Origin of the sequence: Streptomyces sp. NPDC126497, from assembly GCF_040302425.1 — a bacterium.
GTDB lineage: Bacteria > Actinomycetota > Actinomycetes > Streptomycetales > Streptomycetaceae > Streptomyces.
Window position 1 is genome coordinate 1 of sequence record NZ_JBEORT010000034.1, and the last position, 54,812, is coordinate 54,812.

Genomic DNA, 54,812 nt, shown 5'->3' on the forward strand with positions numbered 1-54,812 from the left:
CCGGGCCGCCGGGGCCCGCCCCAGGGCCCCGCCCGCCTCCACGTGCGGCCGGCCGCACGACGAGGCGGACCGGGACACCGGTCAGGTCGTCGACTCCGAGGGCGGCTTCCGGCGCCGGCCGCGCCGGCCCGGCTCACAGCGCCGACAGCTCGTCCACCAGGTCGTCCAGGCCCAGCGACCCCTGGGACAGCGCCGCCATGTGCCAGGCCTTGAGGTCGAAGGCGTCACCGTGCCGCCTGCGCGCGTTCTCCCGGCCCAGCAGCCAGGCCCGCTCGCCGAGCTTGTAGCCGATCGCCTGGCCCGGGATCGTCAGGTAGCGGGTCAGCTCGCTCTCCACGAAGTCCGCCGGGCGGCTGCTGTGCGCCCCGAAGAACTCCTGGGCCAGCTCCGGCGTCCAGCGCTCGCCCGGGTGGAACGGCGAGTCCGCCGGGATCTCCAGTTCCAGGTGCATGCCGATGTCGACGATGACCCGGGCCGCCCGCATCATCTGCGCGTCCAGGTAGCCGAGCCGCTCCTCCGCGTCCGCGAGGAAACCGAGCTCGTCCATCAGTCGCTCCGCGTACAGCGCCCAGCCCTCGGCGTTGGCGCTGACCATGCCCACGGAGGCCTGGTAGCGGGAGAGGTCCTCGGCCACGTGCACCCACTGCGCCAGCTGGAGGTGATGGCCGGGCACGCCCTCGTGGTACCAGGTCGACACCAGGTCGTAGACCGGGAAGCGGGTCAGGCCCATCGTGGGCAGCCAGGTGCAGCCGGGCCGGGAGAAGTCCTCCGACGGAGGCGTGTAGTACGGCGCCGCGGCGCTGCCCGCCGGGGCGATCCGCGACTCCACCTTCCGCACCCGCTCGGCGAGGTCGAAGTGGGTGCCGTCCAGGGCCTCGATCGCCCGGTCCATCACGCCCTGCAGCCACTCACGGACCTCGTCGACGCCCTCGACGTGCCGCCCGTGCTCGTCCAGGTGGGCCAGCGCCACCCACGGCGTCGCGGCGCCGGGCAGGATCTTCTCGGCCTCCTCCTTCATCGCGCCGAGCAGCCGGTGGTACTCCGACCAGCCGTACGCGTACGCCTCGTCCAGATCCAGGTCGGTGCCGTTGTAGTAGCGGGACCAGCGGGCGTAGCGCTCCCGGCCCACGGTGTTCGGCGCGCCCTCGACCGCCGGCGCGTACACGTCGCGCATCCAGTCCCGCAGCTCCACGACGGCCGCGGTCGCCGCGCGGGCCCCCTCGTCCAGCTCCGTGCGCAGCGCGTCCGGTCCCGCCGCGGCGAAGTCCTCGAACCAGCCCCGGCCCCCGCCGGTGTCCGCCCACTCGTCGAGCTGCCCGGTGAACGTCTCCGTCGGGCGCGGAGCCGCGTACAGCTTGCGTTCCAGGCCGAGCGCGAGGGACTCCCGGTACCCCGCCAGGGCGGCCGGCACCGCGCGCAGCCGCTTCGCGATCGCCGCCCAGTCCTCCTCCGTCTCGGCCGGCGTCACGGTGAACACCTCGCGCACCGCCTGCGCGACCGTGCCCAGGTTGCCGACCGAGCGCAGCCCCTCGTCGGCCTCGTGCACGGCCAGTTCCGCGGTGAGCCGTTCGCGCAGCAGGCGGGCGCAGCGGCGCTCCACGTCGCTGTCCGCGCCCGGCTGCCGCTCGGCCTCGTCGAGCCGCGCGAGGGTGGCCCGCCGCAGTCCGGCGACCGCCTCCTGGCCGGCGGGGGAGAGATCGGGCAGCCGGGAGGAACTCTCCTTCACCCCCAGGAACGTTCCGGTGATCGGGTCCAGGGCGATGAGCTCGTCGACGTAGGCGTCGGCGACCTGACGGGGGAGCGGGCTGTGGGTCTGAGACATGCCGACCATCCTGGTACGCGTCCGGCGGCCCGTCATCCCGTTTGAGCTGTGGGCGAAGGCGGCAGCAGCGGGCCGCAGTCCCACTGCTGGAAGATCAGCCGGGTCTCCACGCGGGCCACCTCCCGCCGGGACGTGAACTCGTCGAGCACCAGCCGCTGCAGGTCCGCCATGTCCGCGACCGCGACATGCACCAGATAGTCGTCGGGGCCGGTCAGGTGGAACACGGTCAGCGACTCCGGCAGCGCCCGGATCCGCTCCACGAACGGTCCCACCAGCTCCCGCCGGTGCGGTCTGACCTGCACCGACAACAACGCCTGGAGCCCGCGCCCCAGCTTGGCGGGGTCCAGCTCCAGCCGGTGCCCGAGGATCACGCCGCAGCGGCGGAGCCGGGCCACCCGGTCCAGACAGGTCGACGGCGCGACCCCGACCTGCGCGGCGAGGTCCCGGTACGTCGTCCGGGCGTCGTTCTGCAGCAGCCGCAGCAGATGGAGGTCCACCGGATCCAGTACGACAGATTCGGCCACCGGCCGAACGTAGCACGGGATGTGGCTCCCCTGGCCCGTTCGGTGTTCACCCTTCCGTCCATGGACTTGGGCATGGACACGCGACGCACCACCCGCGCACTCGCCACCGAGGCCGTGCACGCAGGCCGCGACGACCTCGCCGGACTGGGACTGCACGCCGCGCCGATCGACCTGTCGACCACCTACCCCTCGTACGACAGCCGCGCCGAGGCGGCCCGCATCGACGCCTTCGCCGCCACCGGGGCCGAGCCGGAGGGCCCGCCGGTCTACGGGCGGCTCGGCAATCCGACCGTCGCCCGCTTCGAGACCGCCCTCGCCCGCCTGGAGGGCACGGAGTCGGCGGTCGCGTTCGCCAGCGGCATGGCCGCGCTCAGCGCCGTCCTGCTGGTCCGCGGCTCGATGGGACTGCGGCACGTCGTCGCCGTACGTCCCCTGTACGGGTGCAGCGACCACCTGCTGACCGCCGGACTGCTCGGCTCCGAGGTGACCTGGACCGACCCGGCCGGGGTCGCCGACGCGCTGCGCCCCGACACCGGCCTGGTGCTCGTGGAGACCCCGGCCAACCCCACGCTCGCCGAGATCGACCTGCGGGCCGTCGCCCACGCCTGCGGCTCCGTGCCGCTGCTCGTCGACAACACCTTCGCCACCCCGGTCCTCCAGCGCCCGGCCGAGCACGGGGCGCGGCTGGTGCTGCACAGCGCCACCAAGTACCTCGGCGGCCACGGGGACGTGCTGGCGGGCGTGGTGGCCTGCGACGAGGAGTTCGCCGGGCGACTGCGCCAGGTGCGGTTCGCCACGGGCGGCGTGCTGCACCCGCTGGCCGGATACCTGCTGCTGCGCGGCCTGTCGACCCTGCCGGTACGGGTGCGGGCCGCGTCCGCGAACGCCGCCGAACTCGCCGGCCGGCTCACCGCCGACCCGCGCGTGGACCGGGTGCACTACCCGCGCATCGGCGGGGCGATGGTCTCCTTCGAAGTACACGGCGACCCGCACGGGGTGATCGCCGGCGTCCGCCTGATCACCCCGGCCGTCAGCCTGGGCAGCGTGGACTCCCTCATCCAGCACCCGGCCTCCATCAGCCACCGCATCGTCGACGCCGACGACCGCAGGGACGCCGGGGTGAGCGACCGGCTGCTGAGGCTCTCGGTCGGCCTGGAGGACGTCGAGGACCTGTGGGCCGATCTGGACGCGGCCCTGGGGGAGCGGGCCGGGACGCCCGGACGTGCGGAGGCGTCGGCCCGGGGCTGAGGCCGGGCACGCGGGGAGCGGCCCGGCGGCGCGACCCGCCGGGCCGCTCCCGTTCCCGCGCGCGACGGGTTACGGCCGGCCGATCCGCTCGCCGTGCTCCCGCTCCCCGGTCACGCGGCGGTCCGCCACGGCGTCCAGGCGGGCCGTGATGACCAGGGTGCCCTCCTCGATCCGGTAGTCGAGCGGCAGCCCGAGGCCGCGCATCGCGGCGACCATCCCGGTGTTGGACGCCTGTGTCACGGCGTACACGTCGGAGCAGCCCGCCTCGGCCGCCATCGCCACCAGCCGGGTGAGCAGTTCGGTGCCGACGCCCCGGCGCTGCCAGGCGTCCTCCACGACCAGCGCCACCTCGGTCTCGTCGCCGTCCCACAGCAGATGGCCGAGGCCCACGATGCGGCCCGAGGCGGTCTGCGCGGCGAGCGTGCGGCCGAAACGCGGGCTGAGCAGGTGGTTCAGATAGCGGTCCGCGTCGCCGACCGGCCCGTGGTACCGCATGCGCAGGGTCTCGGCGGAGCACCGTTCGTGCATCGCCCGCGCGGCCGCCAGATCGCCGGTGTCCGCGCGGCGCACGGAGAGGGCGCCGCCTTCCGGCAGCGTGAGGACGTCACGGCCGCGCGGGATCCGCGGACCGAGCCGGGCGTCCAGTTCCACCAGCGCCCGGGCGCGGGCGAACTCGGTGGGGGTGAACGGCAGGTACGGCCGCTCCGCGGTGATCACCCCGCCCTCCGGGGCGCGCAGCCGGATCACGGTGTCCTCCAGGAGGCCCTCCTCGGGCACGGTCTCCAGGGCCCGGCGGCCGCCCGGGGAGGTGGCGGGCCAGGAGCGGATCGTGCACCGCCCCAGCAGCCGGCGCAGCGCGAGCGGCAGTTCGGCCGCGTCCTGGACGGTGCGGGTGGCCAGCCCGAGGATCCGGGTCGGGGCGTCCACCAGGTCGTGGGCGTCGGCCCGCTCGGTCCAGGTGTCCGCGCCGCCGGCGCGCGACACGGCGGCGACGAGGTCCGTCCCCTCCGGCGCCCGCAGCAGGAACTCGTCGACGGTCTCCTCACCCAGCGGGTGCGTCTGCAGGCTCAGGATGTCGACCCGCAGCCCGGCCAGCGCCGTGCAGAGCGCGGCCAGCGCGCCCGGTTCGTCCTTGACCGTCGTCCGCATCCGCCACAGCACGCCACCGGCCGCGGCGGAGGGCGGCGGGGCGCCGCCGGTATCGTGCGCCGGCGGCGCGTGGCCGTGGCGCCGTTCCCGCCACGCGCGGAAGGCGGCCGTGGACCGCGCGGTGAGCTCGACGGGGCTCCACCGGCGGTGCACGGTCCCGCCGTGCCGGGTGTTCGTCACGTCAGACATGTCTCGACTCATGCAGCCACTGTGAAGGAATCGTGTTTCGCGATCACAAACGTGCTGTGACTGACGGGTAAAGCGCGCTGTTGCCTGTTGTGCCGATCTACTGGCCGACCAGACCCGGCCGCAGCGTCTTCGTGAACAGCACGGTGCCGTCCTGCTCCCGCATCCGCACCGTCAACTCGCCGCTGCCGCCGTCGATGTCGACCTCGCCGAAGAACTGGTAGCCGCCGGCGGGCGAGACGTTCGAGGCGCTCGGCGCCTTCACCCACACCCGCTCCGGGCCGAAGGTGCCGTCGAGCGCGCTGGCCGGGAAGGCGCCCGCGTTCAGCGGTCCTGAGACGAACTCCCAGAACGGCTCGAAGTCGTCGAACGCGGCCCGCGACGGCTGGTAGTGCTGCGCCGAGGTGTGGTGCACGTCGGCCGTCAGCCACACCGTGCCGGTGATCCGCCGGTGCTTGACGAACCGCAGCAGCTCCGCGATCTGCAGCTCGCGCCCCAGCGGCGCCCCCGGGTCGCCCTGGGCCACCGCCTCGACGTGCCGCGCGCCCTCGGTCGTGTCGGGCACCACGAGACCGATCGGCATGTCGGCGGCGATCACCTTCCACACCGCCCGCGACCGCGCCAGCTCCCGCTTGAGCCAGTCCAGTTGCTCCCGCCCGAGGATGCCCTGCGGGTCCACGGTCTGGTCGCCGGAGGAGTTGGCGTTCCGGTACGTCCGCATGTCCAGCACGAACACGTCGAGCAGCGGACCCTGCCGCAGCACCCGGTACATCCGGCCCTCCCGGGCGCCCGGCCGCGGCGTGGACATCGGGAAGTACTCGCCGAACGCGCGTCGCGCCCGGGCCGCCAGCACGTCGACGCTCTTCTCCGTGTACCGGGCGTCCGTGTCGGTGATCCGCTGGCCGGGGTACCAGTTGTTGCGCACCTCGTGGTCGTCCCACTGCACGACGGACGGCACCCGGGCGTTGAACCGGCGCAGGTTCTCGTCGAGCAGGTTGTAGCGGAAGGCGCCCCGGAACTCGGCGAGGGTCTCGGCGACCTTGGACTTCTCCTCGGTGGTGACGTTCCGCCAGACGCCGCCGTCCGGCAGGGCGGCGGTCGCGGAGACGGGGCCGTCGGCGTAGACGGTGTCGCCGCTGAACAGGAAGAAGTCGGGGTCCAGGCGCGCCATCGCGTCGAAGATGCGGTAGCCGCCGAGGTCGGGGTTGATGCCCCAGCCCTGGCCCGCCAGGTCCCCCGACCACAGGAACCGCACACCGTCCCGGCGCCGGGCGGAGACCGTGCGGAAGGCGCCGGTGACCGGCTCGCTCGTGCGGCGCGGGTCGTCGGGGTCGGCGAGCAGCACCCGGTAGTGGATCTGCTCCCCGGAGGGCAGCCCGTGCAGCCGGGTCGTGCCGGTGAAGTCGGTGCCCGCGCCGAGCAGCGGGCCGTGCCATCGGCGCGGACGGCGGAACGATTCCGTCGCCGACGTCTCGACGATCATCCGCGCCGGACGGTCGGAGCGCACCCACACCAGCCCCCCGTCACGGGTGACGTCACCGCTCTGCACGCCCCACTCGGCCCGCGGACGCCCCGAGCGGGCGAAGGCGGGCGCCGCGAACGCGGTGGGCAGGGTCAGGGCCGCCGAGGCCGCGAGCGAGCCGCGCAGCACGGCGCGACGACCGGGGAGCGGACGGTGGGACATGGAGGCGCCTCCAGGGACGGGATCCGGCCAGTGTGCGCCACCACACCTACGCGAACGGCGCGGCGCGCACGCGAACCCCGGGTGAACACCTCGCGCGGGCGGGGCGGGCGGCTACCGGGCGGCGGCCTCCGCCATCAGGCGCACCCCCTCGTGGATCCGCGCGGGCGTCACATGCGCGTAGCCCAGCACGAGCCGTACGTCCTCCTCGGGCGCCCCGTCGTGCGCGTAGTCCGCGAGCGGGCGCACCGCCACACCGGCCTCCGCCACCCGCGCGAGGAAGCGTTCCCGCGGCCCGTGGCGCCCGGGCAGCGCGACGATGACGTGCAGCCCCGCCGCGATCCCGGACACCCGGGCGCCCGGGAAGTGCTCCCCGAGGGCGGCGACCAGCGCGTCGCGCCGCTCGCGGTAGGCCCGCTGGCAGCGGCGCAGCTGACGGTCGTAGTCGCCGCGTTCCAGGAACCGGGCGAACAGCGCCTGGTCCAGGGTGGGATGGCCGAGATCCATGGTGCGCTTGCGCTCCACCACCTCCTCGGCCCACCCCCGCGGCACCAGCAGCCAGCCGAGCCGCAGCCCAGGGGCGAGGGACTTGCTGACCGAACCGGTGTAGGCCACGTGCTCGGGGTCGAGCCCCTGGAGGGCGCCGACGGGCGCCCGGTCGTAGCGGAAGTCGCCGTCGTAGTCGTCCTCCAGGACGATCCCGTCCACGGACCGCGCCCAGTCGAGCAGTTCGGTCCGGCGCCGCGCGGAGTACGCGATGCCGGTGGGGAACTGGTGCGCCGGCGTCACGACGGCCGCCCGCGCCCCCGAGGCCCGCAGCGGCTCCATCGCGAGCCCCTCGCCGTCCACCGGCACGGGTACGGCGGTGACCCCGGCGGCCGCGTACAGGGACGCGTGCTGCGGGCTGCCGGGGTCCTCCACGGCGACGGCGCGCACCCCGCGTGCGTGCAGGGCGGATCCGAGCAGCGCCGACGCCTGCGCCACCCCGGAGACCACCACGATCCGCTCGGGATCCGCCGCCACGCCCCGGCGCCGCGCGAGCAGCCCGGCCAGCGCCGTGCGCAGCCGGGGCAGCCCGCGCGGATCGGGGTAGCCCAGTTCCCGGTGCGGAAGGTCCGCGAGCACACCGCGCTGCGCAGCGGCCCATGCCGCGCGGGGGAACAGCGACAGGTCGGGTGTGCCGGGGACGAAGTCCGCGCGGGCGCCGGGGGTGCGCGGGGCGAGGTCGCGGGCGTGCGGGAGGGCGGCCCGCGCCGCCGCTCCCACCCACGTCCCGGAACCCCGGCCGGAGCGCAGGTAGCCCTCCGCCGTCAGCTGCTCGTAGGCATCCGTGACCAGCCCGCGCGACACACCGAGGTCGGCCGCCAGATCACGGCTGGAGGGCAGCCGGGTCCCCGGCGCCAGCCGTCCCGACCGCACCGCCTCGCGCAGCGCGGCCTGCAGCGAACGGCCACGCGCGCGCGGCGGTGCGGAGGCGGCCGGCAGCAGCAACTCCCAGGCGGAGGAGGCGGCGGGCCCCCCGGGGCCGGTCTGCGGTGACGTCATGACAGGGCCACCCTAGGCGTTCCCGGACCGCGGGACCCCTTCGTGCGGTCCCGCCCTCAGCGGCTGCCGTCGAGGATGACGCGCGCGACCAGCGCCGGGTCGTCGTTCATCGGGACGTGGCCGCAGCCGGGCAGCCGGACCAGCCGGGCCCGGGGGATGATCCGCTTGGCGCGGACGCCCTGCCGGGGGACCAGGATCCGGTCCCGGGTGCCCCAGGCGACGGTCACGGGGATGCCGGGCACGTCCTCGGTGAACCGTACGGCGGTCCCCGCGCGGAGGGTCTCGGCGAAACCCGTGGCCCCGGCCAGGGCGAGCGTCTCGGCGACCACGGCCTCGGGGGAACGGCGTCCCGGACGGGCGTAGATGGTGCTGGTCAGCGCCGCCCGTCCGGCCGCGCAGCGGGCGAGGCGCTCGACCAGCGGGAGCGGCATCCGCTCCGCGACGCGCCGCATGCCGATCAGCACGCCGAAGGCGTACCGCCGCTCGGCCTGCGTCCAGAAGCCCGCCGGGGACAGGGCGGTGACGGACCGCACGAGCCGCTCGCGGCCGAGCTCCAGGGCCAGCAGGCCGCCGAGCGAGTTGCCCGCGACGTGCGGCCGGCCGAGTCCCAGTTCCTCGCACAGGGCGCCCAGGGCGGCGTTCATGGTCGGCAGGTCGTGGGCGAGGCCGTCGGGCAGCGGCGGGGAGGCGCCGAAGCCCGGCAGGTCCACGGCGATCACCTCGCGCTCGGTCGCCAGGATGTCCACCACCGGGTCCCAGGCCTGCCGGTGGTGGCCGATGCCGTGCAGCAGGAGCAGCGGTTCGCCGCGGCCCGCGCGCGCGTGGGACAGGGTCACGGTCTGCGGGCCGAGGGGAGAGGTGACCTCGACGGAGACGGTCGCGGACATGAGGATGCTCCTCGTCTGGGACTCGCGGGAACGGACGTCGCCCGACGTGGTGGACAGCTTGTCAGCAATTGCTACCGACGGGTAGCCCCCGGTCGGCGCGTCCCGACGGCCGGCACCGCCCGGACGCGGCCGCGCGGGCCGTCGGGACGGCGCCGTGGCCGCCGACCCGCGCGGCCGACGTCTTCGGGGAACCTGCCGCCCCGTCCTCCCGGGAGGCGCCCACCGCGTGCCGGGCCGGGCGGCCGACGCGGCGGGGGCCGTCGCCGTGGCGCCCGATTGGTATTGACCAAGGGTGAAGGGCGCCTTATGGTCGCAGATAAGTGAAACAATCTTTAATAAACAAGGGCGCTAAAACGCGGCCGGACACGGCGATCGTGGAGGACAGGGTGGGGACCACGCAGCTGGAAACGGTGCCGGAACCGAAGTACTGGCACCTCAGGACCGTGCTCAGCGAGGCGCTGGACTCGGAGTTCTCGGTGGGCGAGATCCTGCCCAACGAGCGCGACCTCGCCGCCCGCTTCGGCGTCGCCCGCGCCACGCTCCGGCAGGCTCTGGAACAGCTCGAACTCGAAGGCAGGCTGCAGCGCCGCCGCGGCGTGGGCACCACGGTCGCCCCGCCGCGCATGGGCGTCTCCGTCGGCACGGCGCAGCACGCCTGGCCCGGCGGGCCGCACGACGCCTGGCAGGCCCTCGACTGCGCGCTCGAGGTGCCGCCCGCCGCCGTCGCCGAGGCCCTGGAGACCGGCCGCGACGAGCCCGTGCACGTGGTGCGGCGCTCCCGCGTCTCCCACGGCCAGCCCGTCGCCGCCGAACTCCTCCACATCCCGGCGGACTCGGTGCCGGACCTGTCCGGCATCGACGCGCCGTCCGGCCCCTCGCGCGCGCGTGCGGTGCTGCGGGAACTGCAGCACCTGGAGCTGGAGCGGCAGGAGAACACGGTGGAGCTCGGCTCCGCCCGCGCGGACGAGGCCAAGGAGCTGGACCGCCTGCCGGGTGCGCCGGTCCTCGTCGTCACCACCCGCTTCGTCGCCCGCAGCCGCACCGCCGCGCTCTCCGTGGCCACCTACCGCGCGGACACCTGCCGTCTGACCTTCGGCGACTCCGGCGGCGTCGAGATCCACCACGGCCCGGAACGCCACGCGTCCTGACACCGCGCCGGCCGTGGGGGACGCGTCCGCGCCCTCTCCCGGACCGCCGCGCCCGGCGCCGCGGGCTTCGCGCCGGTGCGGAGGCGCGCCCGCTACCGGCGCGCGGTCACCGTGCCCTCCACCGCGAAGAGCTGCTCCTCCACGTGGTCGAGGGCGAGGCGGACCGCGCCGGTGGCGACCGCCGCCTCGCCGAGGTGGGACAGGGCGACCCGGGGCGGGCGCAGGCAGTAGCGGGCCAGTTCGCGGCGCAGCGGCTCCAGGACGCCGTCCAGGCCGGCCGCCCAGCCGCCGATCACGACCAGCTCCGGATCGAGGGCCAGCACCAGCGCCGCCACGTCGTGGACGAGCCGGCGGATGAACCGGTCCATGGCCGCCAGCGCCCGCTGGTCTCCCTCACGGGCCCGGGCGAAGACCTCGGCGACCGCCTGTTCGTCGAGCGGGTGCAGCGGCTCGTCCGTGGTGGACAACAGGGCCTCGGGGGTCGCCTCCCGGCCCAGCAGGTGCAGCGCCCCGATCTCGCCGGCCGCTCCGCCGTACCCCCGGTGCAACCGCCCGCCGATCAGCGACCCGGCGCCCGGGCTCAGCCCGGCCAGCACGAACACCACGTCGTCGGTCCCCCGGGCGGCGCCCTTCCAGTGCTCGGCGACGACGGCCGCGTTGGCGTCGTTCTCCACCAGCACCGGACACCTGAAGGACCGGCTCAGCCGTTCGCCGAGACCGAGCCCCGTCCAGCCGGGCAGCGCCGTGCCCAGCCGCACCGTGCCGCCCGCCTCCACGATCCCCGGCGTGCCCACGCCCACGGCCCGCAGCGAGCCGCGCGGGACGCCGGCCCGCCGCAGCAGCTCCGCGACGGCCCCCCGCAGCCGCTCCAGGCGCTCGTCGGCGTCGGCCGTCCCGTCGACGTCCCGGGCCTGCGCGCCGATCACCCGGCCGTCCAGATCGGCCAGCAGCACGGCCACCCGGCGCGCCCCGATCTCCAGGCCGAGCAGGTGCCCGGCCTCCGCCCGGAACCGGAACCGCCGCGCCGGCCGCCCCTGCCGCCGCGCGACCCCCTCCTCGGCCGCCGTCTCCACGACGAGGCCCGCCTCGATGAGCCCCTCCACGACGCCCTCGACGGTCGGCCGGGACAGCCCCGTCACCCGGGTCACCTCGGTCAGCGTCGCGCAGTCCGTGGCCCGCAACGCGTGCAGCACCACCGCGGAGTTGATCCTCCGCAGCAGTGAGGGGTCCCCGCCGGTCAGCCGCCCCACCGTCCGTCCTCCCAGCTCGTGCGCATGTTGGGCGGATCGTACTCGGCACGGAGGACCCCGGCGACCTCCGGGCGGGGCGCCCCGGGAGCGCGGTCCAGCCCGGCGTTCAGCCCGGCGTCACGAAGCCCGACTCGTAGGCCGCGATCACCGCCTGGGTCCGGTCGCGCACCCCCAGCTTCGCCAGCACGGAGCTCACATGGGACTTCACCGTCTCCGTCCCCACCACCAGCCGCGCCGCCATCTCCGCGTTCGTCAGGCCCCGCGCCATCAGCCGCAGCACCTCCCCCTCGCGCTCGGTCAGCCGTGCCCGCTCCAGCACCGCGCGCGCCGCGTGGTTCCCGCCCCCGCCCCCGTGCTCGGCGGCCAACTGCCGCACCGAGGCGGGGAACAGCAGTGACTCGCCCTCGGCGACCAGCCGCACCGCGTGCACGATCTCCGCCGGCCGCGCCCGCTTCAGCAGGAATCCGTCGGCGCCCGCGCGCAGCGCCCCGTACACGTACTCGTCGTTCTCGAACGTCGTCACGACGAGGATCTTCGGCGGCGCGTCGACCGTCCGCAGCAGCGCGCGCGTGGCCTCGATCCCGTCCAGCAGCGGCATGCGCACGTCCATGGCGACCACGTCCGGCCGCAGTTGCCGCACCAGCGGGATCACCGCCGCACCGTCGGCCGCCTCCCCGACGACCTCGATGTCCGGCTGCGCCTCCAACACCGCCCGCAGACCCGCGCGTACGAGGGGTTCGTCGTCGACGAGCAGAACGGTGACCGGCATGCGGCCAGCGTAGATCAGCGCAACGGCAGCTCCACCCGCACCCGCCAGTCCCCCCGGTCGGGGCCGGTGCGCGCCCGCCCGCCCAGCAGCGCCGCGCGTTCGCGTATGCCGCGCAGTCCGCTGCCCCGGCCGGGCCCGGGCACCGTCCCGGTGAGCGGATTGCGGACCTCCAGGCCGAGCGAGCCGTCGTCGACCGCGATGCGGACCCGCACGGGGACGGCGCCCGCGTGCCGCAGCACGTTGGTCAGGGCCTCCTGGAGGATGCGGTACCCCTCGCGGGAGACCGGCCCGGGCACGGTGTCCAGGGGCCCGGTCACGGCGACGTCGACCTCCGCGCCGGAGGCCCGCGCGGACTCCAGCAGCCGGTCGGCGTCCGTGAGGGCCGGGCGGCCGCCGGCCGGCCCGCCGGACTCGCGCAGGACGCCGAGGACCCGCTCCAGGTCCTCCAGCGCGGCCCGGCCGGTCTCCTCGATGGCATCCAACGCCCGCTCGGTGAAGGCGGGATCGCCGGCCGCGCGGGCGGCGCCCGCCTGCACGACGGCCACGGTCAGGGCGTGGCCGATGGAGTCGTGGAGCTCCCGGGCAATGCGGGTGCGCTCCAGGAGCCGCTCGGTGCGCTCCTCCAGGGCGGCCAGCCGCTCGGCGGGGGAGGGGCCGAGCAGGCGGTGGGCCAGCGCCGTGATCAGGTGGCCCGAGGCGATCACGGTCGCCGCCAGGGTCGCCAGGGCCGGGGGCACCAGCAGGACGTGCCACCAGCCGTGGCCTTCGAGGAGGAACGGCTCGCCGGAGGCCGTGTCCCCGCCGAACGCCGCCGCCCCCAGGTCCACCGCGGCCATGAGCAGGTTCGCGGTGAACACCGAGGTCGCGCAGCCGATCAGCAGCCGCGCCTGGAGCCATACGACGAGCCTGCCCCGGGCGCTCCAGGAGGCGGACGGCGCGACGACGATGCCGGCGCTGTCGCTGTCGTGCCGCTGACCGGTCAGCAGCAGCCTGGCCTGCAGCCCCTCCACGGTGCGCATCGCGGGCACCAGCCCGACGGGCACGAGCACCAGGGCCGCCGCGGCCCAGGTCCACCACGCCTCCTGGACGAACAGCCACAGCGACGGCCACACGATCGCGATGAACAGGTGCAGCAACCGTGTGTACGTCACCGCCCGGCCGAACGGGCGCAGCAAGCGGATCATGCCGTCATCGTGTCAGCCGCCACCGGCGAGGGACCTCCCCCGCGCGGGGGAGACGATCCCCACCGGCGGGGGAGGCCCCGGCCCCGTGCGGGCCGTCACGCTGCTGCCATGACCAGCATCGACGTCCAGGACCTCACCAAGGAGTACGGCACCCGGCGAGCCGTCGACCACCTCACCTTCCGCGTCCTGCCCGGCCGCGTCACCGGCTTCCTCGGCCCCAACGGCGCCGGCAAGTCCACCACCATGCGCCTGGTGCTCGGCCTCGACCACCCCACGTCCGGCTCCGCCACCGTCGGCGGCCGCGCCTACGCCACCTTCGAGGAACCCCTGCGCCGGGTCGGCGCCCTGCTCGACGCGCGGGCCGCGCACGGCTCCCGCACCGGCCGCGACCATCTGCGCGTCCTGGCGGCGAGCCACCGCATCCCGGACCGCCGGGTCGACGAGGTGCTGGAGGAGACCGGCCTGGGCCCGGTGGCGCGCCGCCGGGTGCGGACGTACTCCCTGGGCATGCGCCAGCGGCTGGGCATCGCCGCCGCGCTGCTCGGCGACCCGGAGGTGATCATGCTCGACGAACCGTCCAACGGTCTCGACCCGGAAGGCATCGTGTGGATCCGCACCCTGCTGCGCCGGCTCGCGGACGAGGGGCGGACCGTCCTGGTCTCCAGCCATCTGATGAACGAGACCGCCTCCTTCGCCGACCACCTCGTCGTCCTCGGACGGGGCCGGCTCCTCGCCGACACCCCGATGCGGGAGTTCATCGACGCGCGCGTGCGCCCCGCCGTCCGCGTCCGCACCTCCGACCCCACCGCCCTCAGGAGCGTCCTCGCCGGGTACGGTCACGACGCCGTGGAACACCCGGACGGCCACTGGACCGTGCCGGACGCGCGGGTGGACGACATCGGACGCCTCGCCTCCGCCGCCGGGGTGCCGATCCTCGAACTCGCGACGGACCAGGGCACGCTGGAACAGGCCTACCTGGACCTGACCGCCGCCGAGACCGAGTTCGCCGCACAGCCCCAGGAGGCCTGACCGTGCAGTTCGCACCCGTGCTCCGCGCCGAGTGGCTGAAGATCCGCACCGTCCGCCCGCTCCCGGGAGCCCTGTTCGCGCTGTTCGCCGCGACCACGGCGTTCTCCGCGATCGCCGGGGTCTCCAGCACGTCGGACCCCGGGTTCGACCCGCTGTTCACGGCCCTGTCCGGTGTCGTGCCGGGGCAGATCGCCGCCCTCTCCTTCGGCGCCATGGCCGTGTCGGCGGAGTACCACGACGGCGCCCTGCGGCTCTCGCTGGCCGCGGTCCCGCGGCGCGGACGCTGGTTCGCCGCGAAGGCCACGGCGATCGCCGTTTCCACGCTGGCCGTGAGCCTGCCGGCCGCCCTGGCCGCGCTCCTCGTGGCGCGGGCGGGGCTCGGTGGGGCGGCGGGCGGCCTCACCCCGGCCGAGCAGGTCCGGGGCGTCGTGGGCTGCGCCGTCTACCTCACGCTGATGGCCCTGTTCGCCGCGGGCCTGGCGACCCTGCTGCGCAGCGGGATGGCCACGCTGTCCCTGCTGATCCCCTTCGTCCTCGTGGTGTCGTTCGTGATCGGCGACGCGGCCGGCACCGTCACCGGCTTCCTGCCCGACCGGGCCGGACAGGTGGTCCTGTACGAGACCCACGACGGAACACCGGGCCCCTGGTCGGGACTGGCGGTCACGGCGCTGTGGACGGCCGCCGCGCTGGCGGCCGGGGCGCGGAGCCTGCGCCGCCGCGACGCCTGACCGGAAGCCGGCCGGCTCCCGCCGACCGCCCGTGCCGGCGGGAACCGCCCCGCCCCGGTCACCCGGCCGTCACTCCCCGGCCGCGGCCTCCCGCAGCCGGCCGAACTCCTCCGCCAGCGCCGCCGGCGTCCAGTGCGCGTTCAGCCCGCTGGGATTGGGCAGCACCCACACGCGGGTCTCGCCGATGGTCCGCTCCTGCGGCCCCACCCGCGCCTTCCGGTCGTCGAACGCCGCGCGGTACGCGGTGACGCCCAGCACGGCCAGCCACCGCGGCCGCAGCCGGGCCACCTTCAGGGCGAGCAGCCGCCCGCCCTCCCGGTACTCCTCGGCGCCCAGCTCGTCGGCCCGCGCGGTCGCCCGCGCCACCACGTTGGTGATGCCGAGCCCGTACGACAGCAGTTCCCGCTGCTCGGACGGCGACAGCAGCCGGGGGGTGAATCCGGAGCGGTGCAGGGCCGGCCAGAAGCGGTTGCCGGGGCGGGCGAAGTGGTGGCCGGTCGCGGCCGTCATCAGACCGGGGTTGATGCCGCAGAACAGCACGCGCAGGCCGTCCGCGGCCACGTCCGGCACGAGGCGGTCGCGGGCGGCCTCCAACTCCTCCTGGGTGAAGCGGCTCAGAGGATCGCCCCCGGGGTGTACCCGGCGGCCTCCGGGTGCTGCTCGACGATCTCCTCGACGCGGCCGACGACGGCGCCGACCTGGTCGCCCGCGGCACCGGTGAAGGACAGCTTGTCCGCCATCAGCGCCTCCAGCTCCGCACGGTCGAGCGGCAGCCGCCCGTCGGCGGCGAGCTTGTCGAGGAGGTCGTTGCGCTCGGCGCCCCGCTCCCGCATGGCGAGGGCGGTGGCGACGGCGTTCTCCTTGATCGCCTCGTGCGCGACCTCGCGGCCGACGCCCGCGCGCACGGCGCCCATCAGCACCTTGGTGGTGGCGAGGAACGGCAGGTAGCGGTCCAGCTCCCGGGCCACGACCGCCGGGAAGGCGCCGAACTCGTCGAGCACCGTCAGGAACGTCTCCAGCAGGCCGTCGAGCGCGAAGAACGCGTCCGGCAGCGCGACCCGGCGCACCACCGAGCAGGACACGTCGCCCTCGTTCCACTGGTCGCCGGCCAGCTCGCCGGTCATCGAGGCGTAGCCGCGCAGGATCACCATCAGGCCGTTGACGCGCTCGCAGGAGCGGGTGTTCATCTTGTGCGGCATCGCGGACGAGCCGACCTGGCCCGGCTTGAAGCCCTCGGTCACCAGCTCGTGCCCGGCCATCAGCCGGATCGTCTTCGCCAGCGACGACGGCGCGGCGGCCAGCTGCACCAGCGCGGTGACGACCTCGTAGTCGAGCGAGCGCGGATAGACCTGGCCGACGCTCGTGAACGCCTGGGAGAAGCCGAGGTGCCCGGCGATCCGCCGCTCCAGCTCCGCCAGCCTGTCCGCGTCGCCGCCGAGCAGGTCCAGCATGTCCTGCGCGGTGCCGACCGGGCCCTTGATGCCGCGCAGCGGGTAGCGGCCCAGCAGCTCCTCCACCCGGCCGTACGCGACGAGCAGCTCGTCGGCGGCGGTGGCGAACCGCTTGCCGAGGGTGGTGGCCTGCGCGGCCACGTTGTGCGAGCGGCCGGCCATGACCAGCTCGCCGTACTCGCCGGCCAGCCTGCCCAGGCGGGCCAGCACGGCCACCGTACGGTCGCGCACCAGCTCCAGCGAGAGCCGGATCTGCAGCTGCTCGACGTTCTCGGTGAGGTCGCGGGAGGTCATCCCCTTGTGCACGTGCTCGTGCCCGGCGAGGTCGTTGAACTCCTCGATCCGCGCCTTCACGTCGTGCCGGGTGACCTTCTCGCGCTCGGCGATCGAGGCCAGGTCGACGGTGTCGAGGACCCGCTCGTAGTCGGCGATCGCCGCGTCGGGCACCTCGATCCCGAGGTCCTTCTGGGCCCGCAGCACGGCGAGCCAGAGCCGGCGCTCCAGCCTCACCTTCTGCTCGGGGGACCAGAGCGTGGCGAGCTCGGCGGAGGCGTAGCGTCCGGCGAGGACGTTCGGGATACGGGGCTTGGCGGGCGCAGCAGTCACGTGCAGGGAGTCTACTGGCGATTCCTGCAGGCCGGCGCCACCGGGTGGCCTGGAGGAAAGCACAAGGCGGTGCTACCGGCCCTCGTACGGCAGCAGCTCGGGCCGCTTGGGCGGCAGCCCGTCGCCGGAGGAACGGCCGGTGAGCCGGCGGCCTATCCACGGCAGCAGGTGCTGCCGGGCGAACCGGGCGTCCTCGACCCGCCGGGCCACCCAGCGCGGGGGGAGCGTCGCCTCCGGGGGCAGGTGCCACTCGGGGTCCTCCGGCGGGTGGCCCAGCGTCTGCCAGACCGCCTCGGCGACCCTGCGGTGGCCGTCGGCGGTCAGGTGCAGCCGGTCCACGTCCCACAGCCGGGGGTCGGCGAGCGACGGCGCCCCGTACAGGTCGACGACCAGCGCGCCGTGCTTCCCGGCGAGCTCGTCGACGCACTCGAACAGCGCCTCCATGCGCGGGCGGAAACGCTCCAGGACCGGTCCCTGGCGGCCCGGGCTGCGCATCAGCACCAGCTGCCCGCAGTGCGGCGCCAGCCGCTCCACGGCCTCGGTCAGCAGGTCCCGCACCCGCCCCATGTCGCACTTCGGACGCAGGGTGTCGTTGAGCCCGCCGACCAGGGTGACGACATCGGCCCGCATGGCGGCGGCGACCTCGACCTGCTCGTCCACGATCTGCTGGATCAGCTTGCCGCGCACCGCGAGGTTGGCGTACCGGAAACCGGGGGTGAGGGCCGCCATCCGCGCGGCGAGGAGATCGGCCCAGCCCCGGTAGGTGCCGTCGGGAAGGAGGTCCGACATGCCCTCGGTGAAGGAGTCGCCGAGCGCGACAAGGCTGCTGTAGGTGGGATTCGTCTGCATGGCGCCACAGATGGTATCCCCTGGCACATACCCGGTGGTCGGTCGCCCGTCCCCGGCTCAGGTCCGCTGCCCGAACAGCTCCTGCAGCACGTCCTCCATGGTCACCAGCCCGGCCAGCCGTCCGTCGGTCCCGAGGACGGCCGCCAGGTGCGTACGGCTGCCCCGCATGGCGGTGAGGACGTCGTCCATCGGCGTGCCCTCCCGCACCCGCGCGATGGGCCGCATGTCCGCCGCGCGGAACGGCAGGTCGCGCGGCGAGGCGTCCAGGGCGTCCTTCACGTGCAGATAGCCGACGATCCGACGCTGCCCGTCCACCACCGGGAAGCGGGAGAACCCGGACTCCGCCGACAGCCGCTCCAGTCCCTCCGGGGTGACGCCCACGCTCGCGTAGACCACGCGTTCCAGTGGCATCACCACGTCCCGCACGGGCCGCCGGCCCAGCTCCAGCGCGTCGTGCAGCCGCTCCCGCGCGCGGTCGTCGATGAGGCCCGCCTCGCCGGAGTCCTTCACGATCTGTGCCAGCTCGGCGTCCGAGAAGGAGGCGGTGACCTCGTTGCGCGTCTCGACCCGCATCAGCTTCAGCAGCGCGTTGGCGAACGCGTTGACCGCGAAGATCACCGGTCGCAGCGCGCGGGACAGCGCCACCAGCGGCGGGCCCAGCGCCAGCGCGCTGCGCACCGGCTCGGCGAGCGCGATGTTCTTCGGCACCATCTCGCCCAGCAGCATGTGCAGGTACGTCGCGAGGGTCAGCGCGATCACGAACGACACCGCGTGCCCCGCGCCCTCGGGGACGCCCACCGCGTGGAACACCGGTTCCAGCAGATGCGCGATGGCCGGCTCGGCGACCACGCCGAGGACCAGGGTGCACAGCGTGATGCCGAGCTGTGCGGCCGCCATCAGCGCGGAGACGTGCTCCAGGCCCCACAGCACGCTCTTCGCGCGCCGGTCGCCCTCGTCGGCGTACGGCTCGATCTGGCTGCGGCGGACCGAGATCAGCGCGAACTCGGCGCCCACGAAGAAGGCGTTGACGACCAGTGTCGCCAGACCGATCAGCAGCTGTACGACGGTCATCGCCGCGCCCCCTTCTCCTCCGTGGTCCCGGCCGTCCGCCGCTGTGCCGCGTACCGGTCCCCGGGGGGCGCGTGCAGCAGGACGCGTGCCGCGCGGCGGCCGGTGGCGTCCACCACGTCCAGCCGCCAGCCGGCCACCTCGAAGGTGTCCCCGACGGCCGGGATCCGGCCCAGCTCGGCCGCCGCGAGCCCGGCGAGGGTCTCGTACGGCCCCTCCGGGGCGCGCAGGCCGACCCGGGCGAGCTGGTCCATCCGCGCCGCGCCGTCGGCGGAGAACAGCGTCCGGCCGTCCTCGTCGCTGCCGGCCCGCACCAGGTCGGGGGTCTCGTGCGGGTCGTGCTCGTCGCGGACCTCGCCGACCACCTCCTCGACGATGTCCTCCAGCGTGGCCACGCCCGCCGTGCCGCCGTACTCGTCGATCACCACGGCCATGGTGCGCCGTCCGGAGAGCCGGTCGAGGAGACGGTCGACGGTGAGCGTCTGGGGGACCAGCAGCGGTTCGCGCATCAGCTCCGACACGGGCACCCGGGCACGGCGCTCCGCGGGCAGTGCCACCACGTCCTTGACGTGCGCGGTGCCGACGACCGCGTCGAGGGTGTCGCGGTAGACGGGGAACCGGGACAGCCCGGTCGCCCGGGTCACGTTCGCCACGTCCTCGCAGGTCGCCCGGACGTCCAGGGCGACGACCTGCACGCGCGGCGTCATCACGTTCTCGGCGGTGAGGTCGGCGAGGTTCAGCGTGCGGACGAAGAGCTCGGCGGTGTCCGGCTCCAGGGCGCCCTCCCGGGCGGAGTGCCGGGCGAGTGCCGCGAGCTCCTGCGGTCCCCGCGCGGACTCCAGTTCCTCGGCGGGCTCCACGCCGATGCGGCGCACCACGCGGTTGGCCGTGTCGTTCAGGTGAGTGATGAACGGGCGGAAGGCGGCGCTGAACCAGCGCTGCGCGTTGCCCACCCGTCTGGCGACGGCCAGCGGTGAGGAGATCGCCCAGTTCTTGGGCACCAGCTCGCCGACCACCATCAGGAACACCGTCGACAGGGCCGTGCCGATCACCAGGGCGAGGGAGCGCGCCACCGAGCCGGAGACGCCGATGTCCTCCAGCGGGCCCGCGAGCAGCGCGGCGATCGACGGCTCGGCCAGCATGCCGACCACCAGATTGGTGACCGTGATGCCGAGCTGGGCGCCGGAGAGCTGGAAGGTCAGGTTCCGTACGGCCTTGAGGGCGCCCGCGGCGCCCCGCTCGCCGCGTTCGGCGGCCCGCTCCAGCTCGGCCCGTTCGACCGTGGTGAGGGAGAACTCGGCCGCGACGAAGGCGCCGCAGGCGAGCGAGAGCAGGATCGCCGCCAGAAGGAGGAGCACTTCGGTCATCGGGTCACCTCCGTCCCATGGTCGGACAGGACGGGAACGGACGCGCGACGACGGGAACCGGGGGCTCGTCCATGGGCGGACGCACACAACCTTTCACGGGGACCGAGTGGCCCCTACGGGGCAAAGGAACGGCAAAGGAGTGCCGCCGGGCCGTGGATCACCCGGTGAGGGGCTTCACCCAGCGCCGCCAGCGCTCCTCCCGCGCGTACCCCGCGGCGCCCCATGCATGGTGGGCGGCCTCGTTGTCCTCCAGCACCATCGCGTCCGCGCGGCGCCCGCCGAGCCGTGCGAACCGTTCCTCCACGGCGGCCAGCAGCGCGGAGCCGACGCCCTGCCGCCGGTGGTCCGGGTGCACCGCCAGCCGGTAGAGGTGGCACCGCCAGCCGTCGAAGCCCGCGATCACCGTGCCGACCAGCTCGCCGTCCCGCTCCGCGAGGACCAGCGCCTCCGGATCGCGCGCGACCAGCCGCTCCACCCCGTCCCGGTCGTCACTGATGCTCGTCCCCTCGGCGGCCACCTTCCAGAAGGCCAGCACACCGTCCAGGTCCTCGGGCGTCGCGGCCCGTACACGCGGTTCGGTCATGCGGGGATCCCAGCACACGCGCCCTGGCGCGGCAGGGCATTCCACGATCCGGACCGCCCCCGCCGCGGGGAGCGCGGGGTACCTGCCGCGTCTTCGCCGAGGAGTCCGGCCGACGGCCCGCACGCCCGCGCCGCTGCTCCCGTCGCCGATCCACGTCCCCGCGCCGGAGCGCTCCCCGCCCTGTTCACCTCCGCCGCCGCGTACGCGTGCCTCGCCGCCGGCGGGCCGAAGGCCGTCACCTCGCCGGAAGCGGGTGCGCGATCCGGCCCGGCCTGCCGAGGACGGCGAGGTGGCCGTGGACGACATCGCGGCCGAGCCGCCGGAGCGCGTGTTCAGCCCCCGGCGGCGGCGTCCGGTGGCCGCCACGCTGCGCCCGTCACGCAGTGCGAGGTGGGCAGCGCGGGCCCCTTCCCCGGCATCTGCGTCCGCCGGTAGGGGCCGAGCTCGAACCCCGCCTCCCGCAGCGCGCCGACCGGATCACGCGCCACGTGGCAGTTACCGGCCAGCGGCGGCCACACCGTCCGGTCCAGTGCCCGCTGGGTGAGGCGCATGACCCGGCCGCCGCCCCGCCCGTGCTCGAAGAACCGCACCTCGCCGCCCGGCCGCAGCACCCGCCTCAGCTCCGCCAGCGCCCGCGGCACGTCCCGCACGCTGCACAGCACCAGCGAGAGCACCGCCGCGTCGAACGCCTCGCTCTTGAGCGGCAGCGCCTCCGCCACGCCCGGCACGACGTCCACCGGCGTCCGGGAGCGCAGCGCGGCCTCGACGGCCAGCGCCCGCAGCTCCCGCTCCGGTTCGACGGCGACGACCTCCGAGACGGCGCCCGGATAGTGCGCGAAGTTCAGACCGTTGCCCGCGCCGACCTCGATCACCCGGCCGGACAGCCCGCCGAGCAGTCCGCGCCGTACCCCGGCCATCCCCGCGCGGGTCTCGGCGGCGACACTGAGCCGGGCGTAGCACCGCGCGAACAGCGGATGGTGCACGGCGCCCCGCTCCGCCTTCCTGGAACGGCCGGTCGGCAACTGCATGAGGACCTCCCCCGGGACGGGCCTGCACCGATTCTTCCCCGGGCGGACGGTCCGCATCCCCGTCCGCGTCAGGGCGCCTCCCGCGTCCGGAACGCCTCCGCGTCCCAGGTCCCCTCCAGCCGGGGCGCCAGCCAGCGCGGTGCCGAGGCCCGGAACCCGGCCGGGGTGAGGCCGCCCGCCCCGGCCGGTACGGCGCCCAGCAGCGGGGCACCGGTCACGTCCGGCAGGTCCAGCAGGTTGCACCGCGAGGCCAGGTCGGGTTCGGCGGGCCAGCTGCCGATCACCACACCCGCCAGGTCCAGCCCCCGTCCGCGCAGTTCACGGGCCGTCAGCTCGGTGACGTTCAGGGTGCCGAGCCCGGCCGACGCCACCACCAGCACCGGCGCGGACAGCAGCGCCGCCGCGTCCGCCAGCGTCCCGCCGGCCGCGTCGAACCGCACGAGCAGTCCGCCCGCACCCTCCACCAGCACCAGATCGTGCTCCGTGGCCAGTGCGGCGGCCCGCTCCGCGACCTCGTGCGGACGCACGGGCGCCCGGCCGGCCCGGCGGGCCGCCGTGGCCGGTGCCAGCGGGTCCGGGTAGCGGGCGAGTTCCGCCGTCGTCACCGCGCCGGCGAGCCGCGCGACCTCCTCGGCGTCCCCGGCCTCCTCCGGCCCCACACCCGTCTGCGCCGCCTTCAGCACGGCCACCGACCGGCCGGACGCCAGCGCCGCGGCGGCGAGCGCGGCCGTCACCACCGTCTTGCCGACCTCGGTGCCCGTGCCCGTGACCACCATCACCGGCATGTCATCCCTCCTTCGCCGCCGCGCACACCGCGCGGGCGATGCGCGCCACGTCCGCGTCACCCGTGACGTACGGCGGCATGGTGTAGATCAGATCGCGGAACGGCCGCAGCCACACGCCCTCGCGCACGGCGGCCTCCGTGGCCGCCGCCAGGTCGACGGCGTGATCGAGCTGGACCACCCCGATGGCGCCGAGCACCCGCACGTCCCGCACCCCGGCCAGTCCGGCCGCCGGCGCCAGCCCCTCCCGCAGGCCCGCCTCGATCCGCCGGACCTCCGCGAGCCAGTCCTGGCCGAGCAGCAGCTCGACGGAGGCGCAGGCCACGGCCGCCGCCAGCGGATTGCCCATGAACGTCGGCCCGTGCGCCAGCACCGGCACCTCACCGCGGGAGATGCCCTCGGCCACCCGCGCGGTGCACAGCGTCGCCGCCATGGTCAGGTAGCCGCCGGTCAGCGCCTTGCCGACGCACATGACATCCGGCGTCACCGCCGCGTGCTCCGCCGCGAACAACGCGCCGGTGCGTCCGAACCCGGTCGCGATCTCGTCGAACACCAGCAGCACGCCGTGCGCGTCGCACGCCTCGCGCAGCACCCGCAGATAGGCGGGGGAGTGGAACCGCATCCCGCCCGCGCCCTGCACCACCGGCTCCACGATCACCGCGGCCAGTTCACCCGCGTGCCGCCCGATCAGCTCCCGCAGGCCCTCGGCGTACGCCTCCTCGTACTCCGCGGGCGGAGCCCCGGCGAACACCTGGCGCGGCAGCACCCCGGACCACAGTCCGTGCATCCCGCCCTCGGGGTCGCACACCGACATCGGCTGCCAGGTGTCGCCGTGGTAGCCGCCCCGCCAGGTCAGCAGCCGCCGTTTCTCCGGCCGGCCCAGCGAACGCCAGTACTGCAGGCACATCTTCACCGCGACCTCGACCGACACCGACCCGGAGTCCGCGAGGAACACGTGCTCCAGACCTTCCGGCGACATGTCGACAAGGAGCTTCGCCAGCCGCACGGCGGGCTCGTGGGTGAGCCCGCCGAACATCACGTGGCTCATCCGCTCCAGCTGCGCGCGCGCGGCCTCGTTGAGCACCGGGTGGTTGTAGCCGTGGATCGCCGACCACCAGGACGCCATCCCGTCGACCAGTTCGCCCGCGCCGTCGGCGAGCCTCAGCCGCACCCCGCTCGCCGACTCCACGACGAGCGGTTCCCGGCGGCCCGGCATGGGTCCGTACGGGTGCCAGACGTGCCGCCGGTCGAGCTCCAGCAGCTCGGCGACGGACCGCTCAGGCATTGGGCGCGAGGTCCGTCCCGGCGCCCCGGCGGCGCACCGCGACCAGGTCCGTGCGGGGCTCCTCGGGCGCGCTCCCGCAGGAGCCCGCGGCCGCCGGACCGCACGCGCCGGCGCCCTCGTGCGAGCCGCAGCCGCCGCCCGCGCGGTGCTCGGGCAGCGTCACCTCGCCGGCGCCCTCCACCTCGAACCCGGCGTCCGCGATCATCTCCAGGTCGGCCTTGCCGGCCTGGCCCTCGCTGGTGAGGTAGTCGCCGAGGAAGATCGAGTTGGCCAGGTGCAGCGCGAGCGGCTGCATCGAGCGCAGGTGCACCTCACGGCCGCCGGCGATCCGCACCTCGACGTCCGGGCAGACGAACCGCGTCATCGCCAGGATGCGCAGGCACCGCTGCGGGGTCAGGTGCCACTCCTTGGCGAGCGGCGTCCCCTCGAACGGGATCAGGAAGTTGACCGGCACGGAGTCCGGGTCCAGCTCGCGCAGCGCGAAGACCACGTCGACCAGGTCCTCGTCGGACTCGCCCATGCCGGCGATCAGACCCGAGCAGGCCGACAGGCCGGCGGCGTGCGCCTTGCGCACGGTGTCGACCCGGTCGGCGTAGGTGTGCGTGGTCGTGATGTCCCCGTACGTCGACTCGGACGTGTTGAGGTTGTGGTTGTAGGCGTCCGCGCCCGCCTCGCGCAGCCGCTCGGCCTGTCCGTCGGAGAGCAGGCCGAGACAGGCGCACACCTCGACGTCCTCGTGCTGCTCCTTGATGGCCTTGATGGTGTCGGAGACCCGGTCCACGTCACGGTCGGTCGGACCGCGGCCGCTGGCCACCAGGCACACCCGTTTGGCGCCGCCCGCGAGTCCGGCGGCGGCCGCCCGCGACGCCTCGTCCGGCTTCAGCCAGGTGTACTTCAGGATGTCGGCCCTGGAGCCGAGCCGCTGGGAACAGTAGGAGCAGTCCTCCGGACACAGGCCGGACTTGAGGTTGACGAGATAGTTGAGTTTCACCCGGCGGCCGAACCAGTGCCGGCGCACCTTCCCGGCCGCGGCCACCACGTCGAGCAGGTCGTCGTCGGACGTCGCGAGGACGGCCAGTGCTTCCGCGCGGGTCGGCGTCTCGCGCCGAAGCCCCTTGTCCACCAGCGTGTTCAGCAGGTCCATGGGAGCCGATCCTGTCCTACCCGACCCGTCCGGGCCAAGGAGGCTTCGTACAACAGAGGCGCTTCGAGGTGTGGATATCGCCACACGGGGATCCGTCCGGCCTCCCGCTAGTGTCTGGGCACTGCCCACAGGAGCCCCGGAGGACCCATGGCGTTCGGCTGGATCGACGAGCAGGCGGAACTGCGCCGCGGGGCCGGACTCGTCCGCACCCTGCGCCCCCGGTCCGCCGACACGCCGCTGCTCGACCTGGCGAGCAACGACTACCTGGGCCTGGCCCGGCATCCGGAGGTCACCGAGGGCGCCGCGCGGGCCGCGCTGACCTGGGGCGGCGGGGCGACCGGATCCCGGCTCGTCACCGGCACCACCGCCCTCCACACCGAACTGGAACGCGAACTGGCCGGTTTCTGCGGCTTCGAGGCGGCCCTGGTCCTCTCCTCCGGCTACGCCGCCAACCTCGCCGCCGTCACCGCGCTGGCCCCGCACGGCTCCAGGATCGTCTCCGACGCGGGCAACCACGCCTCGCTGATCGACGGCTGCCGGCTGGCCCGCGGGACGACGCACGTCACGGCGCACGCCGACCCCGACGCCGTGCGCAAGGCGCTGGGCGGGCACGACGGGCCCGCGGTCGCGGTGTCCGACACGGTGTTCTCGGTGGACGGCGACGCCGCCCCGCTCACCGGGCTCGCCGAGGCGTGCCGGGAGCACGGTGCCGGTCTGGTGCTCGACGACGCGCACGGGCTGGGCGTGCTGGGCGACGGGGGGCGCGGTGCCCCGCACGCGGCGGGGCTCGCGGGCGACGACGACGTCGTCGTGACGGTCACGCTGTCGAAGTCGCTCGGCAGCCAGGGCGGAGCGGTGCTCGGCCCGGCCCGGGTGATCGATCACCTGGTCAACACGGCCCGGACGTTCATCTTCGACACGGGACTCGCCCCCGCCGCGGCCGGTGCGGCCCTGGCGGCCCTCCGGCTGCTGCGCCGGGAGCCGGAGCGTGCGGCGCGGGCGGGCGGGGTGGCGCGGGACCTGCACGCCCGGCTGACGGCCGCGGGTCTGGAAGCGGTGCGTCCGGACGCCGCGGTCGTCTCCGTGCGCGCTCCCTCCCCGGAGCAGGCCGTACGATGGGCGGCCGACTGCCGGGCGGCCGGCCTGTCCGTGGGCTGCTTCCGTCCTCCTTCCGTGCCCGACGGCGTCTCACGGCTCAGACTGACCGCCCGCGCGGACCTGTCCGGGGCGGAGATCGAACGCGCTGTACGGGTGATCGGCGAGACGCGGCCATGAGTCGGCGGGCACGGCCGTGCGTCGCCCGGTGACGGGTCGGCCGGGTCGTCAGCCGACCACGGTCACGAACCGGGCCCAGCTGTCGGGGGAGAAGAGCAGCACGGGCCCGTCCGGGGCCTTGGAGTCGCGCACGGCGAGCAGCCCGGCCAGGGGGCCGGCGGCCGGCCGGGCCGTCTCGACGCAGTTGTTCGCCCCCGTGCTGTAGCTGCTGCGCAGCCACCTCACATCGCGCAGTGCGAGGCCGGAAGGGACGGTCCGAGGGGGTGCGGGCATCGTGCCTCCTTATGCGCCGGCTGCGGCACCGGCGATGAAATCCAACGAGTCCTCGGGGGAAAGGGCGTGGATCGAAAGGACGTCAAAGGCCTCCGAGTAGGCCCGGAGGTCTTCTTTCCGCTCCAGATGGAGGCTACTCGTCAAGTGGTCGAGAACAACCACGTCCAGATCAGAAGTGCGCGAAAATGAAAAGATTACGAAAGGGCCGGTCACGCCGATATGCGCACCGGCGCTGAACGGCAGTACCTGCAGACGCACTTGGGGCAGACGGGCCGCCTCGACCAACCGGCCCAGCTGACGGCGCATCACCCCCGGGCCGCCGACCTCCCGGCGCAGCACCGCCTCGTCCAGCACCGCGCTCAGCTCCAGCGGAGGCGTCGCCCGCAGCACGTCCTGCCGGGCCAGCCGCACCTCCACCAGGGCGTCCAGACGCTCCTCCGAGGCGCCCTCCAGGGCCGCCTCCGTCACCGCACGCGCGTACTCCGGGGTCTGCAGCAGCCCCGGGATCACCGTGGTCTCCAGGGTGCGCATCGCGCTCGCCTGCGACTCCAGGCTGATGAAGTCCCGGTAGGTCGGCGGCAGTACCCCGCGGTAGGCGTGCCACCAGTGGTGCCGCCCGTCGCCGTCACCGGAGCCCGACAGCACCAGCAGCAACTCCCGCAGCTGCGGATCCGCCACGCCGTAGACGTCGAGGAGCAACCGCACATCGGCCGGTTTCGCCCCGCTCGTGCCCGTCTCGATCCGGCTCACCTTCGACTGGTGCCAGCCCGCCAGCCGGGCCGCCCCACCGCTGGTGAGCCCCGCCGAGACGCGCAGCGCGCGCAGTTCGGCGCCCAGTTTCCGGCGGCGCACCGCGGGACCGTGCTGCATGGGCTTCTCCTTACCCCCTCCGAGCCGCCCGGATACGGTCTCCCGTCGCAGAGTTCACCGCTTTGAGCGACAGATATATGCACATCTTGGTGGATCGCCGTTCCGCGCCGTGCGGTGATGGCAGTCTGGCGGCGAAGCACCAGTGCGGGACCGTACTCGAACCAGCCGCTCCGTGTCGGACTGCGGTCCCGTGGGAAAGGGACGACGTCGCCATGGCAGACCATCTGGAAGCATCCGTCACTCTGCCGAGCGATCCCGCCTCGGTCGCGGCCGCCCGTGCCCATGTGGTGGGGGCGCTGGAGGAATGGGGCATGCCGGCGGGCGCGGAACTGTGCGACACCGTCCGGCTGATCGTCTCCGAACTCGCCACCAACGCGGTGCAGCACACGTTCGGGCAGTCCCCCACGTTCACCGTGGACGTCGTCCTGGTCCGGGACGAGCGGGTGCACATCGGCGTCACGGACAGTCACCCGCGACTCCCCAAGCGGCTGCCCGCGGCGGTCCAGCAGGACAACGGCCGCGGGCTGGTCATCATCCGCTGGCTGACCGTCGAATGCGGCGGCAGGCTGAGGGTCCGCCCCACGCGCGAGGGCGGCAAGACCGTGTCGGTCGAACTTCCGTGGGCCGTCCGGCCCGCCGGAGCGGTCACGGCGGCCGGACGGCAGGAGCAGTAGGGGCGGCGTCGGCCGGGGACGGCGGGGCGGCGGGGTGGCCGAAGCCGCCGCCCCCCGTGGTCACTTCACCCGGCCGTACCAGACGCTGCGGGTCCAGATCTTCTGCAGGCGCACCACGTCCCCGGTCTTCGGGGCGTGCCAGATCTTGCCCTTACCCGCGTAGATGCCGACGTGGTAGACGTAGCTGCCCGAATGGAAGAACACCAGGTCCCCCGCCTTGCGGTTCTTGGCGGAGATGTGACGCGTCTTGTTGTACTGCTGCTCGGCGGTGCGCGGCAGCTTCTTGCCCGCCTTCTTGAACGAGTACAGCGTCAGACCCGAACAGTCGAACCTGGACGGGCCCGTGGCGCCCCACTTGTAGGGCGAGCCCTTCTTGGAGGCGGCGACGCGCAGCGCCTTGGTGGCCGTGCTCGCGGCGGCCGCCTCCGAGGCGGCGCCGGGGACCACGATGGAGCCGCCCACGGCGGCCAGGGTGAGGGCCGAGGCCGTGCCGGCCCGGGCCATGAGAGACGGGACACGATTGAGCGCAGTCATGCGCAACCCTTCGTCAGCCGCCTGTGAAGGATGACCTGTCGGATTCGGGCTGGCGAAGTTGCCCGGCCGCACCTGTGCGGCTTCACCCCAAGGACTGCTCGGAACTGACGCTCCGGCGGCCCGTCGTGCTCGGGTCCTCCACTCCTGCCGATCCACTCCTGTCGACCGGTCATCCGGGCGGCGGCAGGACTCGGCGTCCGCCCGGATCGCCCCGCCGCGGCGGCGGGGTCTTGTCGTCAGTCAGGGATCTTGGCTCATGAAGCGATCGAAATCCCAACGGAACGTGGAGTTTGTGTTGTTACTCACCACTCATCCGTTCGGGTGGACACCTTCCTGTTCGGGTCCGCGCCGAGGGCCCGGGGAGCCGTGGACCAGGGCCGGTATGCCCCGTTCCGGCCGTGGAGTACGCGCGTCACGCAACTCCGAGGGTCCGAAAACAGCAGGTTCGTCTACGCCGGACGGGGGTACGCCGTTTGGTCCGTTTCGGCCCCGGCCGGGGCACGCGGCCGTCCGGGGCCGCCGGCCGGGGTCCGCGGGCGTCAACCGGCGGAGTCCGGCGGGAGGGTGACCCGGGCCGTGCGGCGCTCACCGTCCAGTACCCGCAGGGCCCGGGCCAGCGTGCCGGCGTGCAACTCGCTCTCGCCGCGCCGGTGCATCAGGGTCAGCGCCTCGCGCAGCGCGACGGCGCTGCCGACCAGCGCCTGGGCGGCGCGCAGTCCGCGGTAGGTGTCACCGCCCAGGGCCGGGTTGATCCGGCCGAGCAGGTCGACGATCTCGAGGTAACGGTCGATCAGCTCGGCCTCCGCGCGGGTCAGCGCGGGCAGCGGCGGCAGCTCCGGTGGCAGCATCCGCGGCTCACCTCGCGCCGGGGGCGGGGGACGCGATCCCGCGGCCGGTCACGATCCGGTCCGCCGGGCCGTACTCCACCGCCGCCCGCACGTCGAGGGCCGCGTCCCGCTCGATCTCCGCCCGGACCCGCTCCGCGGTGCGGCCGGTGTGCCGGACCGGGAGCTCCTCCGTCCGCGACCGGACGCGGGCCGGCTCCCCGGCCCGGATCGCCGGATCGCCGGCCCGTTCCTCGACCGGCTCCGGGAGGGAGGGCCGGCGGAGCGCCGGTGCGGCGTGGAAGGAGCCGCCGGGGGAGTGGTGCTCCAGGTGTACGGGCTGCGCCACCACGTCGTTCGCGGAGGTCTCGTCGATCGGTGTCCCGAGGGCGGCGACGCGCCCCTCGAGCGGCTTCGAGCAGGGGTCCGTCGGCCGGTTTCCGGACGCCGTGCGTTCGGTGGGCCCGGGCAGGACGTGGCGGGCGGCCGGTCGGGTCATGGGAGCCCCTCCTGTCTGGTCGTCTCCGTAAAAAATGTACAGGACGTACGTGACGTTATGATGGGTCCATGGCCTACGAGATTCCGGTGACCCAAGCCAGGGCTGAGCTCGCCGACCTCATCAACCGCGTGGTGTACGGCGGTGAGCGCGTCGTCGTGACCCGGCACGGGAAACCCCTCGTCGCCCTCGTCTCCGCCGATGACCTGCGACGACTCGAGGAGCTCCGCCGGCTCGAGGAGCCTGCCGAGGAGCAGGTGGTCAGCACGGTGTCCGGGGTCCGCGAGGTCGCGTCCGCTCCCCGCGAACGCCGGCGCTTCGGCATCGCGGCGGAGCACCGGGGAACGGCCGGCTCGTAAGCCCCGTCCGGTTGGCGGAACACCCCTGACCGGTTATCGGGTTGGCAAAGAACGGCCTCGGGCCCTGTCCCCGGCGGCCTCGCAGCGGCGAGGATCCCCCGTACCCATCGCAACGATGAACGGGGAGGCCCCACTTGAGGGACAGCAGACCGAGGAGACGGGCGGGAGCGCTCGGTTCGGCCGGGGTGCTCGTCGCGGCGACGCTCATAGCCGGCGCCGTCGCGGCACCCGCGGCGAGCGCGACGGCGGACACCCGCCACGGCGAGGACCGCGAGGCCAGGGGCGTCGCCGTCGCGGCCGCCCGGGCGGCGAAGACCGGCATCGACTGGCAGGACTGCCCCGAGGACTGGAACCTGGCCAAGCCGATCCAGTGCGGCCGGGTCTCGGTGCCGGTGGACTACGCCGAGCCGTACGGCGAGCAGATCGAGCTCGCCGTCGACCGCATCGGCAACACCGGCACCAGGAGCGAGCGCCAGGGCGCCCTGCTCTACAACCCGGGCGGTCCCGGCGGATCCGGTCTGCGCTTCCCGGCCCGGGTCACCTCCGGGAACCCGGTCTGGGCCGACGTGGCCGAGGCGTACGACTTCGTGGGTTTCGACCCGCGCGGCGTCGGCAGGTCCGCGCCCATCTCCTGCGTCGATCCGCAGGAGTTCGTCAAGGCGCCCAAGGCGGACCCGGTGCCCCGCTCCGAGGCCGACAAGCTCGCCCAGCGCAAGCTCGCCCGCGAGTACGCCGAGGGCTGCCGGGAGCGCAGCGGCGCGATGCTGCCGCACATGACCACGCCGAACACCGCGCGCGACCTCGACGTCGTCCGCGCCGCCCTCGGCGAGAAGAAGCTCAACTTCCTCGGCGTCTCCTACGGCACCTACCTCGGCGCCGTCTACGCCACCCTTTTCCCGGGCCACGTCCGCCGCATGGTCGTCGACAGCGTGGTCAACCCCTCCCGCGAGAAGATCTGGTACCAGGCCAACCTGGACCAGGACGTCGCCTTCGAGGGCCGCTGGGAGGACTGGCAGGACTGGGTCGCGAAGAACGACGCGACCTACCACCTCGGAGACACCCGCGCCGAGGTCCAGGAGCGGTGGCTCGAGCTGCGCGCCACCGCCGAGGAGAACCCCCTCGGTGGCGTCGTCGGTCCGGCCGAGCTGATCTCCTTCTTCCAGAGCGCCCCGTACTACGACTCCGCGTGGGCACCCACGGCGGACGTCTTCAGCCGGTACGTCGCCGGCGACACCCGGGCGCTCGTCGACGCGGCCGCCCCCGACCTGTCCGACACGGCGGGCAACGCGGCCGCGGAGAACGGCAACGCGGTCTACACGGCCGTGGAGTGCGCCGACGCCAAGTGGCCCACCGCCTGGCGCACGTGGGACCGCGACAACACCCGGCTGCACCGGGACCACCCGTTCATGACGTGGGCCAACGCCTGGATGAACCTCCCCTGCGCCACCTGGCCGGCCAAGCAGCGGACGCCCGTGGACGTGAAGTCCGGCAAGGGCCTGCCGCCGGTGCTGATCGTCCAGTCCGAGCGTGACGCGGCCACCCCGTACGCGGGCGCCGTCGAACTGCACCAGCGGCTCAGGGGCTCCCGCCTCGTCACCGAACGCAACGCCGGGTCCCACGGCGTCACCGGCCTGGTCAACCCCTGCGTCAACGACCGGGTGGACACCTACCTGCTCACCGGCGAGCTGGACCGCTCCGACGTGACGTGCGCACCGCACGCCACCCCGAAGCCCTGAGCCCACGCCGTACGGCACGGGGGCGGCCGGGACTCTCCGGCCGCCCCCCGTCCGCGTCCGCAGCGGTCAGCTCAGCGGCATGCGCGGGAAGCGGCTTCTCCCCTCCGCCCCGCGCCCGGCGTCCTCGGCCTTGACGACGGTCGCGTACCGGTCGACGTACTCCTGCCCGGAGAGGGCGAGGATGGCGTACATGATCTCGTCGGTGGCGGCGCGCAGGACCGCCTTCTCGTTCTCCATCCCCGCGTAGCGCGAGAAGTCCAGCGGTTCGCCGAAACGGATCACCACCGGGCGGATCCGGGGAATCCTCCTGCCGGGCGGCTGCGCCTCGAACGTGCCGATCATCGCGCAGGGGACCACCGGCACGCCCGCCTTCAGGGCCATCACCGCGACGCCGACCTTGCCCTTGTAGAGACGGCCGTCGTGCGAGCGCGTGCCCTCCGGGTAGATGCCGAGCAGCTCCCCCCTGCCCAGCACGCCGAGGCCCTCCCGGATGGCGGCCTGCCCGGCCTCCTTGCCGGAGCGGTCGACGGGGATCTGCCCCGCGCTGTGGAAGAAGAACGCCGTCAGCCGGCCCTTGAGGCCGGGGCCGGTGAAGTACTCGGCCTTGGCGAGGAAGGTGATGCGCCGCTTGAGCACGGCCGGCATCAGGAAGTGGTCCGAGAACGACAGGTGGTTGCCGGCGACGATGGCGGCGCCGGACGACGGCACGTGCTCCAGGCCCTCCGTCCGGGGCCGGAAGACCAGTCGCAGCAGCGGGCCCAGCAGCACGTACTTGAGCAGGTAGTAGAACAAGTGCACGCTCCTCGACTCCGGTGGACGGGTGGTGCCGCCGCGTCCCGGGCGGGCCGTCCGGCACGTCGTGGGGTGCCAGTCTAGGTCCGGGTGCCGTGGCCCGACACCACGTCCGACGCGACGGGACGCACCCGCCCGGGACGTTGAGCACCCGTCAGGCGGCGGAGCGGGGGAGTAGGCTCGTCACCATGCGGATCTCCGTCTCCTCCGACATGGACGAACCCGTGGCCCGCGCCCTCCTCGCCGAGCTCCGCGAACGCGGCCACGACGTGCGGGCGCACGGCGCCCTGAACCCCGGGGACGACGCGCGGTGGGCCGTCTGCTCCGAGGCGGCGGCCCGTGAGGTCGCCTCCGGGACGGCCGACCAGGCGGTGGTGTGCTGCTGGACCGGAACCGGCGCCTCGATCGCCGCGAACAAGGTGCCCGGCGTCCGGGCCGCCCTGTGCACGGACGCCCCCACGGCGGACGGCGCGCGCCGCTGGAACGACGCCAACGTGCTGGCGCTCAGCCTGCGGCTGACGTCCGGGCCGCTGCTGAGGGAGATCCTCGACGCCTGGTTCGCCGGCGCGCCCAGCGACGACCCGGAGGACCGGCGCAACGTGGCCCACACGGCACGCCTGGACCGGGAGCGCACGGGTCCCTGACCCGGGGACGGCCGCGTGGCGGTCACAGCCGTACGACGACCAGCGCCGTGTCGTCGGTGGCGCCGCCGGGCGGCAGCAGCTCCCGCAGCACGGTGTCGGCGAGCGCCTCGGGATCCTGTCCCCGGTGCCGGCGCAGGGCCCCGGCGAGCCGCCGCAGCCCCGTGTCGATGTCCTCACGGCGCCGTTCGACCAGCCCGTCGGTGTAGAGCACCAGCACCGCCCCCGGTGCGAAACCGGTCATCGCCTCCGGCCGGGGCGCCGGATCGGGCTGGGCGTCGAGCGGGGGGTCGGTGGCCCGGTCGAGGAACTCCACGCGTCCGTCGTGGTGCAGCAGCGCGGGCGGCGGATGGCCGGCGCTGCTGTAGGTGAGGGTGTGCCGGTCGAAGTCGATGAAGGCCGTCACCGCCGTCGCGGACTCGGCGCCGTCCACCACGTGGGCGTAGCGGCCCACCACGTCCAGCGCCCGCGCGGGCCCGTCCGCCACCCGGGAGGCGGCGCTGAGCGCGCTGCGCAGCTGGCCCATGACACCGGCGGCCGCCAGTCCGTGCCCGACCACGTCGCCCACGGACACGGCGATGCGGTGCCCCCGCACCAGGTCGACCAGGTCGTACCAGTCCCCGCAGACGTTGAGCGAGCCCACCGCGGGCCGATAGCGCACGGCGGCCCGGTGGTGGCCGACCGGCCGGTGGGTCGACAGCATCGCCTCCTGCAGGGACAGGGCCACCTCGCGTTCCCGGGCGTGCGCCTGCCGCAGCCAGTTGTTGAGGTCCTGCAGCTCACGGGCGCGCGTGTACAGCTCGGCCTCCAGCACCCGCTCCCGGCCGTCACCCGCACCGCCCCGGACCCGGAGCAGCTCGGTGACCTCCTCGACCCGGTGCACGATCAGCGCGATCCGCCCGTCGGGTCCGGGCACCGGGGTGTTCACCGGGCTCCAGTAGCGCTCCTCCCAGTGCCCGGAGTGCTCCGGGCTCTCCACGTCGTACCGCTGCACGGCCATGGTGTCGCGCTCGCCCGTGGACAGGACCCGCTGCAGCGAGGCGCGCAGATGGTGGGCGCCCGTCGCCTCCGGGTCGTTCGGGTTCTCCGGGAAGACGTCGAACAGGTAGCGGCCCACGAGGTCCTCGCGGGACCGCCCCGACCCGCGGACGAAGGCCTCGTTGACGTCCGCGTAGACCAGGTCCGGGGTCAGCAGCGCCACCATGCCGGGCAGGGCCCGGTAGACCGCCGCGTAGTCGATCGGCGCTTCCGCCATGGGCCCTCGCCTCACTCCGGCGGCGCGGTCAGCGACTGCTCCGCCCAGATGATCTTCCCGTCGGGGACGAACCGGGTGCCCCACCGCTGGGCCAGCTGGGAGACCAGCAGCAGCCCGCGTCCGCCCTCGTCCGTCGCGCGGGGATGCCGCAGGTGGGGAGCGGTGGAGCCGCCGTCGAACACCTCGCACACCAGCGCCCGCTCCCGGATCAGCCGCAACCGCACGGGTCCGCCGGCGTGCCGGATGGCGTTGGTGACCAGTTCGCTGACGACCAGTTCCGTGGTGAGGACCAGCTCGTCCAGCCCCCAGCGGGCCAGCTGCCGGGTGCTGGTCCTGCGGGCCTCGGCCACGACCGCCGGATCCGCCGGCAGGTCCCAGACCGCGACCTGTCCGGGGTCCAGGCGTCTGGTGCGGGCCATCATCAGGGCCGCGTCGTCGTACGGCCGGGCCGGGACCAGCGTGTCGATCACCGCGCGGCAGCCCGGTTCGAGCGCGGCCGCGGCCTCCCGGAGCACCCGCCGCAGCCGTTCGCGGCCCGTCCCGCCGGACGCGGCCTCCCCGTCGGCCAGCAGACCGTCCGTGTGCAGGGCGAGCGTGCTCCCCTCGGCCAGGAGCAGCTCCACCGCCTCGAACGGCGGGCCGCCCACACCGAGCGCCGGTCCCTGCGGAAGGTCGACGAAGGTGACCGTGCCGTCGGGCGCCACCACGGCCGGCGCGGGATGCCCCGCGGTCGCCAGCGTGCACCGCCCGTCCACCGGGTCGTAGACGACGTACAGACAACCGGACCCCACGGACCGGCCGGGGAACTCCCCGGGCTCTCCGGCACCCTCGTCCCGCGCCGGCCGGGACGCCAGGTCGTCCAGATGGGCGAGCACCTCCTCGGGCGGCAGGTCGATCGCGGCCAGCGTCCGTACGGCGGTGCGCAGCCGCCCCATGGCCGCGGCGGCGTCGATGCCGTGCCCCGGCACCTCGCCGACGACCAGGGCGACCCGGGCGCCGGACAGCGGGATCAGGTCGTACCAGTCGCCGCCCAGCCCGGTCAGCTCGTCCGCCGGGCGGTAGCAGGCGGACACTTCCACGGCGTCCTGCTCGGGCAGCCGCCGGGGCAGCAGACTGCGCTGCAGGACCAGCGCGGCGTCCCGCTCGCGGGTGTAGCGCCGGGCGTTGTCCACGCAGACGGCGGCGCGGGAGACGAGGTCCTCGGCCAGATGGAGGTCGTCCTCGGTGAAGGGATCGTGCCGACGGCGGAAGAACCCGGTGACGCCCAGGGTGACGCCCCGGGCCCGGACCGGGACGATCATCGCGCTCCGCAGGCCGAGCTCCAGGAAGGTGGACTCCCGGCCGCCCGGCGGTGTGGCCCACGCCAGGGCGAGCGGGTCGAGCCGCTCCTGGAGCCAGGACCGGCCCGTGGTCAGACAGCGCACCGGAGGAGAGTCCGCCAGGTACCACAGGACCGCCCCGGTCTCCATGGCGGCCCGCGGCAGGTCCTCGTACAGCGACCGCTGGCCCGCCCGGCACAGCGGCACGCGGTCGGAACCGGTGAGCGGGCCCGGCTGGACCTCGGCGCCGCGCAGCACCGGCTCCAGCAGGTCCACGGCGACGTAGTCCGCGAGTTCCGGCACGGTCACGTCGGCCAGTTCCTGCGCGGTGCGCAGGACGTCCAGGGAGCGGCCGATGTGCTTGCCGGCCCGGTCGAGCAGGGCGAGGCGCTGACGGGCGCGGTGCCGCTCGGTGACGTCCACGACGGTGTAGTACACGCCCACCGGGCGGCCCCGGCCGTCGTCGAGCCGGGTGAACGACAGCATGTGGGCGGTCTCGCGCAGCGGCGCCGAGCGGACGCGACCGACGTGCTCGTAGTCGACCACCTGTTCGCCGGTGTCCAGTACGTGCCGCATCCGCTCCTCGACGGCCTCGGCGTCCATGCCCGGCTGGACGTCCGCGAACCGCAGCCCCAGGCGCCGCCCGGCCGGCCCGCCGCCGAACTGCTCGAGCGCGGCGTTGGACCACACGAAGCGCAGCTCCGTGTCCACGACCGCGATGCCGATCGACGTCCCGGCGACCATCTGCTCCAGCACGGCGCGGCTCATGTCCCAGCCGGGCGGGCCGGCCGGCTCCGACAGCAGGACCAGCAGCGACGAACGGTCCCCCGGCTCCACGGTCGGCGTGATCCGCACCGCCACCGCGACCGGCCGCCCGTCCCGGCGCCGGGCCGTCATCGGCCCCGCCCAGTCGCCGTCCGCCCGGCACCGCTCGACCAGGTCCGGCACCCGCTCGGCGTCCTCGGGGACCAGCAGCTCGGCGAACTTGCGGCCCACGGCCTCGGAGGCGCGGTACCCCAGCAGTCGCTCGGCCCGGCCGGTCCAGCCCGACACCATGCCCTGCGGATCGAGCACCAGGGGAACGACGTCGGCCACGTCGAACCCCTGCCGGGCCACGTCCTGCTCCTGGTGTCCGCCCACGGCCGACCTCTCTGTCGCTGAGAGTGGTCTACCCCCTCTTGTCCCCCTCCTCACTCTTGGGAGGGATGGGAGTTTTGGGGGCATGTCGTCCCCCGCCGGGCCCCGGCGGGGGACGGCGGCTCAGACCTGCCGGGCCAGGACCTTCTCCAGGGTGTGCAGGGCGTCCTGGAGCTCCTCCGCCGTGACCGTCAGCGGCGGGGCCAGACGGATGGTGGAGCCGTGGGTGTCCTTGACCAGGACGCCCTCCCGCATCAGCCACTCGCTGACCTCGCGGCCGGTGCCGAGCGCCGGGTCGACGTCCACGCCCGCCCACAGGCCGCGGGAGCGGAAGCCGACCACGCCCTTGCCGACGAGCGACTCCAGGCCCTCGCGCAGGATGCCGCCCAGTTCCGCCGCACGGCGCTGGAACTCGCCCGTCTCCAGCAGCTCCACCACGGCCGTGCCGACCGCCGCGGCCAGCGGATTGCCGCCGAACGTCGACCCGTGCTCGCCCGGACGGAGCACCTGGAGCACCTCCCGCCGGGCCACCACCGCCGACACCGGGACGATGCCGCCGCCCAGCGCCTTGCCGAGCAGGACGACGTCCGGGACGACCGCCTCGTGCTCCACCGCGAGCGTGCGGCCCGTGCGGCCCAGACCCGACTGGATCTCGTCCGCGACGAACAGGCACCCCTTGCGGCGGGTCAGCTCCCGCACCCCGGTGAGGTAGCCGTCGTCCGGGACGACCACCCCCGCCTCGCCCTGGATCGGCTCGATCAGCACCGCCGCCGTCGTCTCGTCGACGGCCGCCTCCAGGGCCGCCAGGTCGTTGTACGGCACCACCCGGAAGCCCGGGGTGAACGGCCCGAACCCGGCCCGCGCGACCTCGTCCGTCGAGAAGCTCACGATCGTCGTCGTGCGGCCGTGGAAGTTGCCCGCCGCCACCACGATCGTCGCCCGGTCCGCCGGGACGCCCTTCACGTCGTAGGCCCACTTGCGGGCCACCTTGATCCCGCTCTCCACCGCCTCCGCGCCGGTGTTCATGGGCAGCACCATGTCGAGACCGGTCAGCGCGGCCAGCCGCTGCGCGAACCCGGCGAGCCGGTCGTGGTGGAACGCGCGCGAGGTCAGCGTGAGCCGGTCCAGCTGGCGGTGCGCCGCCTCGACCAGCGCCGGATGCCGGTGGCCGAAGTTGAGCGCCGAGTAGCCGGCCAGCATGTCCAGGTACCGCCGGCCCTCCACGTCCTCCACCCACGCGCCCTCCGCGCGGGCGACGACCACGGGCAGCGGATGGTAGTTGTGCGCGAGGACCGGCTCCTCCGCACCGATCAGTTCGGCGGACGTACGCGCGGGGACGACAGCAGTCATGAGCGGATCTCCTGTGTGCAGCACTTGATGCCCCCGCCTGCCTTGTGGAACTCGGACAGGTCGACGGGAACGGGAACGTAGCCCCGGGCGGCGAGCCGGGCGGCGAGGGCCCGGGCCCCCGGCGGGAGGAACACGTGGCGCCCGTCGGAGACGGCGTTCAGCCCGAACGCCGCGGCGTCCTCACGGGTCGCGAGCACCGCGTCCGGGTACAGCAGGGCGAGGACCTCGCGGCTCCCCGGCGAGAACGCCTCCGGGTAGTACGCGACGTTCTCCTCGTCCAGCACGAACAGCGCCGTGTCCAGGTGGTAGAAGTACGGATCCACCAGCGTCAGGCCGATCACCGGCACCCCGAAGAACTCCTGTGCCTCACGGTGCGCCTCGGGAGTGGTGCGGAACCCGGTGCCGGCGAGGATCCAGCGCCCGGCGGGCACCAGGTCGCCCTCGCCCTCGCACACCGATCCGGGACGGTGCACCTCGTACCCCCGGGCCTTGAACCAGGCCTCGTACGGCACGGACTCGGGGCGCCGCTCGGGCGCCAGGAACAGGGAGCCGAGGACACGGCCCGCCACGACGACCGCCGCGTTCGCGGCGAACACCATGTCGGGCAGTCCGGGCTCCGGCTTCACGTTCTCCACGGTATGGCCGTGGTCACGGTAGGTGTCGACCAGCGTCCGCCACTGGTGTCGGGCGAGGGCGACGTCGACGGGACGGCCGGGGCGCATCCAGGGGTTGATCGCGTACCGCACGGCGAAGTGTCTGGGTTCGCAGACGAGGTATCGCCGCCGGGACGCCACACGGAAGTCGGGCACAGAGGGGTTCCTCCGCTTCCACGCGGTCTCGAAGGGGATGAGACCACGGTAGGAAGCGGACGACGGGGACGACAAGGAACAAGAGCTGCGCGTCCACGCAGGAACGCTGCGCGGTCCCACCCTTCAGCGCACGTCCGGTGCGTCCTCCGGCGCGGGCTGACTCACTCCTGCCTCAGGACTGTCGGGCAGCAGGTGGGACAGCACCATCACGCTGATCGTCTTCCGGATGAACGGCTCCTGGCGGATCCGCTCCAGCACCTCCTCGAAGTGCTCCACGTCCCGCGCCCGCACGTGCAGCAGCGCGTCGGCGCCGCCGGTCACCGTCATCGCCGCGGCGATCTCCGGATGGTTGCGCACCACCTCCGCCAGCCGCCGGGGCGGCGCCGCCCCCTCGCAGTACACCTCCACGTACGCCTCGGTGCGCCAGCCCAGCGCGGACGGCCGCACCGTCGCCGTGAAGCCGGTGATCACCCCGGTCTCGCGCAACCGGTCCACCCGGCGCTTGACCGCCGTCGACGACAGCCCGACGGACGCGCCGATCTCGGCGAAGGACGTCCTGGCGTTCGCCATCAGCGCGGTGACGATCTTCCGGTCGAGTTCGTCGAACGACGCGGGCCTGCTGCTCATGCGGGCACTGTATCCAGCACGAACGCCCATGTCCGGGGCATGTCCAGACGGGGGAATCCCCCCTACACTCCACCTTCATGCTGCGCGCCCTCGCCGTCGACGACGAACGTCCCTCGCTGGAGGAACTGCTCTACCTGCTGAACGCCGACCCCCGCGTCGGCAGCGCCGAGGGCGCCGGCGACGCCACCGAGGCGCTGCGCCGCATCAACCGCGCCCTGGAGTCGGGACCCGACGGGCCGGAGGCCATCGACGTCGTCTTCCTCGACATCCAGATGCCCGGCCTCGACGGCCTCGACCTCGCCCGGCTGCTCAGCGGGTTCGCCCGGCCGCCGCTGATCGTGTTCGTCACCGCCCACGAGGACTTCGCCGTCCAGGCCTTCGACCTCAAGGCCGTCGACTACGTGCTCAAGCCCGTCCGCAGGGAACGGCTGGCCGAAGCCGTCCGCCGTGCCGCCGCGCAGCGCGGCGCCACCCCGCGCGACACCGCCCCGCGCATCCCCGTGCACGAACCCGATCCCGACCACATACCCGTCGAGCTCGGCGGCGTGACCCGCTTCGTCGCCGTCGACGACATCACCCACGTCGAGGCCCAGGGCGACTACGCCCGGCTCCACACCGACCGGGGCAGCCACCTCCTGCGGATCCCGCTGTCCACCCTGGAGGAGCGCTGGCGCTCCCGCGGCTTCGTCCGCATCCACCGCCGCCATCTGGTCGCCCTGCGCCACATCGGCGAGCTCCGGCTCGACGCCGGCACCGTGAGCGTCCTGGTCGGCGCCGAGGAACTCCAGGTCAGCCGACGGCACGCCCGCGAACTGCGGGACCTGCTGATGCGCCGGACCACGGACTAGGGGAGGACGCGTGCCCCAGGACCCGACCGAACGCCGCGTGGTCGTCACCGGCCCGCCCCGCCGCGCCCTCCCCCACGCCCGGCTCCGCTCGCGCGGGTGGTACCCCCACTCCTCCGGCTACTACCGCCCGCGCACCGAGATCGACGAGCAGACCACCCTCGGCCACACCTACGTCCGCTCCCTGATGCGCATCCAGCTGCGCACCGGGCTCGCCGTGTTCGCCGTCCTCGCCCTGCTCATCGGCCCGCTCCCGCTGGTCTTCGCCGCCGCCCCGGACGCCCGCCGCCTGGAGTGGGCGGTGCTCGGCTTCGGGCTCTACCCCCCGCTGGTCCTGCTCGCCCGCTGGTACGTGCGACGCGCCGAACGCAACGAACGCGACTTCGTGCGGCTCGTCGAGGACCGCTGAGACCGGGACCCCACCACCGTGAACTCCAGCTACGCCGTTCCCGCCGTCGCCCTCGTGGTCCTCGCGACCGTCCTCGTCGGCGCCTTCGGCCTGCGCGTCTCCCGCACCACCTCCGACTTCTACGTCGCCTCCCGCACCGTCGGCCCCCGTCTCAACGCGGCCGCCATCAGCGGCGAGTACCTCTCCGCCGCCTCCTTCCTCGGCATCGCGGGACTCGTCCTGGTCCAGGGCCCGGACATGCTCTGGTACCCGGTCGGCTACACCGCCGGCTACCTGGTGCTGCTGCTGTTCGTCGCCGCCCCGCTGCGCCGCTCCGGCGCCTACACCCTGCCCGACTTCGCCGAGGCCCGGCTCGCCTCGCAGACCGTGCGACGGCTCGCGGGGACCCTCGTCGTCGGCGTCGGCTGGCTGTACCTGCTGCCGCAGCTCCAGGGCGCGGGGCTCACCCTGACCGTCCTCACCGGAGCGCCCGACTGGCTCGGCGGGGTCATCGTGGCCGTCGTGGTGACCGTCATCGTCGGCGCGGGCGGCATGCGCAGCATCACCTTCGTCCAGGCCTTCCAGTACTGGCTGAAACTCACCGCCCTGCTCGTCCCCGCACTCTTCCTGATCGCGGCCTGGCAGAGCGACGGCGCCCCCAGCCACGCCTTCGACGAACCGGCCGCCTTCCGCGACCAGCGGACGGTCCGCGTCGACGACACCCTCGACCTCCGGCTGGCCGGACCGCTCACCGTCACCGTGGACGGCACCGTGGACGGCCGCGACCTCGACGGCACCGAGATCGCCCTGTCCGCCGGCCCCCACCGCATCGACGGCGGCACCCGGCTCACCTTCGCCGAGGGCGCCGAGGTCCCGGCCGCCGGACGCGGCGCCGACGACGTCCTGTCGCCCTCGCGCGCGGAGTCCCGCGAGGAACGCCCGCTGTACGCGACGTACGGGCTGATCCTCGCCACCTTCTTCGGCACCATGGGACTGCCCCACGTCGTCGTCCGCTTCTACACCAGCCCGCACGGCGTGGCCGCCCGCCGCACCACCGTCGCCGTCCTCGGCCTGATCGGCGCCTTCTACCTGCTGCCCCCGGTCTACGGCGCCCTGGGCCGTCTCTACGCCCCCGAGCTCACCCTCACCGGTGACGCGGACGCCGCCGTCCTGCTGCTGCCCGGCCGCATGATCGGCGGGACGGGCGGCGACCTCCTCGGGGCGCTGGTCGCCGGGGGCGCCTTCGCCGCGTTCCTGTCGACGGCCTCCGGGCTCACCATGGCGGTGGCCGGCGTGCTCACCCAGGACGTGCTCCCCTCACGCGGCGTGCGCCACTTCCGGCTCGGCACCGTCCTCGCGATGGCCGTGCCCCTCGGGGCGAGCCTCCTGGTCGGCGGGCTGCCGGTGGCCGACGCCGTGGGGCTCGCCTTCGCCGTGTCCGCCTCGTCGTTCTGCCCGCTGCTCGTCCTCGGCATCTGGTGGCGCCGGCTGACCCCGCCGGGCGCGGCGGCCGGGATGCTGGTGGGCGGCGGCTCCGCGTTCGCCGCCGTCGCCGCGACCATGGCCGGCTACCCGGGCGACGGACCCCTGCACGCCCTGCTCGCCTGGCCCGCGCTGTGGACGGTGCCGCTCGGCTTCCTCACCATGATCCTGGTGTCCCTGGCCACCCCCGGCCGGGTGCCGCCCGGCACGGCGGCGGTCCTGGCCCGCTTCCACCTGCCGGAGGAACTCCGTACGGAGGTGTCCGCGTGAGCGGTTTCCTCGCCGGTCTGCTCGTCGCCGTCCTGCCCCTGCTGGCCGCCGGGTTCTGGATCGGCCGGCGCACCGCCCGGCCCGCCGGCCTCGCCGGGCTCGGCACCCCCGTCGAGCACGCCACCTTCGAGACCCTGCACACCGCCTCCCTGGCCACACCCCCGCTGCGGGCCGGACTGACGGAGGAGGCCGCCGGCAGGTCCGCCCGCAAACTGCGCTCCCTGCTCGGCACCGACGCCCTGTGCCTCACCGACCGGGAACGGGTCCTCGTCTGGGACGGCGCCGGCGCCCACCACCGCACCGAGATCATGGAACGGCTCGGCGGCCCCCTCGACACCGGCCGCGGCGAGGCCTTCCCGCTCACCTGCGACACCCCCGACTGCCCGGTGCGCTGGGCGGTGGTCGCCCCGCTCACCGTCGACGACCGGGTGCACGGCGCGCTCGTCGCCTGCGCGCCCCGCGAATCCGCCGTCCTGGTGCGGGCCGCGGGGGAGGTCGCCCGCTGGGTCTCCGTCCAGCTGGAGCTCGCCGACCTCGACCAGTCCCGCACCCGCCTCATCGAGGCCGAGATCAGGGCGCTGCGGGCGCAGATCTCCCCGCACTTCATCTTCAACTCGCTCGCCGTGATCGCCTCGTTCGTCCGCACCGACCCCGAACGGGCCCGCGAGCTGCTCCTGGAGTTCGCCGACTTCACCCGCTACTCGTTCCGCCGGCACGGCGACTTCACCACCCTCGCCGACGAGCTCCACGCCATCGACCACTACCTGGCCCTGGTGCGGGCACGCTTCGGCGACCGCCTCTCCGTCACCCTGCAGATCGCCCCCGAGGTGCTGCCGGTCGCGCTGCCCTTCCTCTGTCTCCAGCCCCTGGTGGAGAACGCCGTCAAGCACGGGCTGGAGGGCAAGGCCGACACCTGTCACATCCAGATCACCGCGCAGGACGCCGGTGCCGAGGCCCTGGTCGTCATCGAGGACGACGGCGCCGGCATGGACCCCGGCCTGCTGCGCCGCATCCTGGCCCGCGAGGTCAGCCCCACCGGGGGCATCGGCCTGTCCAACGTGGACGACCGGCTCCGTCAGGTCTACGGCGACGACCACGGTCTCGTCATCGAGACCGCCGTGGGCGCGGGGATGAGGATCACCGTCCGGCTGCCGAAGTACCAGCCGGGCGTGCACCTGACGGGACGGCTCGCCCCGAAGTGAGGCCGGCCGCCCCGGGCTCCGCTCAGGCGCTGCGGGTGGCGACCATTCCCAGGGTGATCAGCCCCAGGACGACCCAGCCGAACCACAGCCAGCCGTTGCTGCCGAGCGCCGCCGTGTACGCCGTCACGGCGACCAGGCCGCCGACGGTGAGCGCTCCCATGGTCTTCGTCGACGTGGAACCGTTCGTGGAACCGGGCATCGCGGCACCCTCCTCGTGGTTCGGCTCCCTCCATGGTGCCCCCGTTCCGCCTTTTTACGGTGCGCACGACGACATCCGCGTCCGTTCTCCAGGGGTCCCGCCGGTCCACGGCCCGGCTTCGCGGACCGACGGGCCGAAGCCGTGGTCACGCGGCGGAAGCCCGCGCACACGCCGCCGGGGGAACACGCCCGCCCAAGGCGGCCGGGGAAGCGGTGACGTCAGTTCCCGCGCGCGTTCAGCGAGGCCAGATAGGCGTTGTACGCCTCGAGCTCCTTGTCCCCGTCCCGGTCGGCCGCGCGGTCCTTGCGCTTCGCCTGCCGCTGGTCCGAGGCGTACCACTGGAACAGCAGCGCGATCAGCACCAGTACGGAGGGGACCTCGCTGAACGCCCAGGCGATACCGCCGGCCGCGTTCTGGTCGGACAGCGCGTCGATGCCGAGCGAGCCGGGGGGGTTCTCGAACGTCGTGACCATCGGGGTCGACGCCATCATCAGCGCGATGCCGAAGAACGCGTGGAACGGCATGCCCGCGAACAGCTCCAGCATCCGCATCAGGTGGCCCGGCCGGTGCGGACCCGGGTCCACGCCCATGATCGGCCAGAAGAAGACCAGGCCGACGGCGAGGAAGTGCACCATCATGGCGACGTGCCCGGTGCCGGAGCCCATCAGGTAGTCGAACAGAGGGGTGAAGTACAGGGCGTACAGGCTCGCGATGAACAGGGGGATGGTGAACACCGGGTGGGTGACGATCCGCATGTAGCGGCTGTGCAGCAGCATCAGCAGCAGCTCGCGCGGTCCCCTGCGGCCCCGTCCGGCCGGCGGCAGCGCGCGCAGGGCCAGGGTGACCGGGGCGCCGAGCAGGATCAGGATCGGCGACACCATGCTGATCATCATGTGCTGCACCATGTGCACGCTGAACATGACCATGCCGTAGTCGTTCAGCCTGGTGCACATCATGAGCCCGATGCTCAGCACACCGGTGACGAACGCGACGGTCCGCCCCACCGGCCACTTGTCGCCGCGCCGTACGAGACGGACCACGGCCCAGCCGTACAGCGCCAGCCCCAGCAGGCAGGCGACGAGGAAGAAGGGGTCCGCCGACCAGCCGAGCCCCCGCCCCAGCGTGAACGGCGGCAGATCCATGGTCGTGCCGTGCCCGCCGTGATCCATCCACCGGCTCCCGTTCGTGCAGGTTCTACGCAATCTGTCCGCACCAGGGTAGAACCGCCCCCGGCGACGATCGTCACCGGGGGCGGCAAGCGTCCCGGAGGGGCGCGGGGGAACCGCCGGCCGGCCGCGGACGGCGTGCCGTCAGTGCCTCAGAGAACGCACTCGGCTTCCGCGTAACGCTCCTGCGGCACCGTCTTCAGCGTCTCCACCGCCTCCGCGAGGGACACCGTCACGATGTCCGTGCCCCGCAGCGCGGTCATCCGCCCGAACTCCCCACGGTGCACCGCCTCCACCGCGTGCCACCCGAACCGCGTGGCCAGCACCCGGTCGTACGCCGTGGGCGTCCCGCCCCGCTGCACGTGCCCGAGGATCACCGGCCGCGCCTCCTTGCCGAGCCGCGACTCCAGTTCCAGGGAGAGCTGCCGGGCGATCCCGGCGAACCGCTCGTGGCCGTAGACGTCCTTGCCGCCCTCGTCGAAGTCCATGGTCCCGGCCTTCGGCTTGGCCCCCTCCGCGGCGACCACGATCGCGAACCGCTTGCCGGCCGAGAACCGCTCGCCGACCTTCGCGGTGAGCTCGTCGATGTCGAAGGGCCGCTCGGGCACGACGACGGCGTGCGCGCCGGCCGCCATGCCGGAGTGCAGCGCGATCCAGCCCGTGTGACGGCCCATGACCTCGACGATCAGCACGCGCTGGTGGGACTCGGCGGTGGTCTTCAGCCGGTCCAGCGCCTCGGTGGCCACGCCGACCGCCGTGTCGAAGCCGAAGGTGACGTCGGTGACGGCGATGTCGTTGTCGATGGTCTTCGGCACACCCACTATCGGCAGGCCGTTGTCCGACAGCAGCCGGGCCGCCTTCAGGGTGCCCTCACCGCCGATCGGGATGATCGCGTCGAGACCGAGTTCCCGGACGTGTCCCCTGGCCCGCTCCACGCCGTCCCGCAGGTGCTCGGGGCGGACCCGGGAGGAGCCGAGGACGGTGCCGCCGCGGGCGAGGATGCCGCTCACGGCGTCGAGGTCGAGCTTGAGGTAGTCGCACTCCAGGAGGCCCCTCCACCCGTCCCGGAAGCCGATGACCTCGTCGCCGTGGTCGACGACGGCGCGGTGCACGACGGACCGGATGACGGCGTTCAGGCCGGGGCAGTCGCCGCCGGACGTGAGGACACCAATGCGCATAGCCCGAAACAACCTTCTCGATGAGGGCCGGGACCGGACCGCGCTGTCCGGCTCGATCCCCGCCACCCTAGCGGCTGCGGGGGCCCGGACCGCATCCCGCGTCCGCCTGCTGGACTACTCCGCTCACCTGTGCGGAGCAGGCGCCAGACGGGCCTCCGGGGCCCGTCCGACGCCCTCCGTCCACGGGCTCGGGCAGCCCTCAGGCGGGCTGCTGCGCCGCCGCGATCCGCTCACTGCGCAGTGCCTCGTACCACCGGTCGTCGGTCGGCGGCAGCGCGTTGACGTCGAGCGCCAGCTTCAGCAGCAGGTCCGCGATCTGCGGGTTGCGGGCCAGCACCGGGCCGTGCATGTACGTGCCGAAGACGGTCCCGTTGTACGCGCCCTCCGTGCCGTCCCCGGTGCCGTTGCCGTTGCCGAACCGCACCTGGGCGAGCGGGCGGGCCGTGGGGCCCAGGTGGGTGACGCCCTGGTGGTTCTCGAACCCGGTCAGCGGGGGCAGCCCCAGCTGCGGGTCGACGTCCCCCAGGACGTCGCCCACGCACCGGGCGCCCTCGCCGCGCACCGAGACCACGTCGAGCAGGCCGAGGCCGGGCTCGCGCTGGCCGAGGTCGTTGATGAACTCGTGGCCGAGGATCTGGTAGCCGGCGCACACCGAGAAGACGATCGCGCCGTTCTCCACCGCCCGCTGCAGACCGCCGTCCCGGCGCAGCCGCTCGGCGGCCAGCCGCTGCGGACGGTCCTCGCCGCCGCCGATCAGGTAGATGTCGCCGGAGGTCGGGACCGGCTGGTCGCTGCGCACGTCGAGCCGCGCCACGTCCAGGCCGCGCTGCCGCGCCCGGCGCTCCACGACGAGGACGTTGCCCTGGTCGCCGTAGGTGCTGAGCAGGTCCGGATAGATCCAGACGACCCGCAGCTGGTTGTCGCTCACTTCAAGTCCCCTGAGGTGTCGTGGGTCAGTTGCCGACGCGGCGGCGCAGGTCCTGGAACGCGGTGTAGTTGGCGATGACCTCGATCCGGCCCGGCGGGCACAGCTGCACCGCCTGGTCGAGGTTCTCGCAGACCTGGAACTGCTGGTTCGCGACCTCCAGGCGCACCGCGAGGTCCAGCTTCCGGTCGCCGACGACGCAGATCGGGTGGCCGGTCAGCCGGGTGTAGTCGACGTCCCACAGCCAGGAGGTGTCGGTGCCGTCGGCGGAGCGCGCGTTCACCGAGAGGATCACCGGGGTGGGCGGCGGGTCGATCAGGGAGAACGTCTCCAGCCAGCCCGCGGGGTTCTTGGCGAGCAGCAGACGCAGGTCACGGCCCTCGAACTGGACCACGTCGTAGCGGCCGGCCACGGCCTGCACCTGGTACATGCGCTCCAGGGCGACCTGCGGCGGCACCCCGAAGACGGCGGCGACGGCCGCGGAGGACGCGGCGTTGGCCTTGTTGGCGCGGCCCGGCAGCTGGAGGTGGATCGGCCAGGCGGAGCCGTGCGGGTCGAGCACGTGGTCGCCGGAGAGCGCCCAGCTCGGGGTGGGCCGGCGGAAGCCGCACTCGCCGCAGAACCAGTCGTCGCCCGGGCGCTGCATCACACCGCCGCAGGACGGGCAGGACCAGGCGTCGTCCTTCCACATCTGGCCGGCGGCGACCCAGATCACGTTGGGGGAGGAGGACGCGGCCCACACCACCAGCGGGTCGTCGGCGTTGGCGACGATCACGGCCTTGGTCCCCGCCAGGCCCTCGCGCCAGTTCTCCGCGAGCATCCGGGTCTCGGCGGCCCGGTCGAGCTGGTCGCGGGAGAGGTTGAGCAGGGCGATGCACTTGGGGTCGGTGTCCCGGGCGACGCCCGCCAGGTACTTCTCGTCGACCTCGATGACACCGAACTTCGCGTCCGAGCCGCCGGCCAGCGCCGAGGTGATGCCGGCCGGCATGTTGGCGCCGAGCGCGTTGGAGACGACGGGCCCCGCGGCCCGCAGCGCCTCGGCGATCAGCCGGGTGGTGGTGGTCTTGCCGTTGGTCGCGGAGACCAGGACGCAGTCCAGGTTCTGCGCGAGCCGGGCGAGGAGATCGGGGTCGAGCTTGAGGGCCACCCGGCCGCCGATCACCGAACCGCTGCCGCGCCCGGCGGCGCGGGACGCCGCCGCGACCGCCTTGCCCGCGGTCACGGCCAGCTTGGCCCGCGGCGTGAGCGGGTCCGAGTTGCCTGCCATCAGTTCTCGATCCTCCTTGCGTACGCGCCGCATCTGTGCCTGACGGCCACGTGGTGGGACCTCAGCCTATCGAGATCCGTTCGCACTCCAGAACAGCGGCACCATCATGAGACGGGCGGTGCTGGAAGGACCGTACTCTTGCCGCCATGCGACACGGCTCCATACCCGGCGTCCACGGACGTGTGCGGCCCCTCACCCTGCTGGGCGACCCGGTGCTGCACGCGCCCTGCCGGGAGGTCACCGACTTCGGTCCGGAACTCGTCCGGCTGGTGGACGACCTGTTCGCCACCATGTACGCGGCGCGGGGCGTGGGCCTGGCCGCCAACCAGATCGGCGAACCGCTGCGGGTGTTCGTCTACGACTGCCCGGACGACGAGGACGTCCGTCACCTGGGCCACGTGGTGAACCCGCGGCTGGTCGAGACGGACGGGGTGGTGGTGCGCGGTCCCGAGGGCTGTCTGTCCCTGCCCGGCCTGGAGGCGGGGACGGAGCGGTACGACCATGCCGTGGTCGAGGGCTTCACGGCGACCGGCGAACCGGTCACCGTCCACGGCACCGGGTTCTTCGCCCGGTGTCTGCAGCACGAGTGCGACCACCTGGAGGGCCGGGTCTACGCCGACCGCCTGACCGGGTGGCGGCACCGCAGGCTCATGCGCCGGGCGGGCCGGGCTCCCTGGAACAGGCCGGGGTGAGCGCTCAGAACCCGGGCCCGCCGACCTTGTCGTCCGCGGCGGCCAGCCGCCCCCACAGCAGGTCCGCCAGGCTGCGCACCAGCTCGGCCCGCGAACAGGGCCGCTCGCCGAGCCACCAGTCGCCGGCCGCGTGCATCATGCCGACGATGCCGTGCCCCCACACCCGGGCCAGCTGCCGGCCGCCCGGTCCGAGCTCCAGCCGTTCCCCGATGACCTGGGCCAGCTCCTCGCCCATCCGCCGCAGCAGCGGCGCCGAGTGCTTGCCGACGTCGAAGCCCTGCTCGCTCTGCGACTCCTCCGCCGGGTGCATCAGGAACCGGTACACCTGGGGCCGCGCCTCGATCGCCGAGAGGTAGGTGTCCAGCGTGGCCTCGACCCTCTCGCGCCGGTCCGCCGGGGCGTCCAGGGCGGCCCGCAGCGAGTCCAGCAGGGCGTCGGTGTGCCGCTTGGCCAGGGCGGCGTAGAGTCCCCCCTTGTCGCCGAAGTGCCGGTAGAGGATCGGTTTGGTGATGCCGGCCTCGGCGGCGATCGCGTTCATCGAGGCCTGCGGGCCGTCGCGCAGCACCACCCGGTCGGCGGCCTCCAGCAGCTCGCGCCGGCGTCGGTCGGCGGACCGCTGCTGATCGGTCCGCTGTGTGGTGTTCATGAACTCTCCCCACCCGTGCTGATTCGGTGACGCCTGCGCAAACTAACACTGAGGGCCGTCCGGCCATCGAACGGGATACCGGCCGGCCCCGGGGAGTTGACTTTTCCTACCAGCCGGTAACAGACTCGAGGTTACCGCAAGTAACATGCATGTGTGCCGCTGGAGGGGTCATGGCCGAGTTCACCATGGAGCTCAACGACGAACAGAAGGAGGTGCGGGACTGGCTGCACGGCTTCGCCGCCGATGTGATCCGCCCCGCGGCCGCCGAATGGGACGAGCGTGAGGAGACTCCCTGGCCGGTCATCCAGGAGGCCGCCAAGGTCGGCATCTACTCCCTGGACTTCTACGCCCAGCAGTACTTCGACGCGACCGGCCTCGGCATCCCCATGGCGATGGAGGAGCTGTTCTGGGGCGACGCCGGCATCGCCCTGTCGATCGTCGGCACCGGTCTCGCCGCCGTCGGCGTCCTCGCCAACGGGACCGAGGAGCAGATCGGCACCTGGATCCCCCAGATGTACGGCGACGCCAACGACGTCAAGGTCGCCGCGTTCTGCTCCTCCGAGCCCGACGCCGGCTCCGACGTGGCCTCGATGCGCACCCGCGCGGTGTACGACGAGGCCAAGGACGAGTGGGTGATCAACGGCACCAAGACGTGGGCCACCAACGGCGGCATCGCCAACGTGCACGTCGTGGTCGCGGTCGTCGACCCGGACCTCGGCTCCAAGGGCCACGCCTCCTTCATCATCCCGCCGAACACCCCCGGCTGCTCCCAGGGCCAGAAGTTCAAGAAGCACGGCATCCGCGCCTCGCACACCGCCGAGGTCATCCTGGACAACGTGCGCGTCCCCGGTTCCTGCCTGCTCGGCGGCAAGGAGAAGCTGGACGAGCGCCTCGCCCGCGCCCGCGAGAAGGCCAGGAAAGGCGGCGAGCGCGTCAAGAACGCCGCCATGGCCACCTTCGAGGCGTCCCGCCCCGCCGTCGGCGCCATGGCCGTGGGCACCGCACGCGCGGCCTACGAGGTCGCGCTGGAGTACGCCACCACGCGTGAGCAGTTCGGCCGCCCGATCATCGACAACCAGGGCGTCGCCTTCCAGCTCGCCGACATGCGCACCCAGGTCGACGCCGCCCGCCTCCTGGTGTGGCGCGCCTCCTGGATGGCGGTCAACGGCAAGCCGTTCACGGCCGCCGAGGGCTCGATGTCCAAGCTGTTCGCCAGCGAGACCGCCAAGAAGGTCACCGCCCAGGCGATCCAGATCCTCGGGGGCAACGGCTACACGCGGGAGTACCCGGTCGAGCGGATGCACCGCGACGCCGCGATCTACACCATCTTCGAGGGCACGAGCGAGATCCAGCGCCTGGTGATCGCCCGCACCCTGTCGGGCGTGCCCATCCGCTGAGGCCCGCCGTCCGGACGACCCGGCGGTACGGGCGCCGCCGGGTTACCCCCGCCCCGCTCCCGGGGAAGGCTCGTGGGTGACCGACGCGACGGAGGACGCGATGACACGCACGGCCCGCGACCTGCTGGAGACGATCACCGGGGAACTCGCCCCGGACCCGCGGTCCAACCCGCTGGTCCCCCTCATCGCCCGCGGCGGGGCCGACCGGGCCGTCCTGGCCGCGCTCGCCCTGGAACAGCGCCGGGTGATCCCGGCGGACCGCCGGGCCTTCCTCCACCTGGCGGAGCGGGCCGACCCGGAGCCGGCCGCGTACTTCACCGCCCTGGCCGAGGGGGAGGCCCTGGCGGCGGGACACCTGGAGACCTTCGCGGCCGCGTGCGGCGTGGACGGGGCGCGGGCGGACGCGTACGTCCCCCTGCCGGGCTGCCAGTCCTACCCCGCCTACGTCGCCTGGCTGGCCCTCAACGCGAACCCGCCCGACGCGGTCCTGGCCCTGACCGTCAACTTCTCCGCCTGGGGCGGCTACTGCGCGACGATCGCGAAGGCCCTGCGCACCCACTACGGCTTCGGGGACGACGCCTGCGCCTTCTTCGACTTCTTCGCCGAGCCGTCCCCCGACCTGGACCGCGCGGCCACCGAGGCGGTCCGGACGGCCATGGACGAGGGGCGCCTGGACGAACGGCGGGCACACGAGTACGCCCGTTTGCTCCAGAGCTACGAGGCGATGTTCTGGAGGGCGCTGGCGCGACCCGCCTGAAGGGGCGCGGGGCCGGGCACGACCTGCGGCTCCGCCGCACGGGCGCGACACGCCGCGCACCACCCGCACCCGACTACGGCGCGCCCCCGCTGCTGTGGGCGATGCACGCCACGTCGATCCGGTCGGCGAGCTTCGCGAGCTCGATGGTCAGCGCGGCCACCGTGTCCTCGTCGAGCCCGTCCTCCCCCGCCTCGACCAGCCGGACCCACCGCCCGCCCACCGTACGCAGCAGCTTGCTGACGTCGGCGGCGGCCACCTGCAGGGTCCCGCGGTCGTCGACGATCAGAGGCAGAGTCACTTCGCGGTTCACAGTCGGGATCGTAGCCGCGCGGACATCACGCACCCTGCCAAACCGTGGTGATGTTGCAGAACTCGCGGATTCCGTGCCCGGACAGCTCACGTCCGTAACCCGACCGCTTCACCCCGCCGAACGGGAACGCTGGGTGGGACGCCGTCATCCCGTTCACGTACACGCTGCCGGCCTCCAGGTCCCGCACGAACCGGTCGACCTCGGCCTCGTCGCGGGTCCAGACGTTGGAGCTCAGCCCGAAGTCGGTGTCGTTGGCGATCAGGACCGCCTCGTCGACGTCCGCCGCGCGGTACAGGGTGGCGACCGGACCGAAGGCCTCCTCGCGGTGGATGCGCATCTCCCGGCCGACGCCGGCCAGGACGGTCGGCGGGTAGAACCAGCCGGGCCCGTCGGGGCGCTCGCCGCCGCACAGCACGGTGGCGCCCGCGCGGACGGCGTCCTCGACCAGTTCCTCCAGGTCGGTTCGGCCCCGTTCGCTGGAGAGCGGGCCCACGTCGGTCTCCTCGTCCATCGGGTCGCCGACCCTCAGCGCCTCCATGCCCGCGACGAAGCGCTCGGCGAAGGCGTCGTAGACGTCCGCGTGCACGATGAACCGCTTGGCGGCGATGCAGGACTGCCCCGCGTTCTGCGTCCGCGCGGTGACCGCGACCTCGGCGGCCCGGTCCAGATCGGCGGAGGGCATGACCACGTACGGGTCGCTGCCGCCCAGCTCCAGCACCGTCTTCTTGATCATCTCCCCGGCGGTGGAGGCGACCGCGCGGCCCGCGGGCTCGCTCCCGGTGAGGGTGGCCGCCTTCACCCGCTCGTCCCGCAGGACGTCGTCGACCGCGGCGGAGCCGATGAGCAGGGTCTGGAAGCAGCCCTCGGTGAAGCCCGCGCGGTGGAAGAGGTCCTCGATGTACAGGGCGGTCTGCGGCACGTTCGAGGCGTGCTTGAGCAGTCCCACGTTGCCCGCCATCAGCGCGGGCGCGGCGAACCGCACCACCTGCCACAGCGGGAAGTTCCAGGGCATCACGGCGAGCACCGGGCCCAGCGGCCGGTAGCGCACCAGGACCCGGGAGGCGCCGGAGTCCTTCACGTCGGAGGCGTCGGGTTCCTCGTCGGCGAGGAGCCGCGCCGCGTGATCGGCGTACCAGTGCATCGCCTTGGCGCACTTCGCGGCCTCCGCGCGGGCCTGGGTGATCGGCTTGCCCATCTCCGTGGTGATCACCCGGCCGATGGTGTCCCGGTCCTCGTCGAGGATCTCGGCGGCCCGGTGCATCAGACGCGCGCGCTCCTCGAAGGTGGTCGTCCGGTACGTACGGAACGTGGCCTCCGCGAGCTGGATCCGGTGCCCGATCTCCTCCTCGTCCATGGGGTGGTACGTCTTGACCGTCTCCCCGTTCGCCGGGTTCACCGTGGCGATGTGCATCGCTGACCTCCCTGGGGCGGGCTGTGCCTTCCGACCTTCCCGCGCGGTGGTGGGCGGCGCAACGCGGGAGGTCTCCTCAGAGCGAGTGCTCCGCCAGGCGGTCGAGAAACGCGGTCTGGGCACCGATGATCACCTCGCGGGCCCGGTCCAGGGGGAACCACGCCACCCGGTCCAGCTCCGGGAACTCCCGGATCCGTCCCGACTTCGGCGGCCACTCCATCGCGAAGGTGCCGGGGACGACCGACGCCGGATCGAGGTCCGCCTCCACCGCCCAGGCCGTGACGGTCTTCCCGCCGGACTGCCGGACCTCCCCGAGCGGCAGCGCCTCCCCGTCCGGCGGCTCCAGCCCCAGTTCCTCCCGGAACTCGCGGCGCGCCGCCTCCCGGGCCGGCT

55 protein-coding genes and 1 riboswitch (1 of these 56 running past the window's edge) are annotated in these 54,812 nt (G+C 74.0%); of the genes, 16 read left to right on the plus strand and 39 right to left on the minus strand.

Annotated elements, in window-relative coordinates:
- Positions 1-133 precede the first annotated feature (133 nt).
- Both ABTY20_RS16575 and ABTY20_RS16580 read right to left on the minus strand, forming a co-directional pair.
- The gene (locus ABTY20_RS16575; protein ID WP_351997714.1) at positions 134-1,822 is read right to left on the minus strand and encodes a DUF885 domain-containing protein; all 1,689 of its coding nucleotides are present in this window, start codon (positions 1,820-1,822) and stop codon (positions 134-136) included.
- Between the two features lie 32 nt (positions 1,823-1,854).
- Positions 1,855-2,346 (minus strand): Lrp/AsnC family transcriptional regulator, encoded by a 492-nt coding sequence (locus tag ABTY20_RS16580; RefSeq protein ID WP_351997715.1) that lies wholly within the window; start codon positions 2,344-2,346, stop codon positions 1,855-1,857.
- A 72-nt stretch (positions 2,347-2,418) separates the two neighbouring features.
- On the opposite strand from ABTY20_RS16580, the gene ABTY20_RS16585 reads away from it, so the two are divergent.
- Positions 2,419-3,594 (plus strand): trans-sulfuration enzyme family protein, encoded by a 1,176-nt coding sequence (locus ABTY20_RS16585; protein ID WP_351997716.1) that lies wholly within the window; start codon positions 2,419-2,421, stop codon positions 3,592-3,594.
- Between the two features lie 69 nt (positions 3,595-3,663).
- Here ABTY20_RS16585 and ABTY20_RS16590 read toward each other — a convergent pair whose 3' ends face one another.
- The 4 genes from ABTY20_RS16590 to ABTY20_RS16605 all read right to left on the minus strand — a co-directional run bounded on the left by ABTY20_RS16590 (position 3,664) and on the right by ABTY20_RS16605 (position 9,042).
- Positions 3,664-4,932 (minus strand): GNAT family N-acetyltransferase, encoded by a 1,269-nt coding sequence (locus ABTY20_RS16590; RefSeq protein WP_351997717.1) that lies wholly within the window; start codon positions 4,930-4,932, stop codon positions 3,664-3,666.
- Between the two features lie 97 nt (positions 4,933-5,029).
- Entirely contained in the window at positions 5,030-6,613 is a 1,584-nt protein-coding gene (locus ABTY20_RS16595) for an alkaline phosphatase D family protein (protein WP_351997718.1), read from the minus strand.
- A 111-nt stretch (positions 6,614-6,724) separates the two neighbouring features.
- Positions 6,725-8,155 carry a MocR-like pyridoxine biosynthesis transcription factor PdxR gene (pdxR, locus tag ABTY20_RS16600; protein ID WP_351997719.1) on the minus strand — a complete coding sequence of 477 codons (1,431 nt, stop codon included), beginning with the start codon at positions 8,153-8,155 and terminating at the stop codon, positions 6,725-6,727.
- Between the two features lie 56 nt (positions 8,156-8,211).
- Complete coding sequence (locus ABTY20_RS16605; RefSeq protein WP_351997720.1) at positions 8,212-9,042, minus strand: alpha/beta fold hydrolase; 831 nt, start codon at positions 9,040-9,042, stop codon at positions 8,212-8,214.
- A gap of 386 nt (positions 9,043-9,428) precedes the next feature.
- Between ABTY20_RS16605 and ABTY20_RS16610 the strand changes: the two genes are divergently transcribed.
- The gene (locus ABTY20_RS16610; protein WP_351997721.1) at positions 9,429-10,190 is read left to right on the plus strand and encodes a GntR family transcriptional regulator; all 762 of its coding nucleotides are present in this window, start codon (positions 9,429-9,431) and stop codon (positions 10,188-10,190) included.
- Between the two features lie 92 nt (positions 10,191-10,282).
- On the opposite strand, the gene ABTY20_RS16615 is transcribed toward ABTY20_RS16610, so the two are convergent.
- From ABTY20_RS16615 to ABTY20_RS16625, 3 genes are all read right to left on the minus strand, one after another.
- On the minus strand, positions 10,283-11,440 hold the full coding sequence (locus tag ABTY20_RS16615; protein WP_351997722.1) for an ROK family transcriptional regulator: 1,158 nt from the start codon (positions 11,438-11,440) through the stop codon (positions 10,283-10,285).
- A gap of 106 nt (positions 11,441-11,546) precedes the next feature.
- Positions 11,547-12,209 (minus strand): response regulator transcription factor, encoded by a 663-nt coding sequence (locus ABTY20_RS16620; protein WP_351997723.1) that lies wholly within the window; start codon positions 12,207-12,209, stop codon positions 11,547-11,549.
- Between the two features lie 14 nt (positions 12,210-12,223).
- Complete coding sequence (locus ABTY20_RS16625; RefSeq protein WP_351997724.1) at positions 12,224-13,393, minus strand: sensor histidine kinase; 1,170 nt, start codon at positions 13,391-13,393, stop codon at positions 12,224-12,226.
- A 108-nt stretch (positions 13,394-13,501) separates the two neighbouring features.
- Here ABTY20_RS16625 and ABTY20_RS16630 point away from each other — a divergent pair, with 108 nt between their 5' ends.
- Both ABTY20_RS16630 and ABTY20_RS16635 read left to right on the plus strand, forming a co-directional pair.
- Positions 13,502-14,422, plus strand: a complete 921-nt coding sequence (locus tag ABTY20_RS16630) for an ABC transporter ATP-binding protein (RefSeq protein ID WP_351997725.1) — start codon at positions 13,502-13,504, stop codon at positions 14,420-14,422.
- A 2-nt stretch (positions 14,423-14,424) separates the two neighbouring features.
- Entirely contained in the window at positions 14,425-15,150 is a 726-nt protein-coding gene (locus ABTY20_RS16635) for an ABC transporter permease (RefSeq protein ID WP_351997726.1), read from the plus strand.
- A gap of 69 nt (positions 15,151-15,219) precedes the next feature.
- Here the strand turns inward: ABTY20_RS16635 and mug are convergent, their stop codons facing one another.
- From mug to bioB, 10 genes are all read right to left on the minus strand, one after another.
- Positions 15,220-15,720, minus strand: coding sequence for a G/U mismatch-specific DNA glycosylase (gene mug, locus ABTY20_RS16640; RefSeq protein WP_351997770.1), 501 nt, complete (start codon positions 15,718-15,720; stop codon positions 15,220-15,222).
- 44 nt (positions 15,721-15,764) lie between these two features.
- The gene (purB, locus tag ABTY20_RS16645) at positions 15,765-17,207 is read right to left on the minus strand and encodes an adenylosuccinate lyase (protein WP_351997727.1); all 1,443 of its coding nucleotides are present in this window, start codon (positions 17,205-17,207) and stop codon (positions 15,765-15,767) included.
- Positions 17,208-17,279: 72 nt separating this feature from the next.
- Complete coding sequence (locus ABTY20_RS16650) at positions 17,280-18,056, minus strand: SGNH/GDSL hydrolase family protein (protein ID WP_351997728.1); 777 nt, start codon at positions 18,054-18,056, stop codon at positions 17,280-17,282.
- A 57-nt stretch (positions 18,057-18,113) separates the two neighbouring features.
- Positions 18,114-19,127 carry a hemolysin family protein gene (locus ABTY20_RS16655; protein WP_351997729.1) on the minus strand — a complete coding sequence of 338 codons (1,014 nt, stop codon included), beginning with the start codon at positions 19,125-19,127 and terminating at the stop codon, positions 18,114-18,116.
- Positions 19,124-20,491: a hemolysin family protein gene (locus ABTY20_RS16660; protein ID WP_351997730.1), complete on the minus strand. Its 1,368-nt coding sequence runs from the start codon at positions 20,489-20,491 to the stop codon at positions 19,124-19,126. The genes ABTY20_RS16655 and ABTY20_RS16660 overlap by 4 nt, the downstream gene beginning before the upstream one ends.
- Before the next feature lie 157 nt (positions 20,492-20,648).
- Positions 20,649-21,074: a GNAT family N-acetyltransferase gene (locus ABTY20_RS16665; RefSeq protein ID WP_351997731.1), complete on the minus strand. Its 426-nt coding sequence runs from the start codon at positions 21,072-21,074 to the stop codon at positions 20,649-20,651.
- A gap of 332 nt (positions 21,075-21,406) precedes the next feature.
- Positions 21,407-22,102, minus strand: coding sequence for a class I SAM-dependent methyltransferase (locus ABTY20_RS16670; protein ID WP_351997732.1), 696 nt, complete (start codon positions 22,100-22,102; stop codon positions 21,407-21,409).
- A gap of 68 nt (positions 22,103-22,170) precedes the next feature.
- Positions 22,171-22,887, minus strand: a complete 717-nt coding sequence (bioD, locus tag ABTY20_RS16675) for a dethiobiotin synthase (RefSeq protein WP_351997733.1) — start codon at positions 22,885-22,887, stop codon at positions 22,171-22,173.
- Position 22,888: 1 nt separating this feature from the next.
- Positions 22,889-24,169 (minus strand): adenosylmethionine--8-amino-7-oxononanoate transaminase, encoded by a 1,281-nt coding sequence (locus tag ABTY20_RS16680; protein WP_351997734.1) that lies wholly within the window; start codon positions 24,167-24,169, stop codon positions 22,889-22,891.
- Positions 24,162-25,313, minus strand: a complete 1,152-nt coding sequence (gene bioB, locus ABTY20_RS16685; protein WP_351997735.1) for a biotin synthase BioB — start codon at positions 25,311-25,313, stop codon at positions 24,162-24,164. The genes ABTY20_RS16680 and bioB overlap by 8 nt, the downstream gene beginning before the upstream one ends.
- A gap of 147 nt (positions 25,314-25,460) precedes the next feature.
- Between bioB and ABTY20_RS16690 the strand changes: the two genes are divergently transcribed.
- Positions 25,461-26,588, plus strand: coding sequence for an 8-amino-7-oxononanoate synthase (locus tag ABTY20_RS16690; RefSeq protein WP_351997736.1), 1,128 nt, complete (start codon positions 25,461-25,463; stop codon positions 26,586-26,588).
- A 48-nt stretch (positions 26,589-26,636) separates the two neighbouring features.
- On the opposite strand, the gene ABTY20_RS16695 is transcribed toward ABTY20_RS16690, so the two are convergent.
- Both ABTY20_RS16695 and ABTY20_RS16700 read right to left on the minus strand, forming a co-directional pair.
- On the minus strand, positions 26,637-26,861 hold the full coding sequence (locus ABTY20_RS16695; RefSeq protein WP_351997737.1) for a DUF397 domain-containing protein: 225 nt from the start codon (positions 26,859-26,861) through the stop codon (positions 26,637-26,639).
- 9 nt (positions 26,862-26,870) lie between these two features.
- Positions 26,871-27,731, minus strand: coding sequence for a helix-turn-helix domain-containing protein (locus tag ABTY20_RS16700; protein ID WP_351997738.1), 861 nt, complete (start codon positions 27,729-27,731; stop codon positions 26,871-26,873).
- Between the two features lie 212 nt (positions 27,732-27,943).
- Between ABTY20_RS16700 and ABTY20_RS16705 the strand changes: the two genes are divergently transcribed.
- Positions 27,944-28,405, plus strand: a complete 462-nt coding sequence (locus tag ABTY20_RS16705; RefSeq protein WP_351997739.1) for an ATP-binding protein — start codon at positions 27,944-27,946, stop codon at positions 28,403-28,405.
- Positions 28,406-28,465: 60 nt separating this feature from the next.
- On the opposite strand, the gene ABTY20_RS16710 is transcribed toward ABTY20_RS16705, so the two are convergent.
- From ABTY20_RS16710 to ABTY20_RS16720, 3 genes are all read right to left on the minus strand, one after another.
- Positions 28,466-28,939, minus strand: a complete 474-nt coding sequence (locus tag ABTY20_RS16710) for a C40 family peptidase (RefSeq protein ID WP_351997740.1) — start codon at positions 28,937-28,939, stop codon at positions 28,466-28,468.
- A gap of 4 nt (positions 28,940-28,943) precedes the next feature.
- Positions 28,944-29,135, minus strand: a riboswitch (cyclic di-AMP (ydaO/yuaA leader).
- 343 nt (positions 29,136-29,478) lie between these two features.
- Positions 29,479-29,787, minus strand: a complete 309-nt coding sequence (locus ABTY20_RS16715) for a hypothetical protein (RefSeq protein WP_351997741.1) — start codon at positions 29,785-29,787, stop codon at positions 29,479-29,481.
- 7 nt (positions 29,788-29,794) lie between these two features.
- Complete coding sequence (locus ABTY20_RS16720) at positions 29,795-30,262, minus strand: ATP-dependent Clp protease proteolytic subunit (RefSeq protein WP_351997742.1); 468 nt, start codon at positions 30,260-30,262, stop codon at positions 29,795-29,797.
- Between the two features lie 68 nt (positions 30,263-30,330).
- Here ABTY20_RS16720 and ABTY20_RS16725 point away from each other — a divergent pair, with 68 nt between their 5' ends.
- Positions 30,331-30,618 carry a type II toxin-antitoxin system Phd/YefM family antitoxin gene (locus ABTY20_RS16725; protein ID WP_351997743.1) on the plus strand — a complete coding sequence of 96 codons (288 nt, stop codon included), beginning with the start codon at positions 30,331-30,333 and terminating at the stop codon, positions 30,616-30,618.
- A 134-nt stretch (positions 30,619-30,752) separates the two neighbouring features.
- A complete protein-coding gene (locus ABTY20_RS16730) occupies positions 30,753-32,354 on the plus strand; it encodes an alpha/beta hydrolase (protein ID WP_351997744.1) in 1,602 nt (533 codons plus the stop codon).
- Positions 32,355-32,420: 66 nt separating this feature from the next.
- Here ABTY20_RS16730 and ABTY20_RS16735 read toward each other — a convergent pair whose 3' ends face one another.
- On the minus strand, positions 32,421-33,146 hold the full coding sequence (locus ABTY20_RS16735) for a lysophospholipid acyltransferase family protein (protein ID WP_351997745.1): 726 nt from the start codon (positions 33,144-33,146) through the stop codon (positions 32,421-32,423).
- Positions 33,147-33,334: 188 nt separating this feature from the next.
- On the opposite strand from ABTY20_RS16735, the gene ABTY20_RS16740 reads away from it, so the two are divergent.
- Positions 33,335-33,790 carry an RpiB/LacA/LacB family sugar-phosphate isomerase gene (locus ABTY20_RS16740; RefSeq protein WP_351997746.1) on the plus strand — a complete coding sequence of 152 codons (456 nt, stop codon included), beginning with the start codon at positions 33,335-33,337 and terminating at the stop codon, positions 33,788-33,790.
- A gap of 22 nt (positions 33,791-33,812) precedes the next feature.
- Here ABTY20_RS16740 and ABTY20_RS16745 read toward each other — a convergent pair whose 3' ends face one another.
- From ABTY20_RS16745 to ABTY20_RS16765, 5 genes are all read right to left on the minus strand, one after another.
- Positions 33,813-35,042, minus strand: coding sequence for a PP2C family protein-serine/threonine phosphatase (locus ABTY20_RS16745; protein ID WP_351997747.1), 1,230 nt, complete (start codon positions 35,040-35,042; stop codon positions 33,813-33,815).
- 11 nt (positions 35,043-35,053) lie between these two features.
- The gene (locus tag ABTY20_RS16750; protein WP_351997748.1) at positions 35,054-37,501 is read right to left on the minus strand and encodes a SpoIIE family protein phosphatase; all 2,448 of its coding nucleotides are present in this window, start codon (positions 37,499-37,501) and stop codon (positions 35,054-35,056) included.
- A gap of 120 nt (positions 37,502-37,621) precedes the next feature.
- Positions 37,622-38,848 carry an ornithine--oxo-acid transaminase gene (gene rocD / locus ABTY20_RS16755; protein WP_351997749.1) on the minus strand — a complete coding sequence of 409 codons (1,227 nt, stop codon included), beginning with the start codon at positions 38,846-38,848 and terminating at the stop codon, positions 37,622-37,624.
- Complete coding sequence (gene ddaH, locus ABTY20_RS16760) at positions 38,845-39,657, minus strand: dimethylargininase (RefSeq protein ID WP_351997750.1); 813 nt, start codon at positions 39,655-39,657, stop codon at positions 38,845-38,847. The genes rocD and ddaH overlap by 4 nt, the downstream gene beginning before the upstream one ends.
- Before the next feature lie 123 nt (positions 39,658-39,780).
- Entirely contained in the window at positions 39,781-40,284 is a 504-nt protein-coding gene (locus ABTY20_RS16765) for an Lrp/AsnC family transcriptional regulator (protein ID WP_351997751.1), read from the minus strand.
- 77 nt (positions 40,285-40,361) lie between these two features.
- Here ABTY20_RS16765 and ABTY20_RS16770 point away from each other — a divergent pair, with 77 nt between their 5' ends.
- From ABTY20_RS16770 to ABTY20_RS16785, 4 genes are read left to right on the plus strand one after another with little or no spacing between them, the layout of a single operon-like run.
- Entirely contained in the window at positions 40,362-41,132 is a 771-nt protein-coding gene (locus tag ABTY20_RS16770; RefSeq protein ID WP_351997752.1) for a LytR/AlgR family response regulator transcription factor, read from the plus strand.
- A 10-nt stretch (positions 41,133-41,142) separates the two neighbouring features.
- A complete protein-coding gene (locus ABTY20_RS16775; protein ID WP_351997753.1) occupies positions 41,143-41,538 on the plus strand; it encodes a hypothetical protein in 396 nt (131 codons plus the stop codon).
- Positions 41,539-41,556: 18 nt separating this feature from the next.
- A complete protein-coding gene (locus ABTY20_RS16780) occupies positions 41,557-43,269 on the plus strand; it encodes a sodium/solute symporter (protein ID WP_351997754.1) in 1,713 nt (570 codons plus the stop codon).
- Positions 43,266-44,471 carry a sensor histidine kinase gene (locus tag ABTY20_RS16785; protein WP_351997755.1) on the plus strand — a complete coding sequence of 402 codons (1,206 nt, stop codon included), beginning with the start codon at positions 43,266-43,268 and terminating at the stop codon, positions 44,469-44,471. The genes ABTY20_RS16780 and ABTY20_RS16785 overlap by 4 nt, the downstream gene beginning before the upstream one ends.
- A gap of 22 nt (positions 44,472-44,493) precedes the next feature.
- Here the strand turns inward: ABTY20_RS16785 and ABTY20_RS16790 are convergent, their stop codons facing one another.
- The 5 genes from ABTY20_RS16790 to ABTY20_RS16810 all read right to left on the minus strand — a co-directional run bounded on the left by ABTY20_RS16790 (position 44,494) and on the right by ABTY20_RS16810 (position 49,206).
- Positions 44,494-44,670, minus strand: coding sequence for a hypothetical protein (locus ABTY20_RS16790; protein WP_351997756.1), 177 nt, complete (start codon positions 44,668-44,670; stop codon positions 44,494-44,496).
- Positions 44,671-44,888: 218 nt separating this feature from the next.
- Positions 44,889-45,839 (minus strand): cytochrome c oxidase assembly protein, encoded by a 951-nt coding sequence (locus tag ABTY20_RS16795; protein WP_351997757.1) that lies wholly within the window; start codon positions 45,837-45,839, stop codon positions 44,889-44,891.
- A gap of 149 nt (positions 45,840-45,988) precedes the next feature.
- Entirely contained in the window at positions 45,989-47,014 is a 1,026-nt protein-coding gene (locus ABTY20_RS16800; protein ID WP_351997758.1) for a 6-phosphofructokinase, read from the minus strand.
- 199 nt (positions 47,015-47,213) lie between these two features.
- On the minus strand, positions 47,214-47,942 hold the full coding sequence (locus ABTY20_RS16805; RefSeq protein ID WP_351997759.1) for a type 1 glutamine amidotransferase: 729 nt from the start codon (positions 47,940-47,942) through the stop codon (positions 47,214-47,216).
- Positions 47,943-47,967: 25 nt separating this feature from the next.
- Positions 47,968-49,206: a Mur ligase family protein gene (locus ABTY20_RS16810; RefSeq protein WP_351997760.1), complete on the minus strand. Its 1,239-nt coding sequence runs from the start codon at positions 49,204-49,206 to the stop codon at positions 47,968-47,970.
- Between the two features lie 146 nt (positions 49,207-49,352).
- On the opposite strand from ABTY20_RS16810, the gene def reads away from it, so the two are divergent.
- Entirely contained in the window at positions 49,353-49,898 is a 546-nt protein-coding gene (def, locus tag ABTY20_RS16815; protein WP_351997761.1) for a peptide deformylase, read from the plus strand.
- 4 nt (positions 49,899-49,902) lie between these two features.
- Here the strand turns inward: def and ABTY20_RS16820 are convergent, their stop codons facing one another.
- A complete protein-coding gene (locus tag ABTY20_RS16820; RefSeq protein WP_351997762.1) occupies positions 49,903-50,544 on the minus strand; it encodes a TetR/AcrR family transcriptional regulator in 642 nt (213 codons plus the stop codon).
- A 170-nt stretch (positions 50,545-50,714) separates the two neighbouring features.
- Here ABTY20_RS16820 and ABTY20_RS16825 point away from each other — a divergent pair, with 170 nt between their 5' ends.
- Both ABTY20_RS16825 and ABTY20_RS16830 read left to right on the plus strand, forming a co-directional pair.
- Entirely contained in the window at positions 50,715-51,941 is a 1,227-nt protein-coding gene (locus tag ABTY20_RS16825; protein ID WP_351997763.1) for an acyl-CoA dehydrogenase family protein, read from the plus strand.
- Between the two features lie 100 nt (positions 51,942-52,041).
- Complete coding sequence (locus ABTY20_RS16830; RefSeq protein ID WP_351997771.1) at positions 52,042-52,698, plus strand: TenA family protein; 657 nt, start codon at positions 52,042-52,044, stop codon at positions 52,696-52,698.
- A 73-nt stretch (positions 52,699-52,771) separates the two neighbouring features.
- Here the strand turns inward: ABTY20_RS16830 and ABTY20_RS16835 are convergent, their stop codons facing one another.
- The 3 genes from ABTY20_RS16835 to ABTY20_RS16845 form a co-directional block, all read right to left on the minus strand.
- Positions 52,772-53,008, minus strand: coding sequence for a DUF6213 family protein (locus ABTY20_RS16835; protein WP_004991175.1), 237 nt, complete (start codon positions 53,006-53,008; stop codon positions 52,772-52,774).
- Between the two features lie 25 nt (positions 53,009-53,033).
- Entirely contained in the window at positions 53,034-54,419 is a 1,386-nt protein-coding gene (locus ABTY20_RS16840; protein WP_351997764.1) for an NADP-dependent succinic semialdehyde dehydrogenase, read from the minus strand.
- A 76-nt stretch (positions 54,420-54,495) separates the two neighbouring features.
- Positions 54,496-54,812, minus strand: partial view of an NUDIX hydrolase gene (locus tag ABTY20_RS16845; RefSeq protein ID WP_351997765.1) — the 3' portion only. The gene runs 148 nt beyond the window's last position; 317 of the gene's 465 nt are visible here — the last part of the coding sequence; the start codon falls outside the window, past its right edge; its stop codon occupies positions 54,496-54,498.

What these genes read in the sequence shown, in the direction of transcription:
- ABTY20_RS16660 (WP_351997730.1), bottom strand. Translation starts at nt 20,491, where the DNA reads ATGACCGAAGTGCTCCTCCTTCTGGCGGCGATCCTGCTCTCGCTCGCC.
- ABTY20_RS16650 (WP_351997728.1), bottom strand. Translation starts at nt 18,056, where the DNA reads ATGCAGACGAATCCCACCTACAGCAGCCTTGTCGCGCTCGGCGACTCC.
- ABTY20_RS16625 (WP_351997724.1), bottom strand. Translation starts at nt 13,393, where the DNA reads ATGATCCGCTTGCTGCGCCCGTTCGGCCGGGCGGTGACGTACACACGG.
- ABTY20_RS16705 (WP_351997739.1), top strand. Translation starts at nt 27,944, where the DNA reads ATGGCAGACCATCTGGAAGCATCCGTCACTCTGCCGAGCGATCCCGCC.
- ABTY20_RS16620 (WP_351997723.1), bottom strand. Translation starts at nt 12,209, where the DNA reads ATGCCGGTCACCGTTCTGCTCGTCGACGACGAACCCCTCGTACGCGCG.
- pdxR (WP_351997719.1), bottom strand. Translation starts at nt 8,155, where the DNA reads ATGACGTCACCGCAGACCGGCCCCGGGGGGCCCGCCGCCTCCTCCGCC.
- ABTY20_RS16745 (WP_351997747.1), bottom strand. Translation starts at nt 35,042, where the DNA reads ATGGCGGAAGCGCCGATCGACTACGCGGCGGTCTACCGGGCCCTGCCC.
- ABTY20_RS16725 (WP_351997743.1), top strand. Translation starts at nt 30,331, where the DNA reads ATGGCCTACGAGATTCCGGTGACCCAAGCCAGGGCTGAGCTCGCCGAC.
- ABTY20_RS16665 (WP_351997731.1), bottom strand. Translation starts at nt 21,074, where the DNA reads ATGACCGAACCGCGTGTACGGGCCGCGACGCCCGAGGACCTGGACGGT.
- ABTY20_RS16595 (WP_351997718.1), bottom strand. Translation starts at nt 6,613, where the DNA reads ATGTCCCACCGTCCGCTCCCCGGTCGTCGCGCCGTGCTGCGCGGCTCG.
- ABTY20_RS16770 (WP_351997752.1), top strand. Translation starts at nt 40,362, where the DNA reads ATGCTGCGCGCCCTCGCCGTCGACGACGAACGTCCCTCGCTGGAGGAA.
- ABTY20_RS16585 (WP_351997716.1), top strand. Translation starts at nt 2,419, where the DNA reads ATGGACACGCGACGCACCACCCGCGCACTCGCCACCGAGGCCGTGCAC.
- ABTY20_RS16790 (WP_351997756.1), bottom strand. Translation starts at nt 44,670, where the DNA reads ATGCCCGGTTCCACGAACGGTTCCACGTCGACGAAGACCATGGGAGCG.
- ABTY20_RS16820 (WP_351997762.1), bottom strand. Translation starts at nt 50,544, where the DNA reads ATGAACACCACACAGCGGACCGATCAGCAGCGGTCCGCCGACCGACGC.
- ABTY20_RS16655 (WP_351997729.1), bottom strand. Translation starts at nt 19,127, where the DNA reads ATGACCGTCGTACAGCTGCTGATCGGTCTGGCGACACTGGTCGTCAAC.
- ABTY20_RS16695 (WP_351997737.1), bottom strand. Translation starts at nt 26,861, where the DNA reads ATGCCCGCACCCCCTCGGACCGTCCCTTCCGGCCTCGCACTGCGCGAT.
- ABTY20_RS16765 (WP_351997751.1), bottom strand. Translation starts at nt 40,284, where the DNA reads ATGAGCAGCAGGCCCGCGTCGTTCGACGAACTCGACCGGAAGATCGTC.
- ABTY20_RS16720 (WP_351997742.1), bottom strand. Translation starts at nt 30,262, where the DNA reads ATGACCCGACCGGCCGCCCGCCACGTCCTGCCCGGGCCCACCGAACGC.
- ABTY20_RS16795 (WP_351997757.1), bottom strand. Translation starts at nt 45,839, where the DNA reads ATGGATCACGGCGGGCACGGCACGACCATGGATCTGCCGCCGTTCACG.
- bioD (WP_351997733.1), bottom strand. Translation starts at nt 22,887, where the DNA reads ATGCCGGTGATGGTGGTCACGGGCACGGGCACCGAGGTCGGCAAGACG.
- ABTY20_RS16825 (WP_351997763.1), top strand. Translation starts at nt 50,715, where the DNA reads ATGGCCGAGTTCACCATGGAGCTCAACGACGAACAGAAGGAGGTGCGG.
- ABTY20_RS16740 (WP_351997746.1), top strand. Translation starts at nt 33,335, where the DNA reads ATGCGGATCTCCGTCTCCTCCGACATGGACGAACCCGTGGCCCGCGCC.
- ABTY20_RS16690 (WP_351997736.1), top strand. Translation starts at nt 25,461, where the DNA reads ATGGCGTTCGGCTGGATCGACGAGCAGGCGGAACTGCGCCGCGGGGCC.
- ABTY20_RS16800 (WP_351997758.1), bottom strand. Translation starts at nt 47,014, where the DNA reads ATGCGCATTGGTGTCCTCACGTCCGGCGGCGACTGCCCCGGCCTGAAC.
- ABTY20_RS16630 (WP_351997725.1), top strand. Translation starts at nt 13,502, where the DNA reads ATGACCAGCATCGACGTCCAGGACCTCACCAAGGAGTACGGCACCCGG.
- bioB (WP_351997735.1), bottom strand. Translation starts at nt 25,313, where the DNA reads ATGGACCTGCTGAACACGCTGGTGGACAAGGGGCTTCGGCGCGAGACG.
- ABTY20_RS16670 (WP_351997732.1), bottom strand. Translation starts at nt 22,102, where the DNA reads ATGCAGTTGCCGACCGGCCGTTCCAGGAAGGCGGAGCGGGGCGCCGTG.
- ABTY20_RS16590 (WP_351997717.1), bottom strand. Translation starts at nt 4,932, where the DNA reads ATGTCTGACGTGACGAACACCCGGCACGGCGGGACCGTGCACCGCCGG.
- ABTY20_RS16715 (WP_351997741.1), bottom strand. Translation starts at nt 29,787, where the DNA reads ATGCTGCCACCGGAGCTGCCGCCGCTGCCCGCGCTGACCCGCGCGGAG.
- ABTY20_RS16710 (WP_351997740.1), bottom strand. Translation starts at nt 28,939, where the DNA reads ATGACTGCGCTCAATCGTGTCCCGTCTCTCATGGCCCGGGCCGGCACG.
- rocD (WP_351997749.1), bottom strand. Translation starts at nt 38,848, where the DNA reads ATGACTGCTGTCGTCCCCGCGCGTACGTCCGCCGAACTGATCGGTGCG.
- ABTY20_RS16830 (WP_351997771.1), top strand. Translation starts at nt 52,042, where the DNA reads ATGACACGCACGGCCCGCGACCTGCTGGAGACGATCACCGGGGAACTC.
- def (WP_351997761.1), top strand. Translation starts at nt 49,353, where the DNA reads ATGCGACACGGCTCCATACCCGGCGTCCACGGACGTGTGCGGCCCCTC.
- ABTY20_RS16680 (WP_351997734.1), bottom strand. Translation starts at nt 24,169, where the DNA reads ATGCCTGAGCGGTCCGTCGCCGAGCTGCTGGAGCTCGACCGGCGGCAC.
- ABTY20_RS16700 (WP_351997738.1), bottom strand. Translation starts at nt 27,731, where the DNA reads ATGCAGCACGGTCCCGCGGTGCGCCGCCGGAAACTGGGCGCCGAACTG.
- ABTY20_RS16605 (WP_351997720.1), bottom strand. Translation starts at nt 9,042, where the DNA reads ATGTCCGCGACCGTCTCCGTCGAGGTCACCTCTCCCCTCGGCCCGCAG.
- ABTY20_RS16575 (WP_351997714.1), bottom strand. Translation starts at nt 1,822, where the DNA reads ATGTCTCAGACCCACAGCCCGCTCCCCCGTCAGGTCGCCGACGCCTAC.
- ABTY20_RS16810 (WP_351997760.1), bottom strand. Translation starts at nt 49,206, where the DNA reads ATGGCAGGCAACTCGGACCCGCTCACGCCGCGGGCCAAGCTGGCCGTG.
- ABTY20_RS16840 (WP_351997764.1), bottom strand. Translation starts at nt 54,419, where the DNA reads ATGCACATCGCCACGGTGAACCCGGCGAACGGGGAGACGGTCAAGACG.